We start from the raw sequence: 56,101 nt of genomic DNA, 5'->3' as shown, positions 1-56,101 counted from the left end.
AGTCGCTGGAGCCGGAGTCCGTCAGAAGGGGGCGCGCGAAGCCCATGAGCGGTGTCATGAAGCGTATGGGGATGATCTTCCGCGCGAAGGCGAACAAGGCCCTTGACCGGGCCGAGGACCCGCGCGAAACCCTCGACTACTCGTACCAGAAGCAGTTGGAGCTGCTGCAGAAGGTGCGCCGCGGCGTCGCCGACGTGGCGACCTCCCGCAAGCGCCTGGAGCTGCAGCTGAACCAGCTCCAGAGCCAGTCCTCCAAGCTGGAGGACCAGGGCCGCAAGGCGCTCGCGCTCGGCCGGGAGGACCTGGCCCGCGAGGCGCTGTCGCGCCGGGCCGCCCTGCAGCAGCAGGTGACCGACCTGGAGACCCAGCACCAGACCCTGCAGGGCGAGGAGGAGAAGCTCACCCTCGCGGCCCAGCGGCTCCAGGCCAAGGTCGACGCCTTCCGCACCAAGAAGGAGACGATCAAGGCGACGTACACGGCCGCCCAGGCGCAGACCCGGATCGGCGAGGCCTTCTCCGGCATCTCCGAGGAGATGGGCGACGTCGGGATGGCCATCCAGCGGGCCGAGGACAAGACCGCCCAGCTGCAGGCGCGGGCCGGCGCCATCGACGAGCTGCTCGCCTCCGGCGCCCTCGACGACCACTCCGGGCTCGCCAAGGACGACATCCAGAGCGAGCTGGACCGGCTGTCGGGCGGCACGGACGTGGAGCTGGAGCTGCAGCGCATGAAGGCCGAGCTGGCCGGGGGCTCCTCGTCCTCCCAGCAGGCGATCGAGGGCGGTGCGGGTCAGACTCGGTCCCAGCAGCAGCCGCAGGACACCCCGCGCTTCGACAAGCAGTAGTCGACGGCAGCAGTCGCGGGCCGCGGTCCCACGCCTAGGAGGGCGTCATGATCGTACGGATCATGGGGGAGGGACAGGTGAGGCTGGACGACGTCCACCTCGCCGAACTGGACGAGCTGGACGACGAGCTCCTCGCGGAGACGAGGTCCGGCGACGAGGAGGGCTTCCGGCGGACGCTGGGCGCGCTGCTCGACGCGGTGCGCCGCCTGGGCGCACCGCTCCCCGACGACGCGCTGGAACCGTCGGAGCTGATCCTCCCGTCCCCGGACGCCACGCTCCCGGAGGTCCGGGAGATGCTGAAGGACACGGACGGCCTGATCCCGGGCTGATCCGTTTTCCGCCCCCGCCGCCCCTTCCCTTCCCGTCCCTGGGGGCTGCGCCCCCAGACCCGCTGCGGGTCCTCGTCGCCACCGGCGCCCTGTCCGCCGTGGAGTTCGTGACCGGCGACCCCCGCGCCCCCGTCGTGATGTCCGCCGTCGTCGCCCTCTACACGGTCGCCTCCACCACCGACCGCCCCACCACCTGGCGCGTCGGCCTGCTCACCATGACCGTCCTGACCGGCGTCGCCATGCTCGCGGGCCCCCTGCCCTGGTACGCCCAGGAGAACCTCGGGATCTTCGCGTGGACGGGCATGGCCGCCGCCGCGGGCGACGCGGTCCGCAGCCGCCGCGCCTTCGTGGACGCCATAAGGGAGCGCGCCGACCGGGCCGAACGCACCCGCGAGGAGGAGGCCCGCCGCCGCGTCGCGGAGGAGCGCCTGCGCATCGCCCGCGACCTGCACGACGTCGTCGCCCACCACATCGCCCTGGTCAACGTGCAGGCCGGGGTCGCCGCCCACGTCATGGACAAGCGCCCGGACCAGGCGAAGGAGGCCCTCGCCCACGTCCGCGAGGCCAGCCGCTCCGCGCTCAACGAACTGCGCGCCACGGTCGGCCTGCTGCGCCAGTCCGGCGACCCCGAGGCGCCCACCGAACCGGCGCCCGGCCTGCACCGCCTCGAAGAGCTCGTCGGCACCTTCCGCAGCGCGGGCCTGCCCGTCGAGGTGGCCCGCACCGACCAGGGCACGACCCTCCCGGCCGCCGTCGACCTGGCCGCGTACCGCGTCATCCAGGAAGCCCTCACCAATGTGCGCAAGCACGCGGGCCAGGACGCGAAGGCCGAGGTCAGCGTCGTACGGGTGGGACCGGACGTGGAGATCACCGTCCTCGACGACGGCCCCGGCGACGACGCGGCGGCCCGGCTGGAGGAGAACGGCGGCCACGGGCTCCTCGGCATGCGCGAGCGGGTCACCGCGCTCGGCGGCACCTGCACCGCGGGACCCCGCTACGGAGGCGGCTTTCGGGTGCATGCGATCCTGCCGGTCAGCGGCCGGCCGGGAGGCACGGCCCCCGCGCCCGCGACCACCGCGGTCCCGGTGACCGCGGCGCCCGCCTCCGGGAGGCCCGCCGCCACCGCACCCGCCTCCGCCACGTCCACGCCCGCCGCACCCGCGCACAAGGCAGTCAAGGGGAACCCCGCATGACCATCCGCGTCCTGCTCGCCGACGACCAGGCACTGCTGCGCAGCGCCTTCCGTGTCCTGGTCGACTCCGAGTCCGACATGGAGGTCGTGGGGGAGGCCTCCGACGGCGCGGAGGCGGTGCGCCTGGCGCGCGAGGAACGGGCCGACGTCGTCCTGATGGACATCCGCATGCCCGGCACCGACGGCCTGGCCGCGACCCGCCTCATCAGCGCCGATCCCGGCCTCGCCCACGTCCGCGTGGTCATGCTGACGACCTTCGAGGTCGACGAGTACGTGGTCCAGTCGCTGCGGGCCGGCGCCTCCGGCTTCCTCGGCAAGGGCTCCGAGCCGGACGAACTGCTCAACGCCATCCGCGTCGCGGCCGGCGGCGACGCGCTGCTGTCGCCCGTCGCCACCAAGGGGCTGATCGCCAAGTTCCTCGCGCAGGACGACGACGACCGCGACCCCGCTCGCACCGAACGCCTGGACGCGCTCACCGTCCGCGAGCGCGAGGTCCTCGTCCAGGTCGCCGGCGGGCACTCCAACGACGAGATCGCCGAGCGCCTCGAAGTCAGCCCGCTCACCGTGAAGACGCACGTCAACCGCGCCATGGCCAAGCTGGGGGCACGCGACCGGGCCCAGCTCGTGGTGATCGCGTACGAATCCGGGCTGGTACGCCCAAGGGTGGAGTGAGCTCCACCCGTACGTACTGCGGTCGCGGTATGCGCCGCATAAGGAACGGGACCTGGGGGCGACGGGTCGCACTCCGCCGATGGCTCAGAGTGATAGGCGAATGCTCACATGAGCCCGTCGCGCCGCTCGTCACCCACACGTCACGGCCGAGCCCGGTCCCGAACCACAGAAGAGAGACCCGCCACCCATGTCCTGGCTGTCCCGTTTCAGCCTCGCCCAGCGTGCCCTGATCGGGCTGATGTCGATCATCGCGCTCGCCTTCGGGGCGATAGCGATCCCGCAACTCAAGCAGCAGTTGCTGCCCACCATCGAACTGCCCATGGTGTCGGTCCTGGCGCCGTACCAGGGCGCGTCCCCCGACGTGGTCGAGAAGCAGGTCGTCGAGCCCATCGAGGACAACCTCGAAGCGGTCGACGGGATCTCCGGCGTCACCTCCACGGCCAGTGAGGGCAACGCCCTGATCATGGCCTCCTTCGACTACGGCAACGACTCCGCGCAGATCGTGGCCGCCGTCCAGCAGGCCGTGAACCGCGCCCGCGTCCAGCTCCCGGACGACGTGGACCCGCAGGTCGTCGCCGGTTCCACCGACGACATCCCGACCGTGGTCCTCGCCGTCACCTCGGACCGGGACCAGCAGGCCCTCTCGGACCAGCTGGACCGTACCGTCGTCCCCGCGCTCAAGGGCATCGACGGCGTCGGCCAGGTCTCGGTCGACGGCGTCCAGGACCTGGAGGTCGCGGTCACGCCCGACGACGCGAAGCTGGCGAAGGCGGGACTGACCACGACCGCGCTCGGCCAGGCCCTCCAGGCGGGCGGCGCGACCGTCCCGGCCGGCTCCTTCGACGAGAACGGCAGCAACCGCACGGTCCAGGTCGGCGGCGGCTTCACCTCGCTGGAGCAGATCGAGGACCTGATGGTCCCCGGCGAGGGCGGCAAGAAGCCCGTACGCCTCGGTTCCGTCGCCACCGTCGAGGAGAAGGCCGCCAAGACGGAGTCCATCACCCGCACGGACGGCAAGCCCAGCCTGGCCGTCTCCGTCACCATGGACCACGACGGCAGCGCGGTCGCGGTCTCCGACGAGGTCCAGGACAAGCTGCCCGGCCTGCGCAAGGACCTCGGCTCCGGCGCCACCCTGACGGTCGTCAGCGACCAGGGCCCCGCCGTCTCCAAGTCCATCAGCGGTCTGACCACCGAAGGCGCGCTCGGACTGCTCTTCGCCGTCCTCGTCATCCTCGTCTTCCTGGCGTCGGTCCGCTCGACGCTGGTCACCGCGGTCTCCATCCCGATGTCGGTCGTCCTCGCGCTGATCGTGCTCTGGGCCCGCGGCGAGTCGCTCAACATCCTCACCCTCGGCGCCCTCACCATCGCCATCGGCCGGGTCGTCGACGACTCGATCGTGGTCCTGGAGAACATCAAGCGGCACCTCGGCTACGGCGAGGAGCGCCAGGAGGCGATCCTCAACGCGGTACGCGAGGTCGCGGGCGCCGTCACCGCCTCGACGCTCACCACCGTCGCCGTCTTCCTGCCCATCGGCCTGACCGGCGGCATGGTCGGCGAGCTGTTCGGCTCGTTCTCCCTGACGGTCACGGCGGCCCTGCTGGCCTCGCTGCTCGTCTCCCTGACGGTCGTACCGGTGCTCTCGTACTGGTTCCTGCGCGCCCCCAAGGACGTGCGCGGGGCCGACCAGGAGGAGGCGCGCCGCAAGGCCGAGGAGAAGGAGGCGCGCAGCCGCCTGCAGCGCTTCTACGTGCCCGTGCTGCGCTTCGCCACCCGCCGCCGCCTCACCAGCGTGGCCATCGCCGTGGTGGTGCTCCTGGCCACGTTCGGCATGGCGCCCCTGCTGAAGACGAACTTCTTCGACCAGGGCGACCAGGAGGTCATCACCGTCAAGCAGGAGCTGAAGCCCGGCACCAGCCTGGCGGAGACCGACGACCAGGCGAAGAAGGTCGAGCGGATGCTCGACGGCGTCAAGGGCGTCGAGGACTACCAGGTCACCGTCGGCTCCTCCGGCTTCATGGCCGCCTTCGGCGGGGGCACGGACACCAACCAGGCCTCGTACACCGTCAAGGTCGCGGACTCGGCCTCCTTCGACGACGTCCAGGACGGCATCGAGGAGGGGCTCGGCAAGCTCTCCGGCATCGGTACGACGACGGTCGCGGCCGGTGACGGGTTCGGCAGCCAGGACCTGAGCGTCGTGGTGAAGTCCGCCGACGCGGACGTGCTGCGCGAGGCGGCGGAGAAGGTCCGCGACGAGGTCGCGAAGCTCGACGACGTCACCGACGTCACCAGCGACCTGGCCCAGTCGGTGCCGCGGATCTCGGTCAAGGCCAACGACAAGGCCGCTGCCGCGGGCTTCAACGACGCCACGCTCGGCGCGGCCGTCGGCCAGGCGGTGCGCGGCACCACCAGCGGCAAGGCGATCCTGGACGACACCGAGCGGGACGTCGTCATCAAGTCGGCGAAGCCCGCCGAGACGCTGTCCGAGCTGAAGGCCCTGAAGCTCGGGCCGGTGGAGCTCGGCGACATCGCCACGGTGAAGCTGGTCGACGGCCCGGTGTCGATGACCCGCATCGACGGTCAGCGCGCGGCCACCATCACGGCCAAGCCGACCGGCGACAACACCGGCGCGGTCAGCACCGAGCTCACCTCGAAGCTCGACAAACTGAAGCTGCCGGCCGGCGCCACCGCCTCCATCGGCGGTGTCTCGGAGGACCAGGACGACGCGTTCGCGTCCCTGGGCCTGGCGATGCTCGCGGCGATCGCGATCGTGTTCATGCTGCTGGTGGCGACCTTCCGGTCGCTGATCCAGCCGCTGATCCTGCTCGTCTCGATCCCGTTCGCGGCGACGGGTGCGATCGGCCTGCTCGTGGTGACCGGCACCCCGCTGGGCGTGCCGTCGCTGATCGGCATGCTGATGCTCATCGGCATCGTCGTCACCAACGCGATCGTGCTGATCGATCTGATCAACCAGTACCGCGGGCAGGGCTACGGCGTCGTCGAAGCCGTGCTGGAGGGCGGCAGGCACCGGCTGCGCCCGATCCTCATGACGGCCCTGGCGACGATCTTCGCCCTGCTGCCGATGGCACTCGGCATCACCGGCGAGGGCGGCTTCATCGCCCAGCCGCTCGCGGTGGTCGTGATCGGCGGCCTGATCTCGTCGACGCTGCTGACCCTGCTGCTCGTACCGACGCTGTACGCGATGGTGGAGCTGCGCAAGGAACGCCGCGCGACGAAGAAGGCCGCCAAGCGCCAGGCTGCCGCCGAGCCGGAGCCGGCGGGCGTGTGACCGCCTGACCGCGTCGACCGCTGTGCCCCCGTACGTCGTACGGGGGCACAGTCGTGTCCGCGTTCCCCACAGCTCTCAGGAGGCGTCCCCAGGGGGCAGGGGTTCCAGCACGGGGTTGGTCAGGTGCTGGAAGATGATCGACGTGCGGAAGCCGACGATCTCGCGGCGGTCGGTGAACTGGTCCAGCAGAAATGCGTGCAGATGGTCGATGTCCTGGGCCGTGACGTGGACGAGGAAGTCGTCGCTGCCCGCCATCGTGTAGACGGAGACCACTTCCGGCAGCCGGGTCACCGACTGCTCGAAGGCGGCGACGACGTCCCGGCGCAGGGGCCTGACCTGGGTGAAGACCATCGCCTGTACGGAGCGGTTGAGCGCCCGCAGGTCGACCTCGGCCCGATACCCCCGGATGACGCCGCGGCTGCGCAGGAGCCTGGTGCGCTCCAGGCAGGTGGAGGGGGCGATGCCGAGCTTCTCGGCGAGGGCGCGGTTGGACAGGCGACCGTCCGCCTGCAGATGGCGCACGATCGCTGTATCAAGTTCGTCCATGAACGGCTCCTGGGGGCGCATGCCGAATTTCCTTCAGCCGTACGGTCTTCGGCTCGTGCATCAGTCTAATTTCGCGGGTATGAGTGAAGCATTCGCACATGAGGACGTCGTCGTCCGCCGTGGCCGCCGGTCCGGTCTGCCCCTGATCGTCGCCGTCCACTCCCGGGCGCTGGGACCGGCGGTCGGAGGCTGCAGGCTGCGCCGCTACGCCGACTGGCGCGAGGGGCTGGCCGACGCGCTGCGCCTGTCGGAGGCGATGACCTACAAGGCCGCGGTGGCCGGCCTGGACTTCGGCGGCGGCAAGAGCGTGATCGCTCTCGACCGGGACACCGAGCTCACGCCGCGGCTGCGCCGGGCCGCGCTGGAGGACCTGGGCGAGCTGATCGCCTCCTTCGAGGGCTCCTACCGCACCGGCCCCGATGTGGGCACCGGTCCCGACGACATGGTGGTGCTGCGCCACTTCTCGCCGTACGCGTACTGCGCGCCCGAGGAGCACGGGGGCACCGGCGACTCCGGCGGTCCCACCGCCGTCGGTGTCCTGGCCGCCCTGCACGCCGGTGCACGGCACGTGTTCGGCACCGCGTCCTGCGCCGGCCGCACCGTGGTGGTCAGCGGATTCGGCTCGGTCGGCGGCCGCGTCGCCGCCGCCCTCGCCGCCGAGGGGGCGCACGTGGTGGTGTCCGACGTCGACGCCTCCCGCAGGCAGGACGCGCTGGCGAAGGGATACGGATGGGCCGAGCCCGCGCAGGCCCTGTCCGCGCCCGCCGACATCCTGGTCCCCGCCGCCGTCGGCGGAGTGCTCAGCGAGGAGAGCGTCCTCACGGTGGGCGCCCGCCTGGTCGTCGGCCCGGCCAACAACCAGCTCACCGAGGAGGGCGTCGCCGACACCCTCGCCCGGCGCGGGGTCGTCTGGATCCCCGACTACGTCGCCGGTGGCGGCGGCATCGTCTACGCCCTCGGCCGGGAGTCGCAGGGTGAGGACCACGAGACGGCCCGGCGGCGGGTGGCGGGCATCGGCGACACCGTGAGCGGCATCCTCGACCTGTCCCGGTCGGCCGGGATCACGCCGCTGCGGGCGGCCCGGCGGATCGCCGAGGACAGGCTCGCCGCCGCGGCCCCGCGGACCCGGGCCGCCTGACAGCCGGGCGGGAGCGAGGGCCCGGTACCGCGGTCGCCGTCGTCACCACCGGGGCCGCGACTGTCGCCGCGGCTACCGCCGTCCCCGCCTCAGGCCTCGCGGTCGGCGACGGCGCGGGCGATTTCCACCAGCTCGGACCGGACGGCGGCGGTGGCGGCGGTGAGCGTGCCGACGTGGGCGAGCACCATGGAGCGGCCGCGCCAGGCCGGATCGGCCACCGGGAGGGCTACGACCCCGCCGGGGAGCACACCGGCGGCGAGGCTTGGGATCGTGGTGATCCCCAGCCCGGCGGCCACGAAGCCGAGCCGGGTGCTCCATTCGCCGAGTTCCGCGGTGATGCGCGGGTGCGACAGGGTGGGCCATGCGCCGAACTGCGGCTCGCCCCGCGCTCCGCGTCCGGCCACCCACTCCTCGTCGGCGAGCTCCGCGACCGGTACCCGCCTCAGGTGGGCGAGACGGTGCCGTTCGCTCATGGCGACGCACAGGGGGCCGGACGGCAGCGGCTCGGTCTCGATCCCGGTCAGGTCCCAGTCCGGCAGCCCCTCGCCCCGGGCCAGGAGGGCGAGATCCAGCCGCCCCGCGCGCAGCCGGCGGATCTGCACCGGCGTCGACGACTCCAGGAACACGACCTCGACCGAGGGGTGCCGTGCGCGGACGCGGGCGATCGTGCGCGGGACCAGATCCATGGCCGTGGTGGGATAGCCGCCGAGCGCCACCCGGCCGCCGAGCGGCTGCGCGTGGTCGGCGAGTTCGCGTGCCGCGGCGTCGAGCTGGTCGAGGACGGTGACGGCGCGGCTCGCGAGCCGCTGCGCCGCCGCGGTCGGCTCCACCCCGCGCGGACCGCGCCGGAACAACTGCGTCCCCGCGGCCGACTCCAGTGCGCCGATCTGCTTGGACAGCGCTGACTGCGTGAAGCCCAGCCGTTCGGACGCCGCGGTGAACGAACCGGTCTCCAGCACCGCGCGCAGTGCCCGCAGCAACTGGGGGTGAACGTCGAAGGCCATGCGCGCCATCATGCCAGCAAGGAATACCTGCCATGATCATCATTCGCTTGTGGCATGCGCGGGCGTCGCCGAGGGTGGAGGGCGAAAGGAGAAACACACATGAGCAAGATCTGGTTCGTCACAGGCTCCTCCAGCGGCTTCGGCCGGCTCTGGGCGCAGGCCGCGCTGGAGCGCGGTGACCGCGTCGTCGCCACCGCCCGCGACCTCTCCGCCCTCGACGACCTCGTCGGGCGCTTCCCCGACACCGTCCTGCCGCTTCAACTCGACGTCACCGACCGCGAGGGCGTCTTCGCCGCCGTCGAACGGGCCACGCGGTGGTCCGGGCGGCTCGACGTCGTCGTGAACAACGCCGGCTACGGGCACTTCGGCATGGTCGAGGAGGTGACCGAGCGCGAACTCCGTCAGCAGATGGAGACCAACTTCTTCGGCACGGTCTGGGTCACCCAGGCGGTCCTGCCCGTCCTGCGGCGTCAGGGCGGCGGCCGGCTGCTCCAGGTCACGAGCGAGGGCGGCGTGCGCTCCTATCCCGGCATCGGGGCCTACCACGCCTCGAAATGGGCGGTCGAGGGCCTGTCCGAGTCCCTGCGCCAGGAGGTCGGGCCCCTCGGTGTCCATGTGACCTGCGTCGAGCCCGGCGCCTACGCCACCGACTGGCTGGCGCGCGGATCACGCCGGAGCGCGGAACTCGCGGACTACGCCTCCGTACGGGCCGAGACCGCGCCCGAGTTCGAGATCGGTGACCCCGAGGCGACCAAGGCGGCCGTCCTCGAACTCGTGGACACCGACCGGCTGCCCGCCCGGCTCATCCTGGGCCGTGTGTTCCCCGCAGTCGAGGCGATCTACCAGGAGCGCCTGCAGACCTGGCGCGACTGGCAGCCGACGTCGCTGCGCGCCTTCGGACCGGCGGCCGACTGACACGGGCGGCCGCCGGACAAGGGTCCGTACGCGGGMGAGGGGCGTCCTTCCGGCCGGAAGGACGCCCCTCACCCGCGTATGTACGGAACCCGCGACGGAACCCGCCGCAGGTACGGAGCCGGGTTACGGCAGCGCCAGCATCCGCTCCAGCGCCAGCTTCGCGAACCGCTCCGTCTCCCGGTCCACCTCGATGCGGTTGACCAGCTTGCCCTCGGCCAGGGACTCCAGGGTCCAGACCAGGTGCGGCAGGTCGATGCGGTTCATCGTCGAGCAGAAGCAGACCGTCTTGTCGAGGAAGACGATCTCCTTGCCCTCGGGGGCGAATCGGTTCGCCAGGCGGCGGACCAGGTTCAGCTCCGTGCCGATGGCCCACTTGGAGCCCGCCGGTGCCGCCTCCAGCGCCTTGATGATGTACTCCGTGGAGCCCACGTAGTCGGCCGCGGCCACCACCTCGTGCTTGCACTCGGGGTGCACGAGGACGTTCACGCCGGGTATGCGGGCGCGCACGTCCTCGACCGACTCCAGCGAGAAGCGGCCGTGCACCGAGCAGTGCCCGCGCCACAGGATCATCTTCGCGTCCCGCAGCTGCTCGGCGGTCAGCCCGCCGTTGGGCTTGTGCGGGTTGTAGAGGACGCAGTCGTCGAGCGACATCCCCAGGTCGCGGACGGCCGTGTTCCGGCCCAGGTGCTGGTCGGGCAGGAACAGCACCTTCTCGCCCTGCTCGAACGCCCAGTTCAGCGCCCTCTCGGCGTTGGACGACGTGCAGATCGTGCCGCCGTGCCTGCCGGTGAACGCCTTGATGTCCGCGGACGAGTTCATGTACGACACGGGCACGACCTGGTCGGCCACCCCGGCCTCGGTCAGCACGTCCCAGCACTCGGCGACCTGCTCGGCGGTGGCCATGTCGGCCATCGAGCACCCGGCGGCCAGGTCCGGCAGGACCACCTTCTGGTCGTCCGAGGTGAGGATGTCCGCCGACTCGGCCATGAAGTGCACGCCGCAGAAGACGATGTACTCGGCCTCGGGGCGCGCCGCGGCGTCCTTGGCCAGCTTGAAGGAGTCACCCGTGACGTCCGCGAACTGGATGACCTCGTCGCGCTGGTAGTGGTGGCCCAGCACGAAGACCTTGTCCCCGAGCTTCTCCTTGGCCGCACGGGCGCGCTCCACCAGGTCCGGGTCGGACGGCGAGGGCAGGTCACCGGGACATTCGACGCCGCGCTCGCTCCGCGGGTCTGCCTCCCGGCCGAGAAGCAGCAGGGCGAGGGGTGTCGGCTGGACGTCGAGCACCTGGGTCTGGGCGGTGGTCACGACACGCACCCTTTCTGTTCTGCGGCTCGCTGGACCGTCCGGGTGGGGCGATCGAGCAGGACACGCCTTTTCGTCGAATTGACGCTATCTATCATAACCGCTTCACGTCACTTTGACGATGCCCATAGCGTCCATGTGACGTGAATCCCGTGAAGGGTCTCAAGGGGGGCCGGCGGGGCGTCCGCGGTGGCTTGTCCACAGGACGTTCTCCGCTTTCCGGCGGGTGTGCGAGCATGAGATGAGAAGACAAAGACTCGACGCCCGGCCCGGAATGAATCCGCGGCCCCGACGGTTGCAACCGTCGGCAAGCAGTCTCCGTACAACCCGGGAGAGAAGCAGATGTCCGTATCGGACGAGACCACCACCGTGAGCGACGGCATCCTCCTGTCGGACGCCGCCGCGGCCAAGGTCAAGGGCCTGCTGGAGCAGGAGGGCCGTGACGACCTCGCGCTGCGCGTCGCCGTCCAGCCCGGCGGCTGCTCCGGCCTGCGGTACCAGCTCTTCTTCGACGAGCGCTCCCTGGACGGCGACGTCGTCAAGGACTTCGGCGGTGTGAAGGTGGTCACCGACCGCATGAGCGCTCCGTACCTGGGCGGTGCCTCCATCGACTTCGTGGACACCATCGAGAAGCAGGGCTTCACGATCGACAACCCGAACGCGACGGGCTCCTGCGCCTGCGGCGACTCGTTCAGCTAGTCCCCGGCCGCACCACCCGGCGACGGTCGCAGAAAGGCGGCGCCCCCTCCAACGGGGCGCCGCCTTCCGCGTTCTCGTGCCGATCCGTTCCGGGGCACCGGCGTGCCGGGCCGCCGCAGGCGCGGAGTCAGCCGACCGGGTCCGGCAGGTCCTTCTCCGGCGGTACGGTCCCGCCGTCCGCGTCGACCACCTTGCGGTCCCCGAGCGGCTCGTCGAGGCCGACCTTCTCGTGGAAGGTCTTCGCGATCATGATGCAGACCTTGTCCGGCCACGGCTCGTAGGCCACCCGGACGGTCACCGCGGCGCCGGACTCGTCCGCCGAGGCCGTGTAGTCGCCGCACACGCCGCCCGTGAAGCGCACGGTCAGCTGCTTGCCGTCCACGCTGTAACCCTCCACCCGGACGTCGTCGCCCGAGGGCGCCGCGCTCTTGCCGTCGCCGGGTGCGTCCGTGCGCGGATCGGGCCGCGCGGCGGTCAGGTACCGCGGGTCGACCGCGGGATGCGTGACCGTGTAGCGGTCGCCGCCCCCCGGCGGCCGCACCTCGAAGAGCCAGGACGGCACCAGCGCCTGCCGCCCGTCCACGAACTGCGCGGCCAGCCCGAACACGGCGTCCTCGACCACGATCGGCTCGGACTTCGGCGCCGCGGTCGACGTCTCGCAGGGCGTTCCGCTCCCGTCCTGGCCCCTGAGCGGTACGGGTCCGGCGCAGCCGCCGATGCCCGCGCGCCCGTCGCCGGTACCGGACCCGCCGGTCCCGGCCCCGTTCAGCAGGCGCAGGGTCTTCTCCGCGTCGAGGACGGGGTACGTGTCACCCTTCGCCGGCGCCTTCACCTGGCCGCTGCCGCCCACCACTCGGCCGTCCGGGCCGACCTGGACGCCGGTCGTCCAGCCGTAGGTGGGCAGTCCGCCGAACTCCGGCTCCGCGTTCACCACGCGCACGCCGTCCATCAGCTGGTCGGCGTCGAGCTTCGCGTCGTCCTGGCCGACCGCCTTGAGGACCGGCGCCGCCGCCCTCTTCGCGGCCTCCGGGCTCACCGGGTCCACGGCGGCGCCCCGGGCGCTCTCGCTCCCGCCGCCCTTCCCGGCTCCGCCGTCCTTGCCGCTGCCGCCGTCCTTCCCCGTGTCGCCGGGGCTCCGGTTCGCGCACGTGGTCGTGCCCTTGCAGTCGTCGCCGCCCGGCGCGAAGCGGCTGAACGTCCAGGCGCCCGGCGCCTTCCTGTTCACCCGCAGACCGGACCCGAACCCGTCCTTGGTGGCGCCGACCTGCCACGCGTCACCCGTTGCCTTCGGGGTGCCCTCCACCCCGAGCGCCCGCGCAAGATCCGCCACCTCGGACGCGGTGACCTCGCCCTTCGTCCGGTACACGGCCGCGGAGGAGGGGCCGTCGGGCAGCTCGCCGCCGGCGCGGTAGACCGCGCCGTTCGGGTCGGGTTCGCCGGGCGCGATGCCCTCCGTGCCCCCGGTGCCGCCCGTGCCGTCCGCGCCGCCCTCCGAGTAGCCGTCGAGGGCCAGGGGCGGCGGATCCCCGTCGCGGCCCGGCGCGCCGGAACGGTCCCCGCCGCCGGAACCGCCGGACGCGGTGGCGGCGACGTACGCCCCGCCGCCCCCGACGAGGAGCACCGCGGCCGCCACCGAGGCGACGGCCGCCGGCGAACGCCGCCGGCGCGGCCGGTCCTCGTCGGCGGCCCCTGCCGCGTCGTTGTCGGATCGCTCGGTGTCCACCGCATTGCTCCTTCTGCCACGCAGTCGTCCCACGGGACCCACCTCCTGACCGGATCAGGGCACAGCGGGGTCGTATCCTGTCTCCCCTTTACGGGGGACAGCGGTGGGACGCGGCGGGGGAGCGTGCGGTTCCCTTCGCGAGGAGCGGGTTCGTACCGCGTACGCCGCCCGGGGTTCAGTCCCCGTAGTCGGACATGGCGTCCAGCAGGCGGGCGGAGGCCGGCGGAACGGTCACGCCGTGGATGAGTGCCGGGGACACCGGGCGGGCAGTGATCCGGACGGGGGCCTCCCAGTGCGGGACCATGCGCGCGCAGTCGCCCTGCAACTGCGCCAGACCGCCCTCAACTGCATCGGGGGTGCCGGGGCCGAGCGGGGCGTCGCCATGGAGCCTGAGGTTCGTCATACCGGAACCGTATGCACCGGAAGACCGTATAAAAAGCCCTACTATCGGGTAGTTCTGCCTGCTTCGCAGCCCTGGCTCGATCAGGACTCCGCCGTCGCCCAGGCACCGACCCGGTAGCGTGAACTGTCAATCCCCCTCCTCGCAGGAGTGTGTCCTAGCCGTGCGTATCGCTGTCTCGGGCTCCATCGCCACCGACCACCTCATGACCTTCCCCGGCCGCTTCGCCGACCAGCTGGTCGCGGATCAGCTGCACACGGTCTCCCTCTCCTTCCTGGTCGACAACCTGGACGTGCGCCGGGGCGGTGTCGGCGCGAACATCGCGTTCGGCATGGGCCAGCTCGGCACCTCGCCGGTCCTGGTCGGAGCCGCGGGCTCCGACTTCGACGAGTACCGCGCCTGGCTGGAGCGGCACGGCGTCGACACCGACTCCGTCCGCATCTCCGAGGTGCTGCACACCGCGCGCTTCGTCTGCACCACGGACGCCGACCACAACCAGATCGGCTCGTTCTACACCGGCGCCATGAGCGAGGCGCGCCTCATCGAGCTCAAGAACGTCGCCGACCGCGTCGGCGGCCTCGACCTCGTCCTGATCGGCGCCGACGACCCCGAGGGGATGCTGCGCCACACCGAGGAGTGCCGCAGCCGCGCGATCCCCTTCGCGGCCGACTTCTCCCAGCAGATCGCCCGCATGGACGGCGACGAGATCCGCCTGCTCCTGGACGGGGCGACGTTCCTCTTCTCGAACGAGTACGAGAAGGGGCTCATCGAGTCCAAGACCGGCTGGAGCGACGCCGAGATCCTGTCCCGGGTGGGTCACCGGGTGACCACGCTCGGGGCGCGCGGGGTGCGCATCGAGAGCGTGGGGGCCGACCCGATCGAGGTCGGTGTCCCGGAGGAGACGGCGAAGGTCGACCCGACGGGTGTCGGCGACGCCTTCCGCGCGGGGTTCCTGTCCGGGCTCGCCTGGGGCGTCTCGCACGAGCGGGCCGCGCAGGTCGGCTGCATGCTCGCGACGCTGGTCATCGAGACCAAGGGCACGCAGGAGTACCAGCTGCGGCGCTCGCACTTCCTGGACCGCTTCACGAAGGCGTACGGGCACGATGCGGCGGCGGAAGTTCAAGGGCATCTGGCTTAAGGCCGCTGCCCGGGGCCTGGCCGGCCGGGCCCCGGGTGTCGTCTGCGGGCCGGTGGGGGTCGCCCGCGCAGTTCCCCGCGCCCCTGAAAAGCGCCCCTCAGGGGCGCGGGGAACTGCGCGACCAGCCCCCACCGGCCCGCAGTCAACCCCGGCGCGCGCGGAGCGCTTACGCGCGGCGCACCACGTACGCCGTCCCGCCGGCCACCGGTTCCTCCCCCACGTACTCCTGCCCCCGCATCTCGCACCACGCCGGAATGTCCAGCCGCGCGGCCTCGTCGTCCGACAGGACGCGGACCGTGCCGCCGGGAGGCACGTCGTCGATGACCTTGGCGAGCTCGATCACCGGGATCGGGCAGCGCTTGCCGAGCGCGTCCACGACCAGCACGTCCGGGGCGGGGGAGCCCGCCCCGGCGGCCCCCGCCGGGACGCCCGCCGGAGCGCCCAGCTTCTCCCGGACCGCCGCGACCGCGCGGGGCAGGACCTCCAGGAAGCGGTCCACCTCCTCCGCGGGGGTTCCCAGCGGCAGGGACACCCGGACGTTCCCCTCGCTCAGCACCCCCATGGCCCGCAGCACATGGCTGGGCGTCAGGGTGCTGCTCGTGCAGGACGATCCGGACGACACCGAGAACCCCTCGCGGTCCAGCTCGTGCAGCAGAGTCTCCCCGTCGACATAGAGACACGAGAAGGTGAGCAGGTGGGGGAGCCGGTCCACCGGATCGCCCACCACCTCCACGTCCGGCACCAGCTCGGGCACCCGCGCGCGGACACGGTCCGTCAGCTCCCGCAGCCGTGCCGACTCGGCCGCGGCCTCGGCCCGTACCGCCCGCAGGGAGGCCGCGGCGGCGACGACGGCCGGGATGTTCTCGAAACCGGGCGAACGCCCCGACTCCCGCTCGTCCGCGGGGCCCTGCGGCGCGTACCGCACCCCCTTGCGCACCACGAGCAGCCCGACGCCCGCGGGCCCGCCCCACTTGTGGGCGCTGCCGGTCAGCAGGGACCAGCCGCCGTCGACCGGTCCCCAGGGCAGCGACTGGGCCGCGTCCACGAGCAGCGGCACGCCCGCCGCGCGGCAGGCCTCGGCGACGGCGGCCACCGGCTGCTCCGTCCCCACCTCGTGGTTGGCGGACTGCAGACAGGCGAGCGCGGTGTCCGGCCGCAGGGCGTCCGCGTACGCGTCGGGGGAGACCGCACCCGTGCGCAGAACGGGCACTTCGGACACCGTCCCGCCCGCGTCGCGGTGCGCCTGCGCCGAATGGAGCACCGAAGAGTGTTCGACCGCGGACACGACCAGGTGACGGCCGGTGCGGTGCCGTCCGGCGAGCGCGCCGGCGATCCCCGTGTGCACCGCGCGCGTACCGGACGGGGTGAATACCAGCTCGTCCGGGCGGCAGCCGACCGCCTCCGCGGCGGCCTCGCGGGCCGCGTCCAGGAGCAGCCTGGCGCGCCGCCCCTCGCGGTAGAGGCGGGCCGGGTCGGCCCAGCCCTCGTCCAGCGAGGCGTGCAGCGCCTGGCGGGCGACGGGGTGGAGGGGGGCGGAGGAGGCGGCGTCGAAGTAGGACACGTGGTAACGCTAACGCTCCCTGCGGTGGACCCCGACCCAGACCCGGACCTCGATCCCGACCCCGCCCCTGGCACCGCCCCCTCACATCACACCGGAGACCCCATGGACCAGTTCACCCTCGACGCCATCGAACGCATCACCACGGCGCCCCGCGAGACCTACGGCAGCTTCACCGTCGACCCGCTGACCCCGCTCCTCGGCGCGGAGGTCTCGGGCCTCGACCTCTCCGAGGAACTGACGCCGGTCCAGCAGAAGGAGATCCGCGCCGCCTTCCTCACCCACCACGTCCTCGTCTTCCGCGACCAGCACCTCACCCCCGACGACCACAAGCGCTTCGCCGGCCTCTTCGGCCCGCTGCACCCGGTCGCCCTGCCCGAGGAGGACTCCGACCCGTACATCCTGGAGATCAGGGCGAACAAGGACTCCCGTGCCGTCGCCGGCAACGGCTGGCACGCCGACGGGACCGCCGACGCCGAGCCCTCCCTGGGCTCGATGCTCCACATCACCGAAATCCCGGAGATCGGCAGCGGCGGCGACACCCTCTTCGCCAACATGCACCTCGCCTACGACATGCTGTCCCCGTCGATGAAGGCGTTCCTGGACGGGCTCACCGCCGTGCACGACGGCGCGCGCCCCTGGCTCGCGCAGGGCCAGCTGCCGCCGGCCGAGTACGACGTGCCGCGCACCGAGCACCCGGTCGTGGTCCGCCACCCCGACACCGGACGCAAGCTCCTGTTCGTCAACGGCCCGTACACCTCGCGGATCACGCAGCTGGCCGCCGCCGAGAGCACGGCCGTCCTGGAGATGCTGTACGACCACATCGCCCGGACGAACCTGCTGCACTGCCGGGTGCGCTGGCAGGCGAACACCCTGGTCTTCTGGGACAACCGCTGCGTCCAGCACCACGCCACCTGGGACTACTTCCCGCACGCGCGCTACGGGCAGCGCATCGCCATCGACGGCACCCGCCCCCAGGCCTGACCCGCATCCGCGCGGGCGGTCCGGCCGGAAGTGCGGTCGTGAGGACGCGTACCCCGAACGAGGAGAGTTCCCATGGCCGCCGCCCGTGGTGCACCGGACGTCGTGGTGATCGGCGCGGGCCTGGCCGGTCTGGCCTGTGCCCGTGACCTGGTGGCGGCCGGCCTCGGCGTGACGGTGCTGGAGGCGTCCGACGAGGTGGGCGGGCGCATGCGCTCGGACCGTCACGAGGGCTTCGTCGTGGACCGCGGTTTCCAGGTCTTCAACACGGCCTACCCGCAGGTCCGCCGCCGGCTGCCGCTGCGCGACCTGCGGCTGAGGCCCTTCACGCCGGGCGTCCTGGTGCACACCGGGGAGGCGCGGCTGCGCTTCGCCGACCCGACGCGCAGGCCCCGCGAGCTCCACGACCTGCGTCCAGGACGGCTCGCGGGCGTCCGTGACCTCCTCGCGCTGGGCGCGCTGTCGGGGCGGGACATGCTCGCGCCCGCGCGCCTGCTGAAGCGGGGCGAGGACCGCACCACCCGTACCGCGCTCGCGTCGGCGGGGTTCAGCGAGGAGTTCGTCGAGCGGTTCTTCCGGCCGTTCCTGTCCGGCGTCTTCCTGGAGGACGAGCTGGAGACCTCGGGGCGGGTCTTCCACCTCGTCTGGCGCACCATGCTGCGCGGCACGCTGTGCCTGCCGGGCGGCGGCATCGGCGCGGTGCCGCGCCTGCTCGCGGACGCGCTCCCCGAGGGGACCGTGCGGCTCGGCACGCCGGTCGCCCGGCTCACGGACGACGGCGTCGCACCAGAGACGGGCACCGAACTGCCGGCCCGCGCCGTGGTCGTCGCGACGGGGCCCGGTCCGGCGACCCGTCTGCTGCCGGACCTGGAAGTGCCGCCGTACCGCGTGGTGACCACCTACTACCACGTGGCCGGGCGCTCACCGCTCGCCGAACCCACCCTCCTCACCGACACCCGCAGGCGCTTCCTGAACTCCTGTGTCCTGAGCGAGGTCGTGCCCGGGTACGCGCCCGAGGGGATGTCCCTGATCGCGACCTCGGTGCTCGGCGAGGACACCGCGGGCCGCGAACGCGAGGTCCGCACGGCCCTGGCGGAGGCGTACGGCGCCGACACGGCGGGCTGGGACCTGCTGACCGTGCGCACCGTGCCCGACGCCCTGCCCGCCATGGCGCCCCCGCAGCCCCTCAGCCGTACCTCCCGGTACGCCCCCGGCCGGTACGTGTGCGGCGACCACCGGGCCACAGGGTCGGTGCAGGGTGCGCTGGCGTCGGGCGCCCGCGCGGCCCGTGAGGTCGTGCGGGACCTGGGGCGGTAGGCGGCCGCGCACGGGCGCGGCCCGGCCCTCACTCCTTCCTGTCCAGCAGTTCCCGCAGCACCGCCTCCGGGTCCCGGAGCACCGAGTCGAGCAGCGCCTTGTCGTACCCGGAGTCGCCCAGCAGGGACCGGGCGGTCGTCTCGTACTGCCGGCGCACGGGACCCAGCTCCGGGGTGCCCCGCTGCGGGTGGCCAACGGCGGCCCAGTAGTTCTCCCCGGCGCCGTACGCGGCGACCGCGGGCCCGCCCGCCCCCTGCGCGGCGAGCGCCGAGGCGAGCAGGTCCAGGCCGAGGGCTATGCCGAAGCTGTCGCCGATGAGCCGCTTGCCGTCGAGCATGGACGCCGCGTGTGCGGCCGCGTCCTCGGGACGGTCCTCGAACAGCGAGAGCAGCGCCAGCTGGTAGTCGGCGTACGACCGCGTCCACCACTCGCCGCGTTCGACGCAGTCGCGGCGCAGTTCGGTGGCCTCGCGGCGGGCCGCGTCCCGCAGCCCCTCCCCCGTGAGGGCGAAGATGCGCACCAGCCGGCACTGGACGCGGCCCGCGGAGTCGAAGGGCCTGCCGCCCACGCTCTCCAGGGCCCCGTCGACCACGAACCGCGCGGCCATCGGCCGCCCCTCCAGCAGGTGGACGAGGCCGAGCAGGTACGCGGCGAGCAGCGTGCCCTCGCTCTCCCCCTGCGCGGCGGCCTGCCGCTCGCACGCCAGGGCGAGGCGTTGCGCCGCCTCCTGCTCGCCGCACAGCACCCGGGTGAGGCCCAGGGCCCACAGCGCCCGCGTCCGCACCGCCCCCGGCTGGTCCGTCAGGGCCAGGGCCTCCTCAAGGTAGCCGGTGGCCTCGCGCAGATGACCGCAGCAGCTCCAGAAGAAGGCCAGCAGCCCGGAGAGTTCGAGTGCCTGCTGGGGCCGCGTGGCGAGGAGGTGGTCGAGCCCGGCGCACAGGTCGGCGTGCGTGGCGGACACCCAGCGGTACGCTTCCAGCTGGGCCGGTCCCAGCCAGTCCGCGTGCGCGCGCCGGGCCCTGCGCAGGAAGTACGCGGCGTGCCGCTCGGACAGCCGCCCGGTCTCGCCCAGCTCCGCGAGCCACATGCCGCCGTACTCCCGCACGGTGTCGAGCATCTGGAAGCGGCCGTCGACGCGGGAGACGACGGACTTGCGTTCCAGACCCGCGAGGGCGCGTTCGACGTCCGCGGCGGACAGCGCCCCGTCGGTGCACACGGCACGCACGGCGTCCGCGTCCACGGCGGCCCGGAAGACCGAGAAGCGGGCCCACAGCAGCCGCTCCGCCGGTTCGCACAGCTCATGGCTCCAGCCGATGGTGGTGCGCAGCGCGCGGTGCCGGAAGTTCCCGGCGACGGGGGTCTGCGCGACGAGGTCGAGGCGCAGGCGCAGGCCGTGCTCGACCTCGTGCAGTGTGCGGTGCGCCAGCTGGCCGGCCGCCAGCTCCAGCGCGAGCGGGATGCCCTCCAGCCGGCGGCACAGCCGGACGACGGTGATGAGCGCTTCGGGGTCCACCGGTCCGGTCCCCGTCGCGAGCGCGCGGCGGCAGAAGAGCTCCACGGCGTCGGTCTCCGGCGGCAGCGGGTCCACGACCACCTGGTGCTCGCCGTCCATCCCCAGCGGTTCCCGGCTGGTCACCAGCACGGTCACCCCCGGGCAGGCGGCGAGGATACGGGCGAGCAGAGCGCGGCAGGCCGCCGGGAGGTGCTCGCACGAGTCCAGCACCAGCAGGACGTCCCGGTCCGCCAGCCACCGGCACAGCGCGTCCAGGGGTTCGGCCGTCGCGTGGTCGGCGAAGTCGAGGGCGTCGGCGACCGTGGCGAGCAGGAGCCGGTCGGCCGTCAGCGGCCACAGGTCCGCCCAGGCCACGCCGCGGGTGCCGGAGCGCGCCGCCCGGTCCGCGGCGTGCAGGGCGAGCCGGCTCTTGCCCACGCCGCCCGGGCCCGTGAGGACGACCAGGCGGTGGCGGTCCAGGGCCGCGGCGACGTGCGCCAGCTCCTCGCGTCGTCCGACGAGGCCGTCGGGGATGTCGGGCAGGTTCCTCAGCACGGTGACCGTCTCTCGTCACAATCGTCCGGGCAGTACGCGGTGCGCGGGGCGCGTGGTGTCGCGGGGCGCATGGTGTGCGGTGGGCCGTTCAGCCGGCCGGGGCGCGGCCGGTCGGCGGCGGGCTCATCGCCCAGCGGACCGCCGAGGTCACGGCGGAGCCCAGCGGCCGTACGCACAGGCCGTCGACCAGCGCCGGCCGGGGCAGCCGGAGCTCCGCGGCGGCCCAGGCGGGCAGCAGGGAGACCGCGTTCGCGGCGAGCACCCCGTACGGGAGACGGGCGAGCAGCGGGACCGGCGGGTTCAGCAGCAGGAAGCGTCCGGTGTCGCGGGCCTGCGGGGTCGCCCGCAGCTCGGGGCGGTACGCGTCGAGGCGTGCGGCGAGGCCCGCCCGGTCGCGCGGCGGATCGGACACGCCGAGCGCGGTGGCGACGCGCGCCATGTCCTCGACGTAGCCGTCGCACTCGGCGGCCGTCAGCGGGCGGTGGCCGTAGCGCTGGTGGGCGCGCAGGAAGCTGTCGGTCTCGGCGGCGTGCACCCAGCCCAGCAGGTGCGGATCGCCCGCCCGGTAGGCGGCGCCCTCGGGGGTCGTTCCGGACACCCGCTCGTGGACCGCGCGCACCCGCGCGCAGGCCTGTTCGGCGCTCTCGGCGGTGCCGTACGTCGTCGTCGCCAGGAACGTGCTGGTGCGCTGGAGCCTGCCCCKCGGGTCGCCCCGGAAGCCGGAATGGGCGGCGACGGCGGCCATGGCGAGCGGATGGAGCGACTGCAGCAGCAGGGCCGACAGGCCGCCGATGAACATCGACGCGTCGCCGTGCACCCGGCGGACGGGGCGCTCGGGCCCGAACCAGCGCGGGCCCGGTGTGCCGTGGATGCGCTCGCGGTTGCGGGGGCCGTCCGGTCCTGCCACCCGGGCGAAGAGTTCGCCGCCGAGGCGTGCGCGCAGCCCGTCGACGCAGGGCGGTCCGATGAGTCTCATCGACGTCGTGTCCTCCGTTCCGGCGGGCCCCCGCCCGCGGTCTCCGGCGCCCCGCACGGGGCGGTGGCAGGCCCGCCGCCCCCGTGCGGGGCGGACGACGGGCACGCCGCACACACTGGATTCCGGGCGGGCGGGGCATTCGGACGCACCCGGAGGGAAACCGGTGGGGCGCCCGTGGAGCACGGGAGCCGGCCCGCCGGGCAGCCCCGGTAGCGCGCCCTCATGCATGTGTCACTAGCGTGCCCTCATGCGTGAGTCACTTCATGAGCCGTCGGACGGGCCGTCGCGCGAGGACGAGCCGTGGCGCGGGGACGAGCCGCTGCTCGGGTCTCCGTCCGGGAGGCCCCCGGCCGCCGCCCGGCGGGCCCGTGCGCTCGGTCTCGGCGTCGGGGACCTGCCCACCGGGCCCCACAACGCCCTGACCGACGTGCCCGGCGTCCGCGTCGGGCACACCACGCTGGTGCGCCCGCCCCGCGTGCACAGCGGTGTCACCGCGATCGTGCCGGACGGGGTGGGCCCCGGCAGTCCGCTGCCCGCCGGGGTCTTCGCGGGCAACGGCTACGGCAAGCTCCTCGGCACCACGCAGCTCGCGGAGCTCGGCGCGCTGGAGACGCCGGTGCTGCTCACCTCGACGCTGTCCGCCTTCCGGGTCGCGGACGCCCTGGTGGGCTGGGTCCTGGAGCGGCCCGAGGGCGCGGGCGTACGGAGCCTGAACCCGGTCGTCGGGGAGTGCAACGACGGGCTCCTGTCCGACATCCGCTCCCGTCCGGTGCGGGCGGAGCACGTCCGGGCCGCGCTCGACTCCGCGTGCGGCGGTCCGGTCGCCGAGGGATGTGTGGGGGCGGGGACCGGGATGACCGCGCTGGGCTTCAAGGCCGGCATCGGCACCTCGTCGCGGCGCGTGTCCCTGGCCGCGGGCCGCGAGGTGACGCTCGGGGTGCTCGTGCAGGCCAACTTCGGCGGCACGCTGCGGGTGTCGGGCCGGACCGTCACCCCCGCCGACGTCGGCGTCCAGACGCAGGACCCGCCACCGACGACGGGCGAGGCGCCGGCGGCGGACCCGGCACGGACGGGGGACGCGGTGCTGGCAGGGGACGCGGTGCCGGCGGCGGCCCCGGAGGAGGGTTCCTGCATGGTCGTGGTCGCGACCGACGCTCCGCTGGACGCCCGCCAGCTGACCCGTCTGGCCCGGCGCGCGGTCTACGGGCTGGCCAGGGCCGGCGCCGCGTACGGCCACGGCAGCGGCGACTACGGCCTCGCCTTCGGCACCCGCCCGCTGGGCGCGCCCGCCGGGCCCTCCGTGGTGGCGGACGGCCTGCTGGACCCGCTCTTCGTCGCCGTCCTGGACGCCGTCGAGGAGTCCGTCCTGAACTCCCTGCTCACCGCCACCACGACCACGGGCCCGCACGGCCACACGCGCCACCCGCTGCCCGCGGCGCCGCTCCTCGCCCTGCTGCGGGCCCGCCAGGGGCGGCCGGCTCAGGCCGGGTCGTAGGCCGCGGGCTCCCGGGGGCCCGGGTCCTGGCCGACGGCCCGCGGGTCCGTGGGACGGCCGACGTACACCGGCGCCTCCGACTGGTAGAAGAGGTCGATGTCGGCCTCCTCGCCGCCGACGATCAGCGTGTCCCACGCCCCGCTCTCCTGCAGGGTCCGCAGGGTCGACGGCGCCAGGGAGGCGAGGTGCTCGCGCAGCTCCTCGTCGGTCGGCATGCCGGGCAGACGGGGGGCGAGCCGGGAGCGGATCTCGCCCATGCGCGCGAGCAGCGCCTCCAGGTCGGGCCGGGCGTCCTCGGGCTCGGCGGTCGGCACCGGGGCGGGCGCCTCCTCCATGCTGCGGGCGATGATGTCCTTGATGGCGCGGGTGACGCCCTGTTCGTCGGTGGTGACCATGGCGTTCCAGGCGCGGCTCTTGTGCCGGTACTGCAGCATGGACATCGCGGCCTCGTGCCGGATGAAGTCGGCGTCGCGCAGCGGCTTGCCCCGCCAGGCGCGGCTGAGCGAGCGGGCCAGCGACACGGCCGAGGCGACACCGCTGTTGAGGCCGCGCCCGGGCCAGAAGTGGATGGCGTTGGCGGCGTCGCCCAGCAGGAAGCCGTACGTTCCCGGGGTCGTCGCGGTGGCCCGGCTGAGCTGCGCGGTGAACCTGGGGCGCTGCACCATGTCCAGCCGGAACGAGGTGATGGCGCTCAGGTCCTCCTCGGGCACGCCGAACAGCTTGAGGCCCTCCTGGATCCGCTTCCACAGGGCCGAGCCGCGCAGCAGGGCGGGCAGGAAGAGGGTGCCGTGGGTGGGACAGACGAACTCGTTGTCCTCGTGGCGGCTCATCACGCAGGGCCGTGCGGCGATGCACTCCTCGAAGACCTGGCGCACGGGATCGATGCCGATCACCGCCTTGGCCTCGTCGCGGGTGAGGCGCATGTTGAGGAAGCCCTCGCCGCGCAGGGAGTTGAGCAGGAACCGGTTCTGCGACACGGTCAGCAGGACGCTCATCTCGTCCGTGAGCGGCGACTTGACCCGCAGGCCGAGCACCACGTCCTGGATGTGCTCGCCGTCCAGGGAGTAGATGGAGGCGTCGGCCGCGCCGAAGCGGTCCCCGTAGTACTCGCGGGTGCGGGAGCGGCCGCCCTCGCCGATCACCAGGACGTGCTCCTGGGCGAGCCGCCCCTCGTGCTCGGGCGCGTCGAAGCGCTTCGGTACGAGCCGGATGGCGGCCTTGGTGTTGGCCAGTGCGAGCAACTGGTCCTCGACGTAGGCGATCCGGATGTTGCGGGGAGGCTTGCCGTCGACGGAGTCGGGGCCGATCGGCCACATCTCGGAGTAGTGGGCCGGGTCGGAGAACAGCGCGGCCTGCATCTCCTCGCTCAGCGCGAGGTACTGCCGGCTCTGGATGGTGACGACCTGCTGACGGCGTACGTTCCCGTGCGTCTCGTCCTTCCAGACCACCGTGGAGCCGGACCTGACCCAGCGGCCCTCGTAGACCGTGACGGCCACCCGCCCGGGCAGCGCTGCCTCCAGCATCAGGGCGAAGGCCAGACCGACCGGGCCCCCGCCCGCGACCGTGACGCGCAGGGTGCCGGGGTCCGCGGCCGGGGCGCGCGGCATGTCCAGCTGGGAGAGGTCCATGACCGTCTCCAGGGCCTCCTGCGTCTCGAACGCGAAGGTCTCGTCGCCGATGCGTATGACGTCGCCGTGCTCCAGCACGTGCCGGGTGATACGGCGGTCGTTGACGTGCGTCCCGTTCCTGCTGTTGCGGTCGTGCAGGACGAACGCCCCGTCCTCCACGACGATCTCGGCGTGCAGACGGGAGGCACTGGTGCTGACGATGATCACATCGTTGTCGCTCTTGCGTCCGAACCGTAGGGAGCCCGCGGTGCCCAGCACCACGCTCTGACCGCTGAAGGGACCCGTGCGTCCCACGATGACCGACGACACTTCAAACTCCTCGATGACATGCCCGGCACGGGGCGGTTGGGACCATCACGAACAGGGGACCCGGGCAGGACGGCGCGCGGGGTCCGCGGCCGCCGCCCGGGCCGTCATCGGCACGTCACCGTGAACGGCACCGTGTCGGAGATCGTCTGCTGCGACGACTTGATCTCCACGCCCATGGCGCTCGCCAGCGTCCCCTCCTGCGCGTACGTCGTCACGCGGATCGACTGCTGGTGGGTGCGGGGGCCGCCCTCGGAGAACGTCAGCCGCCGCCAGGTCCTGTCGACGACCGATCCCTCCGCCGAGACCCAGCGGTAGGTGAAGCTGACGGGCAGCTCGGTCACCTTGAAGGTGGCCGTGAACGCGGGGGCCCGGTCCTGCGGCGGCGGGCAGCTGCCCGCGTACGTCGTGTTGGTCCCCTCGACCGTCACCGTGACCGGGGGCTGTCCCTCGGCGTCCGAGCCGTCGCCGCCGGCGGCGGCGCCGTCCTGGGCCTGCGGGGAGCCCGTGCCGGCCGTGTTCGAGGAGGGGTCCTTGGCATCCGCCTTGCCGTCGTCCCCCTCGTTGAGCAGGGCGTAGCCCAGTCCGCCCAGCAGCAGGGCGCCCACGGTCGCCAGCGCCACGATCAGGTATCCCTTGCGGCGGTTGCGCGGCGGCGGGGTGGAGCCGGGTGCCTCCGCGGTGACCGGGGAGGTCGCCGTCGGGAGGGAGTGCGCCTGCGGAACCTGCTGGTGCGCGGGGCCCGTGGGCGGCGCGGGAGGCGCTCCGGCGCCGGTGGGGCCGGGGGACGTGCGCACCTGGACGGTGGGCGTGTCGGTGGCGCCCGGCGCCGCGGTGGCCGCCACCGTGCCGTCGGCGACCGTGAGGTCGTGGGACGCGGTGGCCGGGGAGGTCGCGTCCGGAGACGTTGCGTCCGGGGCGGCGGGCGCCGTCGCTGCGGGCCGCGCCGGTGCCGTCGGCCCGTCGACGGCGGTCACCGCGGAGGTGTCCGCCGAGGTGAGCGCGGACGTGTCCGCGGAGGTGGCGTCCGTGGCACCGGTGGCGTCCGGCGCCGGGCGTGCGTCGCCGGGCCGCTCGAAGACGGTCGCCGCGGCGGTGCCCGTCTGCGCGGTGTCGGCGGACGCGGGCCGCGGCGCGGGGTGCGCCTGCCCGGTGGGTGCGTCGGCGGCGGTCGCCACCGGCTGAGGGCCCGTCGACGTGGAGTCGGCGTCAAGCGCGGCGCCGGCGGCTATGAGCCGCAGGTCCCGTGCCGTCCGCTCGGCGGAGGCCCGCTCCGCGGGGTCCTTGCGCAGCAGTCCCTCGATGACGGGGGCCAGCGGTCCGGCGCGGTCCGCGACGGGCGGCTCGTCGTCGACGACGGCGCGCAGCGTGCCCAGGGCGCTGTCCTGCCGGAAGGGCGAACGGCCCTGGACGGCGGTGTGCAGCAGCACACCGAGCGACCACAGGTCGGTCGCGGGACCGAGGGAACGGCCCAACGCCTGTTCGGGCGCGAGGTATTCGGGGGAACCGACGACCTCGCCGGTCATGGTGAGCGCGGTGTCGCCCATCACCATGGCGATGCCGAAGTCGCTGAGGATCACCCGGTCGTCGTCGGCGAGCAGGACGTTGGCCGGTTTGACGTCCCGGTGCAGCACGTCGGCCTCGTGCGCGGCGCGCAGCGCGTTCAGTACCTCGGCGCCGATCCGCGCGGCCTCCTGGGGGCGCAACGTCCCCTGCTCCTCCAGCAGATCGGCGAGGGAGCGGCCGCGCACGAGCTCCATGACGATCCAGGGGCGGCCGCCGTCGGTGACCACGTCGTGCACGGTGATCACGTTGCGGGCGGTGATCCGGGCCGCGGCCCAGGCCTCCCGCTCCAGCCGGGTGTACATGCGCTCGATCTTCTCGGCGGCGAGCCCGGAGGGCGCGCGCACCTCCTTGATCGCGACCTCGCGGCGCAGCACCTCGTCACGGGCGCGCCACACGGTGCCCATACCGCCCTCCCCCAGAGGAGAGAGCAGTCGGTAGCGTTCGGCGACCAGCCGCTCAGGGCTCACGTCCGGGGACGCTGTGTCCTGGTGGTGCATCGGGGTGATTCTCCCTTGTCCTACGAGCATGACCATGAGCGCCCGGACGTCGCCCATGCGATCGGGGCCGCCCCGGCACGCTGGTGCTCCCGTCGCATGCAGTGGCGCCCGACAGCGGTGGGCCCACCGTGCCGGACCCCTCGTCCTCCACCGCCGAGGCGATCACCCGTCGCTATCAACTACACGTAGGGCAAGGGCCATTCGGTTGCTGAAGTCTAGCCTCGCGGTCAGCTCCTTTCGGACAGCAGCAGTCGTTTCAGGTCGGGATACGTCGGGTCGTGACAGTCAGCGTGCCCGCGTTGACAGATCCGTGAGGAAGGTGTGGCCCCGCGTGCCGACGCCCGCGCCCTCCGCGCGGAACCGGACAGAAGCGTTCCGCGCGGGGCCCCCGGCCCGAACTGCCGCCGTCCCAGGGCGTCTTCCGCTCCCCCGACCGCCGCGCGGGCCATCGGGCCCCCGCCACCGGCCTTCCGCCGCACCGGACCCTTTTGGCCCGTTCTCGCGGCGGCGGGCCCATGATTGACGGGCCGGGATCGGGGAGAGACGGAAGTCGTCGGATGCCGGATTCGAGTGCAGCGGAGGCGGCGGTGGCGGGCAAGGCGACACCTGGTACCGGAGACACGGTGGAGGGACCCGCGGCGGAGCGGGTGGAGGAACTGGAGGAACTGCAGGACGAGAACGCCCAGCTCCAGGAGGCGGTGCGCTCGCACGCCGTGGTGGACCAGGCGATCGGTGTGGTGATCGCGCTGGGGCGGTTGACGCCGGACCAGGGCTGGCGGGTCCTGCGGGAGATCTCGCAGCGGACGAACGTCAAGCTGCGGGACGTCGCCCGCCTGCTCATCGACTGGGCCCGGACCGGGCGACTGGACGACGGGATCCGTACGGAGCTGGAGCAGCAGCTCGGCCGCGTGCGGTCCGCGCGGGACCACGCATAGCACCGGCGCACGGCCCGCCGCGCGGCTGGGGGCGGCCCCGCCGCAGTACGGTCCTGGGACAGGTGGTGCGGCCGTAGTCTTGACGTGACATCGGTTCGGACTTCTCGTTCTCGTCCACCGGCTCCCCTCTGCCGTGGCCCCGGGCGGTGGGGCCGGAACAGGCGGACGCGAGCCGTCCCTGTTCGACAGGTGACCGGCATGACCTCGCTCGACGACTGTGCCCGCATGCTGCACGCGCTGCTGCGGGCCAGCCATCTGTCCGCCTTCGAGGAGCTGCCGGAACTGGTGGCACGGCACACGGAGGACGCCGGACTGCACGGGACGCGCGTCTACGTGGCCGACATCCAGGAGCTGGTACTGCGCGAGGTGACCGGCCGGGGACCGGACGCCGGCGCGGGCGGGCAGGAGATGCGGGTCGACGGGACGCTGCCGGGCCGGGTCTTCCGCAGCGCGCAGACGCACTCCGCGCCCGCCGACGGGGGCGTGCAGCACTGGCTGCCCGTCCTGGACGGCACCGAACGGCTGGGCGTCCTGCGGACCGGGACCGACGGCGAACCGGACGACGACACGCGCAACGCGATGGAGGACCTGGCCTCGCTCCTGGGCCTGCTCCTGGTCTCCAAGCGGCATCACAGCGATTCCTACGCCCGCCTCACCCGGGTGCGCCCGATGTCGGTGTCCGCGGAGATGCAGTGGACGCTGATGCCGCCGCGCACGTTCGCCAACAGCAGGGTGACCATCGCCGCGGCGATGGAGCCGGCCTACGACACGGCGGGCGACGCCTACGACTACGCCCTGGCCGGCGAGACGGCCCACCTGTCGGTCTTCGACGCCATGGGCCACGACACCTCGGCGGGGCTGACGGCCAACCTCGCCATGGCCACCTGCCGCAACGAACGGCGGCGGGGCCGGGGCCTCGAAGAGGCGCGCGACGCGATCGAGGCCACGCTGCTCGAACAGTTCTCCCGGTCCCGGTACGCGACCGCGGTACTGGCCGACCTCGACCTGGACTCGGGCCTGCTGACCTGGCTCAACTGCGGCCACCACCTCCCCGTCCTGATCCGCGGGAGGCGCTGGACCACCCATCTCGGCTGCGCGCCGACCCATCCGCTGGGCACCGACCTGGGACTGCCCGTGACCGTGTGCCGGGAACAGCTGGAGCCGGGCGACCAGTTGCTGCTGTACACCGACGGCATCGTCGAGGCGCGCGACGCCCAGGGGCACGAGTTCGGCCGCGACCGCTTCGTGGAGTTCGTCATCCGGCACCAGGCGGACGGCCTGGCCGCGCCGGAGACGCTGCGCCGGCTCGTCCGCGCGGTACTGGACCACCACGACGGCCACCTGGAGGACGACGCCACGGTACTGCTGTGCGAATGGCACGGCGGCGCCGTGACGGCCCCGCCCCTCCAGGACGAGGGCGTGTCCGGAGCGAGGTCTCCGGTACGCACCTCCTGAACCGCGCACGCCACGCGGGCACCCGCCCATGCTTCGTGTCCGCGGGGGTACTCGGACGGCCCTTCGCCGCAGGTCGCGGCGGCGGGGCGGAGCGGCTGCCCGGTTTCGAGGAAGGTCGAGGTGCGGCATGGCAGGACGACTGGTCGGTGCCGTCGAGGCGGGGTTCCGCCGTCTGGCGCGGCTGCGGCGCGCCCCGGCGCTGCATCCGACCGGGCTGACCTGCACGGCCGAACTGGAGGTCGTGGACGACGGGGGCGGCAGCTGGGGCGTCCCCTGGCTCGACACGCCCGGCCGGTACACCGCCGTGGTCCGCCTCTCCCGGGGAGCCGGTCTGCCCGCCCGGCTGCCCGACGCGCTGGGACTGGCCGTCCGCGTCGAGGACGCGGCGGCCCCGGGCCGGCCCCTGGACCTGCTGCTCACCAGCAGTGGCAGCGGCCGGACCGTCCGGCGSCTGCCKCTGCCGCGCGCCGATGTGCTGGGCGGCCCGTACTCGACCCTGCTGAAGTACCGCGTCGGCGCCCGCCACCGTCTCCTGGCCGCCTTTCCCCGGCGTGACCGGGCTCCCGTGCACGGCGACCCGGCGAGCCTGCACAGGGCCCTCGCCGACGGGAGGCTCGTGGTCGACCTGCGCGCCGGGACCGTCGGGGGCACCTGGCGGACGTTCGCGGTGCTGACGGTGGGCGCTCCCCTGCCCGTACCGCGCGAGGAGAGCGTGGACTTCGACATATACGGGAACCGCCTCCCGGAATTCGGCCCGGGCAGCGCGCTGGCGGCGGTGCGCCGCGCCGCTTACCGGGGTTCACGGGCGGGCCGCCACCGGGCCCGAAGCCGTGGCCACGACCGTGACTCCGTGTGAGTAATAGGCCATTCGCACGAACGGCACATTGGTCCCTTGGGGTCGGTTCCGCCGCACCGGCAGCTTGTCCCGCGTCAGGGGGGCATGGATCGGGCTCAACTGGTTACGCACTGCCCGACACCACGACCGGTGGGCGAGGCACCCATTGTGCTGCCCGGCTTCGACGGCCAAGTGGTGCTGCCGATTGAGGAAGCTGATGACAACAGAGACAACGCCGGTGACGCTGGTGCCGGTCGAAGGGCGGCGCAGCAAGGGCCGAATGGTCATTTCCTGGCTGACCACCACCGACCACAAGAAGATCGGCCACCTCTACCTGATCACGTCCTTCGGGTTCTTCCTGGTCGGCGGCGTGCTGGCGATGGTGATCAGGGCGGAACTGGCCCGGCCAGGCCTGCAGCTGCTGTCCACCGAGCAGTACAACCAGTCGTTCACGATGCACGGCACGATCATGCTGCTGCTGTTCGCCACCCCGACCTTCGCCGGGTTCGCCAACGCGATCATGCCGTTGCAGATCGGCGCCCCGGACGTCGCCTTCCCGCGGCTGAACATGCTGTCGTACTGGTTCTTCCTCTTCGGCGGCCTGATCGTCCTGTCCAGCTTCCTCACCCCCCAGGGCGCCGCCGACTTCGGCTGGACCGCCTACGCCCCGCTCAGCGGCGGCGAGCGCACCCCCTACGTGGGCGGTGACCTGTGGATCATGGGGCTGGCGCTGGCCGGTTTCGGCACGATCTTCGGCGCGGTCAACTTCATCACCACGATCATCTGCATGCGCGCGCCCGGCATGACCATGTTCCGCATGCCGATCTTCGTGTGGAACGTGCTGCTCACCTCGGTCCTGGTGCTGCTCGCCTTCCCCGTGCTGGCCGCCGCGCTCTTCGCCCTGGAGGCGGACCGCAAGTTCGGCGCGCACATCTTCGACCCGTCGAACGGCGGGCCGCTCCTGTGGCAGCACCTCTTCTGGTTCTTCGGGCACCCCGAGGTCTACATCCTCGCGCTGCCGTTCTTCGGTGTGATCACCGAGATCCTCCCGGTGTTCTCCCGCAAACCGATCTTCGGCTACATGGGACTGGTCGGCGCCACCATCGCCATCACCGGCCTGTCCGTGACGGTCTGGGCGCACCACATGTTCGCCACCGGAGCCGTGCTGCTGCCGTTCTTCGCCTTCATGAGCTATCTGATCGCCGTACCGACGGGCGTGAAGTTCTTCAACTGGATCGGCACCATGTGGAAGGGGTCGATCACCTTCGAGCCGCCGATGCTGTGGGCGGTGGGCTTCCTCGTGACCTTCCTGTTCGGCGGTCTGACGGGGGTTCTCCTCGCGTCACCGCCGCTGGACTTCCACGTCCACGACACCTATTTCGTCGTCGCCCACTTCCACTACGTCCTCTTCGGCACGATCGTGTTCGCCATGTTCGGCGGGTTCAGCTTCTGGTGGCCGAAGATGACCGGCACGATGCTCGACTCGCGCCTGGAGAAGATCCACTTCTGGACCCTCTTCGTCGGCTTCCACACCACCTTCCTCATCCAGCACTGGCTGGGCGCCGAGGGCATGCCGCGCCGGTACGCCGACTACCTGGCCGCCGACGGCTTCACCGCGCTGAACACCGTGTCGTCGATCGGCGCCTTCCTCCTCGGCCTCTCCACGCTCCCCTTCCTCTACAACGTGTGGAAGACGGCCAAGTACGGCAAGAAGATCGAGGTCGACGACCCGTGGGGCTACGGCCGTTCGCTGGAGTGGGCCACGTCCTGCCCGCCGCCGCGCCACAACTTCGTGACCCTGCCGAAGATCCGCTCCGAGTCCCCGGCCTTCGACCTGCACCACCCGGAGCAGGCGATGCTCGACCAGCGGGAGCACACCGGGAAGCGCGACGTCGTGGACGCCGCCGGTCACGAGAGCGACCGGACGTAGCCACCGGCGGTACGCACCGCCGCACGACCGCGCCGCCGGCCGGGACGGATCTCCGTCCCGGCCGGCGGCGTACGGGCTACCGCCCGTAGGCGTCCTCACGCGGCAGGGGGCCCACGCCGGCGCGGCGGCCGGGCCGCAGGGCGGCATGGCGCTGTCCCGGGCCGGGGCCGCCGCGGGCCGCCAGGGCGTCGGCGACGATCCCGGTGGCGAAGGCGTACACGGCCTTGTGCAGGACGTCCACGACCAGTTCCCTGCGGGGCCAGGTGGAGGGCGGGGCGCCCACCCCGGTCGCGTTCTCCAGGATCTGGTCGTTGGTCAGGCGCACGGCGGCGAACTGGGCGGACGCGAGCGGTCCGCGCAGCCCGCTCTGCGCCATGACGGAGCGCAGTACGCCGAGGAGGGCGGCCTGGCCATGGTGCATGGCCCAGTTCACCGGCAGCGGCTGCCGGGTACCGGGACGTTCGGGGAGCCCGGTGAGCCGCTGCAGCACCCGGGCGGGCACATGGGAGTCCGGCCGTCCGGTGACGGCCTGCTCGATCTTCTCGCCGAGGGTCATGACGATCCCTCCGGCCGCTCCGGCGACCAGTCCCTGCCACAGTGCTCGCTTCATCATGCCGCCGCGGGTACCCCCTCCCGCCGTCCTCACCTGGTGGTCCTGTCCACCAGCGCCGACCACGTCAGCTGCAGTGCGTCGGCCCCGGTCAGCGCGGTGAGCGCGCCCATGGCGGTGCGCGTGGCGCGGGGCCAGAGCAGCTGGCCGGCGGTCAGGGTCGAGACCATCCAGACGCCCGTGCAGAACGGGCAGGTCATCAGCTCCCCCACGGTGTCCCTGCCGCCCCCGGTCCGCGCCTCCTCGTGCAGTTCGGCCGGGCCCTGCGGGCCGACGTACCGCGTGAAGGGGGCGCGCAGGGGGCTGGTGACCGCGGCCTTGCTCAGCAGCCGGCTGAGCCGGAAGGCGGACACCGCGGTCAGCGCCAGGTCCGCGGGCGCCGGGCGCTCGGGCAGGCGGCGCCCGCTGAGCCGTACCGCCGTCGCCCAGGCGGCCGTGTAGGCGCCGAAGCCGGCCATGGCCGTCAGATATCCCCCGAGGGGCCGCTCGTGCCCCGCCGAATACGCCTGCTTCGTGCCCCGGAGGAAGCCGTGCAGACGTCCCGCGAGGCCGCTCTCAGCTGCTGTGCCCATGGGTGGTACCCGCTCCCGTCCCGCTGCTGGTGCTCATGGTCGGCCGGGTCCCCACCAGCTCGTACGGCAAACGACGCGCGGGCCGTGATCGCGGCGCGGCGGCCGGACGGCGCGGATCGCAGGGGGCACATACGGCCCGCGTCCATTCGCCCGCTCCCGCGAGGGACTGTTCTCCCCGTCAAGGGGGACTGCGTACTCACCATCGACTGCCCGGAGGCAACGGATGACCTTCAACCCCCTGGAGCAACGCGGCATCCCGCTGGACCGCCAGCTCAGGAACTGGCGTGAACTGGATGTCGCTCCCATCGACCCCGACCACTGCGACCCGTACACCCGCTGCCGCATCATCACGATGAACGGCATCGAGGTCGAGGCGATCATGTTCAGCCACATGCTGGCGCGCAACACGGTCGACCCCGAGGTCAAGCGGCAGCTGGCCCGTACGCGCTACATCGAGGCGCAGCAGCAGAAAGTGGTGAACTGGCTGCTGCCGGGGGTGTCGTCCGTGCTGGAGACGACGATCGCCTACGAGCAGGTGGCCGTGGACCTCACCGCCTGGGTCGCCCGCATGGAGCCGGACCCGTACCTCAAGCAGGCGTACCAGTTCGGCGTCCTGGAGGACTTCGACCACCTGTACCGGTACGCGAACCTGTACGAGATGATCGAGCACCGCAAGGCGGAGTCGGTCGTCGACGGGCTCACCGAGGTCATGCCGGGCCGCCCGACGAAGTTCCACCACCGCAATCCGGTGGACAACGTCCGCGACCCGTACGACAAGACCCGGACGGACCCGCTGTCCAAGCTGCACGCGCTGACGATCATGTCGACGGAGCAGCAGACCATGAACTTCTACATGAACACCGGCCCCACCTACATGGAGCCGATCGCCCGCCAGCTCTACCAGGAGATCGGGCTCATCGAGGAGGAACACGTCACCCACTACGAGTCCCTGGTGGACCCGGGCGAGACGTGGTGGGAGCAGCTCGTCAACCACGAGTACAACGAGTGCTACCTCTACCACTCCTTCATGGAGCAGGAGAGCGACCCCCGGATCAAGGCGATCTGGGAGCTGCACCTGAACATGGAGCTGGAGCACCTGCACATCGCCTGCGACCTGATGCGCAAGCACGACGGACGCGACCCGGAGTCGGTCCTGGCGCCGGCGCTGCCCAACGTCCTGACCTTCGAACCGAACAAGGCCTACCTGCGGGAACTGCTCGACACGCAGATCGATCTGACGACGCTCGGCGCCGGGTACGTGCGGGATGCGCACGAGCGGTTCGAGAAGATGCAGGAGGGCATCCACGGCGGCGAGGCGGCGCCCAGCGAGCGGGTGATGACGCAGCACGACGAGATGTTCGGGCGCGAGTACCGCATCGAGACCGAGGGCGAGCACCCCGACCCCGCCCTGCGCGGCAAGTGAGGAGGCCGGTCATGACCGAGCTGCAGACCCCGCAGGCCGGCGACGACGCCGCTCCGGACACCGACGTGGTGGCCCTGCTCATGCGCCAGCACGGTGACATCCGCAACCTCTTCGACGAGGTGGAGGCCGCCGAGGGTGACGCCCGGCAGGAGGCCTTCCGCCGCCTGGTACGGCTCCTCGCCGTCCACGAGACGGCGGAGGAGGAGGTGGTGCACCCGTTCGTGCGCCGGAACGTCACCGGCGGGGAGCAGGTCGTGGACGACCGTCTCGCCGAGGAGCGGTCGGCGAAGGAGACGCTGAGCGCCCTGGACGACATGGACACGAACGACCCGAAGTTCATGGCGCACCTGCTGGCGCTGCGCGCCGACGTCCAGGAGCACGCCCGGGCGGAGGAGCGCTACGAGTTCACCCACCTGAGGCGCAGCGCCGACGCCGCGGGGCTCGCCTTGCTGGCCAAGGGCGTCAAGGCCGCCGAGGCCATGGCGCCCACCCGGCCGCACCCCGGCGTGGAGTCCGCGGCGGCGAACATGGCGCTCGGACCGGTCGCGGCCCTGATGGACCGCACCCGCGACGCGGTGCGCAGGGCCACCGGCCGCGACTGAGCACGTCCGCCCGCATCCGTCGGCGTCCGGTGCCCGGGAAGGGGCGCGGGCGCCGACAGGTGCGTCCGGACGGCGGAGGAGAGACATGACAGGAGGAGGCACGTCCATGGAAAGGGCACGTTCATGAGGTCGTCGGACAGGGCGGTGGTCACGCCGCCCGCTCCCCGCGAACCCCGCAGGTCGATGGCCGCGTGCGCGGTGATCGGGGTCGCCGTGATGGCCGCGGTCGATGTGATCGTCTTCCACCAGATCCTGCACTGGCACCACTTCTACGACCGCTCGACCACCGGCGCGGGCCTGCTCTCGGACGGGCTGCTGCACACCGCCGAGCTGCTGATGCTCGTCGCCGGCTTCTTCCTGTACGCCGATCTGCGCCGCCGTGGCACCCTGTCGCCCCCGCACGCCCGGGCGGGTCTCTTCCTGGGCCTGGGGGCCTTCCAGCTGTTCGACGGGATCGTGGACCACAAGCTGCTGCGCCTGCACCAGGTCCGCTACGGCGTGGACGTCACCCCCTACGACTGGGCGTGGAACGTCGCGGCCCTGCTCCTGCTGCTGATCGGAGTGGTCCTGGCGGTCCGCGCGGCCCGTGGCACCGCTGCCGGCCCGGCGGCATGACGCCCGCGCACATCCACCCCGGCGGCGTCCCGGACCCCTCCCCGGCCGCATGGTGGATCGCCGCGGCGGCGCTGTCGGCCACCGTCCCCTACCTGCTGGCCGCCGGGCGGCTGCGGCGCCGCGGGGACGCCTGGCCCCGGTGGCGGGACGGGACGTTCACGGCCGGCGCGGCCGCGGTGGCCTGGGCCGCCGTGGGCAGGCTGCCGGGAGAGCCGTTCACCGCGCACATGCTCCAGCACCTCGCCGTCGGCATGGTGGCCCCGCTGCTCCTCGTCCTGGCCCGCCCGCTCACCCTCACCCTGCGGGCCCTGCGACCGGGCACCGCGCGCCGGGGCCTGCTGGTCCTCGCGCACTCCCGTCCGGCCGGCCTGCTGCTCCGCCCGCCGGTCGCGGCCCTGGTCGACGCGGGCGGCATGTGGCTGCTCTACCGCACCGGGCTCTTCGCGTCCGCGCAACGGCAACCCGTGGTGCACGCCCTGGTGCACGCGCACCTGCTGGCGGCCGGGCTGCTGTTCACCTTCGCCGTGTGCCAGCTGGACCCCGTACGCCGGCGGTGGGGCCTGGGCGTACGGGGTGCGGTCCTGCTGGCGGTCGGCGCCGCGCACGGCGTACTGGCCAGGACCCTGTACGCGGTCCCCCCGCCCGGTACCGCGTTCGCCGCGGCCGATCTGCGGGCGGGGGCCCAGTGGATGTACTACGGCGGCGACCTGGTGGAGGTGGCCCTGGCCGTGGTCCTGGGGGCCGGCTGGTACGCCGCACGCGGACGTGCCCGCCCCCGCCGCATCGCGGCAGGGGCGGGCACGCTGTGTCCGGCGGGAGTGCGGRCCGGGAGTCCCGGACCGCACGGGGTCACCTGTCGACGGCGGTGCGGGAACGGGTGAGGAGCGCGCCCAGGGCGATCATGCCGATGCCCAGGAAGAAGTGCAGCCAGTCGTCGGCCGTGTTCAGCGGCACGAAGTTGGCTCCGCTGTGGTGGCCGACGAACAGGCCGTACAGCCACAGCACCAGATAGACGGCACCGCCCGCGAGGAGGTACGTACGGGCCCCGGAGGCGGTCCGGGCCAGCGCGATGCCCGCCACGCCGAAGGCCAGGTGTACGAGGTTGTGCAGGACGGATATCTGGAAGATCCCGAGCAGTTCGGCGCCCGATTCGTGCGAGGCGAACTTCATCGTGTCGTAGTCGGTGGTGATCCCCGGGATGAATCCCAGGATGCCCACCAGCAGGAAGACCGCTCCCACCGCCAGTGCCGCCTTCTGGACTGGGGTACGCGTGGTGTTCGCGTTGCGCGTGTGTGTGGTCATCGCCGCTCGGCCCTTCGTCGGGGGCGCAGGAGTGAGCGCCCGTGCGCCGCGAGTACCCATGCCCCTTCCGGCAATCCTGTCGGCGCGAAGAACCTCGTACGGCATGTCACGGGGCGGGTCACGCGAGGGGCGCGCGGGGCCGCGTTTCCCGTTCGGGGTCGACGGGCACTCGGCGCGCATGACCGACAGCACGCGCCCTCCGATCGTCGACAGTTCCGCCGCCCTCCTCGCCAAGGGGTACACCTGGCTGCCCGACCGGTGGCGCCGTACCGACGCTCCGGTGGTGCGCGCCCGGCTGATGGGGCGGCAGGCCGTGGCCCTGCGGGGCCCGGACGCCGTGCGGTTCTTCTACGACGAACGGCACGTGGAGCGCCGGTCCGCCCTGCCGGAGCCGGTGCTGAGCACCCTGTTCGGCCACGGGGCCGTGCACACACTGGACGGGCACGCCCACCGCGTGCGCAAGGAGATGTTCCTGTCCCTGCTCACCGGACCGCAGGCCGTGGCCTCCCTGGTGGAGTGCGTCACCGCCGCGTGGGATGAGGCCGTGGCCTCCTGGCCGGGCCGGCCGTCGGTCGTCCTCTTCGACGAGGCGAGCCGGATCCTGACCCGCGGCGTCTGCCGGTGGGCGGGCGTCCCCCTCCTCGACGCCGACGAGGTCGCCCGGGACCTGGTCGCCATGGTGGACGGATTCGCCACGGCCGGGCCGCGCCACTGGCGCGCCCGCCGCGCGCGGAACCGCTGCGAGGCGTGGCTGGGTCACCTCGTCGAGGACGTCCGGGCGGGGATCGCCACCGCGCCGGCCGGCTCGGCGCTGGACGCGGTCGTGCGGCACCGGGACGCGGACGGCGAGTTCCTCGATCCGCGTACGGCCGCCGTCGAGCTCCTCAACGTCATCCGCCCGACCGTCGCGGTGTGCTGGTTCGTCACGTACGCGGGCCACGCCCTGCACCACCGGCCGGAGGTGCGGGAACGCCTGCGCGAGGGCGACCCCGCCCACGCCGTCGCGTTCGCCCACGAGCTGCGGCGCTTCTACCCGTTCGCCCCCTTCCTCGGCGGACTCGCCGTCACCGACCTGCGCTGGCGGGGCGAACTGATCCCGGCCGGAACCCTGGTCCTGCTCGACCTGTTTGGGCAGAACCACGACCCCGCGCTCTGGGACGAGCCGTACACCTTCGATCCCCGCCGCTTCGTCGACCGGCCGCCGCCGCGCGACGAACTGATCCCGCAGGGCGGCGGCGATCCGGCGGCCGGCCACCGCTGCCCCGGCGAGGACGTCACGGTCGCGCTCCTGTGGGCCCTCGGCCCACGGCTGGCGCGCCTGGAGTACGACGTGCCGGACCAGGACCTGCGGATCCCGCTGAACCGGATGCCGGCCCGGGTGCGCAGCGGCTTCGTCCTGGGGAAGGTCCGCGTACCGGTGGCGGAACGCGGACTCCAGACGGTCTCGTCCTGAGCGTGTGCGCCGCTCCCCCCGGGGCGCTCCCCCCGGGGGCGCTCCTCCCGTGGTCACGCCCCCGGTCACGCCGTCCCCGTCACGGCGGGGACGGCGTTGTCGTTCATCCGAACGGCTGGTTTCGCCGCGGACTGGCAGTCGCAAACGTCAACTCCCTAAGATGTAGTCCTTGTTAAGCCTGCAGTTGGCGCCGTTCGAGCTGGGGGAACCATGAACACCGACAGGCCACTGTCCAAGAACATCGACGCCACCGTGCCGACAGCAGCGCGCATGTACGACCACTACCTGGGCGGCAAGGACAACTACGCGGCGGACCGCGCGGCCTGCGAGGAGCTCGACAAGGTCGTCCCGAGCACCCGCCGGCTGGCGCTCAACAACCGCAGCTTCCTGCGGCGGGTCGTCAGGACGCTGGCGACGGAGTACGGGATCCGGCAGTTCCTGGACCACGGGTCCGGTCTCCCCACGCAGAACAACGTGCACCAGGTCGCCCAGGCCATCAACCCCGACAGCCGGGTGATCTACGCCGACAACGACCCGATGGTCCTCGTGCACGGCCGGGCCCTGCTGGACCAGAACGACCGCACCGCGGTCATCCACGCGGACCTGCGGAGCACCGAGGAGATATTCACCCATCCCGACACCCAGCGGCTGATCGACTTCTCCGAGCCGGTCGCCGTGCTGTTCAACTCGGTCTTCCACTGCATCCCCGACAGCGAGACCGACGGACCGCAGGCCGTCGTCCGGCGCGTGGCCGAACGGCTCGCGCCCGGCAGCTTCATGGTGATCTGCCAGCTGGTCAGCGAGGACGCCGAGGTCCGTGAGTTCGTCACGAACTTCATGGACCAGGCGACGCAGGGCCACTGGGGACGCGTACGGCAGGAGAAGGACGTCGCCGCGCTGTTCGACGGCATGGAGATCATCGAGCCGGGGCTGGTGGAGGTCTCCACCTGGCGGCCCGACAACGAGGTGCAGACGCGGCAGCTCACGCAGGAGTGGATCGAGTTCGGCGGCCTGGGCCGCCTCCCCTAGGGACCGGTTCCCGACCGGTTCCCGGGTTCCCGGAGGACGAGCGGCGCTACCCGGCCGGGTAGCGCTGCTCCATCGTGCTGTGCAGCAGGTCCAGGGTCTGGCGCGGCTCAAGGGCTTCGTCGGCCAGCCGGTCGAGCGTGAGCCGGTACTCCTCGGTCTCGTCGCGGTCCTCGAGGAAGTGGGCGCTTCTGATGTGTTCGAGGTAGACGACGTCGGGCAGGTCGAGGCCGCCGAACCGCAGGTAGGTGATAGGGATGGCGGGCGCCGACGCGTTCGTCACGTCGAGGGGCACGACCTGCAGGACCACGTTGGGGCGCTGCGCCCTGTCGATCAGGTGGGCGAGCTGCTCGCGCATGGCGGCCTTGCTGCCCAGCACGCGCAGCAGGACGGACTCGTCGACGATCGCCCACAGCTGCGGCGCGTCCGCCCGGTCCAGCAACTGGGCGCGCCTCATACGCAGTTCGACGCGGCGGTGCACCTCGGCGGCCGGTGCGTTCGGCAGGCCCCGCTCCACCACGGCGCGGGTGTAGGCGGCCGTCTGCAGCAGGCCGGGGACGTACTGGATCTCGAAGGTCCGGATGGCGGCGGCCGCTTCCTGCAGGCCCACCAGGCGCTCGAACCACTCGGGCATGAGCCGCTTGTCGTAACGCTGCCACCAGCCCGGTTCGTTGGCGCGGTGCAGCAGCTTGAGCAGCACCGAGCCCTCGTAGGGATCGGTGCCGTACAGCTGGAGCAGGGCGCGTACGTCGGTCTCGCTCGGGGGCCTGCGCCCCTTGCCGGACTCGATGCGCGAGAGCTTGGCGCCGCTGAACCCCAGCGAGCGCGCGGCCTGGTCCTGCGCGAGGCCGGCGTCCTCGCGGAATCCCGCGAGCTGGACGCCGACCAGCATCTTCAGCAGAGTCGGCGCCGGCTCGGGACGGTCGAGATAGGATTCGAGCCGTGCGACGCGGGGCGACTCGGCGACCATCTTCGACTCCCCCGCGGTGCGGCACAAGGACGCAAACAGTATCGCATTGGACGACGCGATCCCGCATCCCCGTTGTGTTACCGGGGAGTTGGACCCGGCGTCCGCGGCTGCCGCGTCCCCGGCCCGCGCGCCCGGACCACGCGCCTCACAGCAGGTGGTCGAACTCCCCGTCCTTGGCGCCCGCCAGGAACGCCGCGAGCTCCGCGGACGTGTAGACGAGGGCGGGCCCCTCGGGGTAGCGGGAGTTGCGCACGGCTATGCCCCCGTCGATCCGGGCGACCTCCACACAGTTCCCCTCGGCGGTGCTGTGCCGGCTCTTGGTCCAGCTGACGTCCAGCGAACTCGCCTGAATCCCGTTCTCCACCTGCGGCACTGAAGTCTCCTTGCTGTTCCCGTACATGTCACCCGTCGGACCCGGGTGCTCTGGGTGCGCGGTGGCGGTGTCTCGGCCACCCCGTCCTCTTCGGCCAAACTTCACGCAATTTCCCGTGCAATTGCATGAGTCCGGTCTCAGTGTGGATAATAACTGCAGCGCCGACAACCCCAGCCAGGGCATCGCGTCCTGACGTCACATCAGGGAGACGACGTGTTGTCACCTGCGCGTTCAGAGCTTCGATCACCGCGGACGACTGCGTCGCGGACGGGCGGCCGGGACGGATCCACCGGCTCACCGTCGTACGCGTTCCCCGCGCTCCCTGTGCTCCACCGGACCGCCGCACCGCACACCGGACCCGCGCACGAGGACGGGGGCGGGGGCGGACCGGGCCCGTAGGAGAGGGGACGACCGCCCGGGCGACCGGGGCGGCCCGCTCCCCCATCCATCCGACCTGCCGGAAAGGCCTCACATCATGCACAGCGTTCCGCCGGACCAGTCGAGGACCGGGCAGTGGGGGCCTTCGCAGGCCCGGACGACGGTGCCGGCGAGCACGCCGCTCACCGGCATGGGCCGTGTCCCCTGGAGCCGGCTGCGGGACTCCACGGGTTCCGCGACCGCCATTCCCCTGCTCCTGTCCAGTGTGGCCTGGGGTGACGCGGGGACGGCGGCGGCCGCGCTCAAGGACCTGCGGGAGCGCATCTGCCAGTACGGCTTCGTCGTGGAGCAGGCGACCGCCGCCACGGTCCCCTTCCTCTGGGAGCTCGCGCAGGCGCCGCAGGTGACCTGCCGGCCGCAGATCCTGCTGCTGCTGAAGAACATCGCCGACGCCCGGCAGTGGGAGAGCATCGCGGGCGCCTATCCGAAGCTGCTCAACCACCGGGAGAACCCGGCCGCGTGGGAGCGCGCGGCCCGGGACGCGGTCCACTCCCATCAGGAAGCGCTCGACGTGCTGATGTCGGAGGACGACACCGAGATCACGCACGCCACGACGGAACTCGCGCGCACGCTCGGCAGACAGCCCTGCTGAACCGGCCCGGACGCACCCGGGCCGGCCGCCGCTCCTCTCAGGCGTGCCTGCGGGCCGCCTCGCGCCGCTGCCGTTTGCCCAGCGGGGCCTGCGAGAGGTCCTCCGCGGTGGACCTGAGGTTCCGGTAGCCGTATCCGCGTTCGGTCAGCCAGAGCCTCGCCGCCTCCTCGGCGCGCCCGGTCGCCTCCAGGATGTCCTCCTCCTCTTCGCCCGTTTCCACGAAGCGGAAGGTGAAGGCGGACCGTGCGGCGATGTCGTAACTGAGGTGCCCCTCGGGCGTGAAGGCCGCACGCAGCACGTCGTGCGCGGGGGCGTCGGCGAGCAGCGCGGCCCGCTGGTCGTCGTCGAGCCCGTGGAAGACGCCGCGAACGGTGATGCGGAAGGTACGAGTGCTCATCGGGCGACCTTAACCAGGCGGCCGCGCGCCGTTCCACGCGTTTTCGGGCCCGGCCGCGACACCCGTACGGGAGCCGGCGTGTTCCCGGGCCACCGCGGCGAAGGCGGCGACGAGCGCGCGAGCCGCTGCGGCCGACGCGGGCTCGGCGGCCAGGGCGCGCTCCCGCAGCCCGGCCAGGTCGAGGCCCTCGCCGGCGAGGGCGGCCTCGTCCCAGCGGAGCAGCCGGTCGGCGTCCGCCTCGGGGTGGAACTGGACGCCCCAGGCGCACCGGCCCAGCCGGAACGCCTGGACGGGACACGCCTCGTTCGCGGCCAGGTGGACGGCGCCGGGCGGCAGTCGGGTGATCTGGTCCCGGTGGTTCTGGATGACGGGGAAGCGGCGGGGCAGCCACCGGAACAGGGGATCGGTGGCTGCCTCGGCCCGCAGCGCGACCGTGCAGCTGCCGCGCTCGGGTTCGCCGTGGGCGCCCCGGACCGTCCCGCCCGCCGCCAGGGCGAGCACCTGGGCACCCAGGCAGATGCCCAGCAGCGGTACGCCGTCCGCCACCGCCCGCCGGGCGAGAGCCCGTTGGGCCGGCAGCCAGGGGGCGCGGGCGTCGTCGTCCGGCAGGAACCCGCCGCCGAGCAGGAGGACCGCCGCCCATCCGTCGGGGCGGTCGGGCGCCCGGGCCCCGTCGACCTCGACCAGCGTGATCCCCTCGTCGGCGAACCAGGACGGCAGTCTGCCGGCCCCGCTGCGCGCCGCGTTGCGCACCGCGAGGACGCGCACCTCCGTACCGGACGCCATGGGCGCACCTCTCTTTCAGGCCTCCATCATGACGCCTCCACGGCCTTCTTGATCCGCTGCCCGAAGGCGGGGGCGTCCTTGCGCGCCGCGCCGCCCGCCAGGGGCAGCAGCAGTTTGCCGAGGCCGTGGCCCTCCAGCCGGTTGTGGATGCGGACGCGGGTTCCGCCGCCCGGGGCCGGTTCGAGGTCGTACCCGCCCTCGGCCGCGGTGACCAGGTTCCGGGAGCGCTCGGCCCAGCGGATCCGGCTGGGGGTGACGAGTTCGGTGATCTCGAACTCCCGCCGCGTCGTCATGCCCGCGTCCTTGACGGTGCTGCGGAAGACCGTGCCGACGGCCGTCGGTCCCTGCGGCTCCTTGTCGATGCGCTGCACCCGCGGACTGAACTTCGGGTCGTTCGTGCCGTCCGCGAGGAAGGCGAAGACCTCGTCGATCGGGCGGTCGATGTCGACCGTGGCCTCGAACTGGGTACCCATGGGCTCTCCCGGGATGTCGGTGGCCGGTGGCGGAGGATTCGGCACTGCGGACACATGGTGCCGGGCCCGGCACCGCGGGGACAACGGGCATGTCCTCGCCATCTCGTCCGGCCGATCCCCTGGACAGGCGCCGTACGCCGTGCTGTGATGCCGCAAGCCGCCTTTCCAACGTTGTACAGCTTCTGTTCCGCCGCCTCTGTTCCGCCGCGCCACGGCCGACGTCGGATCCTCTTACGGCAGTCGCCGGTGGCCACTTCCTCCCCCACGACAGGAAGCAGTGACATGCCGATCGACAGACGCAATCTGCTGCGCACCAGCGGTCTCGTGCTGGCCGCGGGTGCCGGTACCTCCCTGGTCGACGCAGGACCGGCCGCCGCCGCGCCGCGGGCCGCCGCCCTCCAGGTGACCGACGACGCCTTCCGCCGGCTGAGGCCGGGCAGCATCGTCCCGCGCGGCTGGCTGGCCGGTCAGCTGCGGCTGCAGCTGGACGGGCTGTGCGGCCGCCTCACCGAGAAGTCCCACTTCCTGGACTTCGCCACCAGCGGATGGGTCCGTCCGGAGAACAACGCCTGGGAGGAACTGCCGTACTGGCTGCGCGGTTACGTGCCGCTGGCCGTCGCCACCCGCGACGCCGGCGCACTGGACCGGGCGCGGCGCTGGATCGACGCGGTCCTCGCCACCCAGCAGGACGACGGCTTCTTCGGACCGCGCGCCCTGCGCACCGCGCTCAACGGCGGCCCGGACTTCTGGCCCTTCCTCCCGCTCCTGCAGGCGCTGCGCAGCTTCGAGGAGTTCACCGGCGACACACGGGTCGTGCCCTTCCTCACCCGCTTCCTGCGCTACATGAACACCCAGGGCAAGGGCGCCTTCGACACCAGCTGGGTGTCGCAGCGGTGGGGCGACTGCATGGACGTGGCCCTGTGGCTGTACCGGCGCTCGCCGGAGCCCTTCCTCCTCGAACTGGTCGACAAGATGCACGCCTGGGGAGCCGACTGGACCGGCGCGCTGCCGAACCGGCACAACGTCAACATCGCGCAGGGCTTCCGCGAGCCGGCCCAGTACGCCCAGCGCTCCGGCTCGGCGGAGCACACCCGCGCCAGCTACCGCACGTACACCGAACTCCTGGACCGGCACGGCCAGTTCGCCGGGGGCGGCTTCGCGGGCGACGAGAACATCCGGCCCGGTTTCGACGACCCGCGGCAGGGGTTCGAGACCTGCGGCATCGTCGAGTTCATGGCCAGCCACGAGCTGCTCACCCGGATCACCGGGGACCCGCTGTGGGCCGACCGGTGCGAGGAGCTGGCCTTCAACCTGCTGCCGGCCTCCCTCGACCCCGAGGGCCGGGCCGTGCACTACGTGACCAGCGCCAACAGCGTGGACCTGGACAACTCCCGCAAGACACAGGGACAGTTCCAGAACGGCTTCGCCATGCAGTCCTTCCAGCCCGGCATCGACCAGTACCGCTGCTGCCCGCACAACTACGGCATGGGATGGCCCTACTTCGCCGAGGAACTGTGGCTCGGCACACCGGACGGCGGGCTCGCCGCGGCGATGTACGCGGCCTGCCGGGTCACCACCGAGGTGGCCGGGGGCACGACGGTCACCGTCACCGAGGACACCGACTACCCGTTCGGCGAGACGGTCGAACTCACCGTCTCCACACCGCGCGCCGTCCGCTTCCCGTTGCTGCTGCGGATACCCGGCTGGTGCGCGGCGCCCCGGCTCCAGGTCAACGGGAAGAGCGTGGCCGCGCAGGCCGGACCGGCTTTCGTCCGCGTGGAACGGGTGTGGGCCGACGGCGACCGCGTGTCGCTGCGCCTGCCCCAGCGCACGGCCGTCCGCACCTGGTCCGGGAACAGGAACTCGGTCGAGGTCAGTCACGGCCCGCTGAGCTACGCGCTGCGCATCGGCGAGCGGTACGTCCGCTACGCCGGTGACGCGGTCTTCCCCGAGTACGAGGTGCACGCCACGAGCGCCTGGAACTACGGGCTCGTGCCCGGCGGGGCCCTGGAGGTGCACCGGACCGCGGGGCCGGTCGCCGCCAACCCGTTCACTCATACGGGGACGCCGGTCTCGATCACGGCGGAGGCGCGGCGCCTGCCGGAGTGGATCGCCGACGACGAGCACGTCGTCGCGCCGCTGCAGCAGAGCCCGGCCCGGTCCACGGGTGCGGTGGAGCGGGTCACCCTCGTCCCCATGGGCGCGGCGCGGCTGCGCATCGCCTCGTTCCCGACGGCCTCCCCCGACGGCACGCCCTGGGAGCCCGAGCCGCCGTACCGGCGGATCCGCAACAAGCACAGCGGCAAGGTGCTCGCCGTGGACGGCATGTCGACGGACAACAGCGCCCATGTCGTGCAGTTCGACGACTCGGGCACGGGGGACCACGCCTGGCAGGTGCTGGACCGGGGCGAGGGGTGGTCCCTGATCCGCAACGGCCACAGCGGGAAGGTCCTGGGGGTCGACGGGATGTCCACCCAGAACAGCGCGCACGTGGTCCAGTTCGAGGACAACGGCACCGACGACCACCTGTGGCAGTTCGTGGACCGGGGGGACGGCTGGTTCCTGATCCGCAACAGGCACAGCGGGAAGGTCCTGGGCGTGGACGGCATGTCCACCCAGAACAGCGCCCATGTCGTGCAGTTCGAGGACAACGGCACCGACGACCACCTGTGGCGGTTCCGCTGAGCCGACGCGGCGTCCTCACACCGGGCGAACGAAGTCATCACCGTTTCTGCGAAAATACTTTCGGATGCGCAGGATCAACTGCCGAAATCTCAGCCGCACTTGGCGTTACTTGGCTGAAAATGCACCCTGCGCGTCCGAGGTGTCGAACGCCCGAACACAGGCGAGGACGGCAAAGCACATGAAAGCGCCGACCCCTCCGTGCCGTGATTCCGTCGGCTTCAACTCAGTTCATCTACCACACACCGACGACGTGGAAGTCATTTCCCGACGAAGTGAAGTCGGTCGGGGGATGTGCCCTTCGGTGGGACCCGTGTGCCTGGTGCGGTGACTAGCATGAGCGGCGTGCTTGATCGGGAAGACGGTCTTCCGCCTTCCAGGTTCTCGGCGATGTTTCAGTCGTGGACGTACCCCTGCTCACACGGACCGAGGGACCGCGGAATGTCAGTGCCTGCTCGCCCCCGCCAGCGCCGATCCGCGCGGAAGACGGGTTCCTCCCCGGTCGTGTTCCCCGCCCTCCTGGTCGTCACGGCCGCGGGGGCCGGAGCGGCCGTCGGTCTCGCCCCCGAAGGAGCCCGCCCGTGGGTGGCGGGCACCGCGGTCGCCGCCTGGCTCTGCGTCGCGGCCGTCGTCGGCTACACCTCCGCCCGGCTGCGCCGGATCGAGCGCCAGGCCCGGTCGGCCGGCGGCGAGCTGGAGATGACCAAGAGCAACTGGGCCCAGCACGGCGCCGAGACGGACCAGCTGGTCAACGTGACCCTGCCGTCGATAGCCAAGCAGCTCAACAAGGGCGCCGAGGCCGAGCAGGTGCTCGCCGGGCTGCCGACCCCCTCCGACCCGTACCTGCGCCGGATGCTGCACGTCTTCACCACCGAGGTCGCCGCGGCGGTGCGGCGGACCGCCGACGCGCAGGCCGACCTCGACCTGATGCGGCGCGAGGTGGACCGGGGCACGGCGGAACTGCGGCGCCTGACCGACGACACCCTGCCGGCCGCGGTGGCCCTGCTCCGCGAGGGCAGCTCCGCCGACACGGTCCTCGCCAAGCTCGACTGGCCGACCGTGCCGCTGCTGCGCGCCCCCGCTGAATCGTTCGTCCGTGAACTCGCCTACGCCGAGCGCCGTTCCGCGGCCGCCCAGGCCGCCTCCGCGAAGGCGCTCAGCCGGGTCCAGGCCAAGACGGTCAGCATGCTCGCCGACCTCCGCGACATGCAGGACCGGCACTCCGGCGAGATCTTCGGCGATCTGCTGCGCCTGGACCACAGCACCTCCCAGCTGGGCCTCATGACCGACCGGCTCGCCCTGCTGATGGGCGGCCGCTCCAGCCGCGTCTGGAACAAGCCGATCGTCATGGAGAGCATCCTGCGCGGCTCCGTCGGCCGGATCGCCGCCTACCGGCGCGTACGGCTGCACAACTCCAGCAAGGCCTCCATCGCGGGCTTCGCGGCCGAGGGCGTCATGCACCTGCTGGCCGAGCTCATGGACAACGCGGCCAACTTCTCGCCGCCGATCGACGAGGTCCACGTCTACGTGGAGGAGCGCAGCGCCGGGCTCGTCGTCACCATCGAGGACAGCGGCCTGAAGATGTCCGACGCGTCCATGCGCCGGGCGGAGGAGGCCGTGTCGGGCAGGCTCACCGACCTCGCCTCGCTGCAGGGCACCCGGCTCGGGCTGAGCGTGGTGGGGCGGCTCGCCGCCAAGCACGGCATCAGCGTCAACTACCGTCCCTCCTCGCGCGGCGGCACCGGCGTCGTCGTCCTGCTGCCCCCGCAGGTCGTGGCGCAGCAGCGCGAGCCGATCGCCGCCGAGCGGCCGCAGCGCGCCGCGCAGGTACCGGCGGCAGCGCCGGCCCCCGCGGTCGAGGAGGCGCTCCCGGTACGGCCCGAGGCGGTCGAGCCCCCGCAGGAGGCGCCCGTCGCGGACGTCCCCCGCAGGCGCGGTCCGGCCACCCCGGGCGGACTGCCGGTCCGTGCCCCCGGCCGCACCATGGCCGAGGCCGAGCAGGGACGCGCCGACCGGAAGGCCTCAGAGCCGCCCCGTACGCCGCCCGCCGACGGAGCCGGTCCGGCCCGCGACGCCGGAAGCCGMTTCGGCGCCTTCCACCGGGGCCGCCAGGCCGGCGGGACCCCCGGCCCCGCCGCTCCCGACGACGGTCCCGGACACGGGACCGGGTCCGGGGCGGGCCACTAGGAACCGGCCCTCCGCACAGCTCAGGGCGCCACGCGCCCACCCCCGCACTGTTTCGCCGCACCCCGTTGGATTGGAGGAACGGGCCGGGTGACCGCCGACCGGTCGTGACCCGTCCCGCCCGTCATGGAGACCACTGACAACAGCCTCACCTGGCTCTTGATGAACCTCTTGGAGCGCACGCCGGGCACCCGCCACGCACTCGTCCTGTCACGGGACGGGCTGAAGCTGTGCTGGACGGAGCACCTGACGCTCGACCAGGCCGACCAGCTGGCGGCGATCTGCTCGGGCATCCAGGCCCTCGCGCAGGGCGCGTCCGTGGAGTTCGGCGACGGAACCGGCGGCGTCCGGCACTCCATGACCGAGTTCCACGGCGGCCTCCTGTTCATCGTGGAGGCCGGTCAGGGCGCGCACCTCGCGGTCGTCGCCGAAGAGGCCGCCGACCCGGGGGTCGTCGGTCACCAGATGACCGAGCTGGTGGAGCAGATCGGTGAGCACCTGCGGGCCGAGCCCCGCACGCCCGCGGCCAGGGGTGCCTCGGCGTGAGCCGCAAACCCGTGGACATCGGCGATCCCGACCGGCTCTACACGGTCACGGGTGGACGCAGCGAGGCCGACGACGCGTTCGACCTGGTGACGCTGATCGTCAGTGAGTGCGAGCCCAGCGCGGGGATGCAGTCCGAGCACACCCGGATCCTGGAGATGTGCCGGCACCCCACGGCGCTGGTGGAGATCTCGGCCGAGCTCAAGCTGCCCATCACCGTCGTACGGATCCTCCTCGGCGACCTCCATGCCATGGGCAAGGTGAGCGCCCGTCACCCCCGCGCGGCCGAGTCCGTCGCGTCCCTCCCCGAAACCGCCCTGCTCCAGGAGGTCCTCCATGGGCTCCGCAACCTCTGAGCTGCCCGCCCAGCGCACCCCGCTGGCCGACGCCGCCGAGACCGGCCTGAAAATAGTCGTCGTGGGCGGCTTCGGCGTCGGCAAGACCACCCTGGTCCGCTCGGTCAGCGAGATCCGGCCGCTCAACACCGAAGAGGTGATGACGCAGGCCGGGCAGGGCGTCGACGAGACGGCGGGGGTCGAGCGGAAGACCACGACGACCGTCGCGTTCGACTTCGGGCGCATCAGCCTCAACCAGCGGATGGTGCTCTACCTGTTCGGCGCACCGGGCCAGGAGCGCTTCTGGTTCCTGTGGGACCGGCTGTTCTCCGGGACCCTGGGCGCGATCGTCCTCGTCGACACCCGTCGCATGGAGGACTCCTGGTACGCGATCGACCGGCTCGAACACCACAAGACGCCGTTCGTGGTGGCGGTCAACCGCTTCGACGACGACGAACGCCCGTACTCGCTCGACGAGATACGACAGGCACTCGCCCTCGGTGAGCACGTGCCCATGGTCGACTGCGACGCCCGGGTGCGGTCCTCGGGCAAAGAGGTCCTGATCACGCTCGTGGACCACCTCTACGCAATGGCACTGGCCCAGGAGGGGACATCGTGAGCGAGTCCACCGGCTCCCCGTCCGCGAGCACCCCGCCACCGGGCTGCCCCGCGCACGCCTCCGCCGTACAGCTGGGCGGACTTGAGTACCAGCAGACGCCGTCGCAGCTGTACCGCACCCTGCGCCGGGAGCACGGGGCGGTGGCCCCGGTCCTGCTCGACGGCGACATCCCCGCCTGGCTCGTCCTCGGCTACCCCGAGGTCAGCTACGTGACCAGCCACGACGAGCTGTTCGCGCGGGACTCCCGGCGCTGGAACCAGTGGCCGAACATCCCCGAGGACTGGCCGCTGCTGCCCTTCGTCGGCTACCAGCCGTCCGTGCTGTTCACCGAGGGCGCGGAGCACCAGCGCCGGGCCGGCGTCATCACGCAGGCGCTGGAGGGGGTCGACCAGTTCGAGCTGGCCCGTGAGTGCCAGTCGATCGCCGATCAGCTGATCGACTCGTTCGCCGGCAGCGGCCAGACCGAGCTGATGAGCTCGTACGCGCACGCGCTGCCGGCCCGTTCGGTGCTGTGGATGTGCGGGATGCCGCAGGGCAGCGCCGACACCGAGCAGCTCGTCGACGACCTGCGGATCTCGCTCGACGCCGGTGAGGGCGACGACCCGGTGGCGGCGTACATGCGCGTCGGGGAGCGCATCATGCAGCTGGTGAAGGAGAAGCGGGACCGTCCCGGGCCCGACGTCACCTCCCGGATGTTGCAGGACCCGGCGGGGCTCAGCGACGAGGAGATCGTGCAGGACCTGATCTCCGTCATCGCGGCGGCCCAGCAGCCGACCGCCAACTGGATCTGCAACACGCTGCGGCTGCTGCTGACCGACGAGCGCTTCGCAGTCAACGTCTCCGGCGGCCGGGTCAGCGTCGGCGACGCGCTCAACGAGGTGCTGTGGCTGGACACGCCGACGCAGAATTTCATCGGCCGCTGGGCCGTGCGCGACACCCAGCTCGGCGGACGGCTCATCCGCGAGGGCGACTGCCTCGTCCTCGGTCTCGCGGCGGCCAACACCGACCCGCAGATCTGGCCCGAGTCGCACGTCGGCGCCGAGAACTCCGCGCACCTGTCGTTCAGCAACGGCGAGCACCGCTGCCCGTATCCGGCTCCGCTGCTCGCCGACGTGATGGCGCGCACGGCGGTGGAGACGCTCATGGAGCGGCTGCCCGACCTGGTGCTGGGTGTCGAGCCGGACGAACTGACCTGGCGTCCGTCCATCTGGATGCGCGGACTCGCGTCCCTGCCGGTGCAGTTCACCCCGGCGGTGCACTGAGGCACCGCCGACGGGTGCGTCCCAGGGGGTTGCCGGCGGMGCCGGCGACCCCCTTCCCACGTCCCGCGCTCAGCCGGCGGCCGGGGTGAAGCGCACCGGCAGCGACTGCGGGCCGCGGGTGAACACGCCCTGTTCGACGGGGTCGAAGCCGTCGGCCAGACGCAGGTCGGGCATGGCGTCGAGCAGCTGGTTCAGCCCGATCTCGACCTCCGCCTTGGCGAGCAGCGCGCCGACGCAGAAGTGCCGCCCCAGTGCGAAGGCCAGGTGGTCGGCGGCGGCCGAGAACGCGGACGTCGTGCTGAGGTCGGTCCGGAATATGTCGAAGCGGTCGGGGTCGGCGTAGCGGCGCTCGTCCCGGTTGGCGGCCCCGATGAGGCACGTCACGGTGGCGCCCTTCGGGATGGTGCCGCCGGAGACCTCGACGTCGACGGCCGACTGCCGCATGATCATGTGGACCGGCGGGGMGAAGCGCAGCGTCTCGGCGAAGGCCGCGGCGATCAGTCCGCGGTCCTCGCGGACGGCGGCCAGCTGCTCGGGGTGCAGGAGCAGGTTGGCGAGGATGCTGGCGATCGCCTTGTCCGTGGTCTCCCCGCCCGCGGCGAGCAGCAGGCTGCAGAACGCCTTGATGTCCTCGTCGCTCATCCGGACGCCGTCGACCTCGGCGGCGCAGAGCGTGGACAGCAGGTCGTCGCCCAGGTGGTCGCGCCGGTCGCGGATGATCGGGATCATGTACTCGGCGAACTCGACGCGGGTGCGCTCGCCCGCGGCGGTCACCTCGGGGTCGCCGGAGAGGTTGCCCAGGAAGGCGATGACGGCCGTGTACCAGCCGTGGAAGCGGGCGTGGTCGGCCTTGTCCAGGCCCAGCATGTCCGCGATGACGTTGACCGGGAACCGGGTGGCGTAGTCGCTGACGATGTCGGCGGAGCCGGTGTGCCGGAAGGCGTCGATGAGCGCGCGGGAGTTGCGCTCGATGACCGGCAGGAACTTCTCCTGCAGGTCGCTGCCGCGGAAGGCGGGGGCGACGAGGGCGCGGCGCACCGCGTGCTCCCGGCCGCTGAGCTGGAGGATCGTCTTGCCGTGGACCGGCTCCAGCTGCCAGTCGTAGTTGTCGGTCGTGAACTCCGACTTCTTGTCCTTGAAGACGCGTTCGACGTCGTCGTAGCGGGAGATGATGTAGCTCTGGGTCGCCTCGTGCCAGATCAGGGGGTTTTTCTCTCGCATCGCCGCGTATGCGGGGTAGGGATCCGCGGCGAATTCGGGCGAGAGGATGTCGGGCACCTGCTGGGCAGTGGACACGGAACTCCTCTTGATAGACGCGTGCCGTCGAGGAACAGGTTAATGATCTTCTGATGGCTCAAACAGTCCAGTCCTGGCCGAAGTTGAACACCTGACCACCGTGTGACGAGCCTGCCTCCCGATCCCGCGATCCGCTACGGGCAGCCCGGAAATCCGATGCTTTTCGGCCGTTCTGCCGGAATCCGGCGTCTCTTTCGCCGCCAGGGCGACGGCGGCCCGTCCCGGATCGCGCCACGGCCGCCCGGGCCGGCGGACAGTTCCGGCCATGACGCACACGACACGTGTCAGGGCTGGCGCCGCTCACCCCGCGTCCGAGCGGGTGACGGCCGGCGGGCGGGGGCCGACACGATAGGTCCCCGGCGTCTGTCCCATCGTGCGGCTGAAGGTGTCGATGAAGGCACTGGTCGTGGCCCAGCCGCAGCGCCGCCCCGCCTCGCTGACGTTCGCCCCTTCCGCCAGCAGCAGCATGGCGTGGAAGACCCGGACATGGGTGCGCCACTGCGGGTAGGTCATGCCGAACTCGGCCCTGAACAGACGGGTCAGGGTGCGCTCGCTGACGCCGATGCGCCGGACCAGCCAGGCCGCGCTGCGGGGCTGTCGCAGGTCCTCGGTCACCAGTGCACAGGCCTGCCGCACCAAGGGGTCGGTGGCCGTGGGCAGCATCAGCGGCGCGGCGAGCGCGCGGCGCAGCCGGTCCCGCAGGACGGCACGCAGACGACGTGCCTCCGGTTCGGGCAGGGACGGTTCGCTGCACGCGATGATCAGCTCCCGCACCAGGGCGTCCACGGCCATGACGACCGGCGTCCGGGACCTGAGCGGGGCGTCGTGGACGGCGAACCCGAGAGTGTGCACCGAGCTGTGTCCGTGCACCCGGTGCTCGTGCCAGGTGCCCGCCGGAATCCACATGGCGCGGGCGCTGGACGCCACCCAGGACGCCTCGCCCGTCTGCACCGCCAGCACACCGGCGCTGACATAGAGGAGCTGGTGGTAGGCGTGCCGGTGGCGGCCGATGACCTCACCGGCGAGATGGGCGTGGCTGCTGTCCCTGGGCCGTGCGGCCTCGTCCTGCGCCCGGTCGTCCTGCGCCCGCTCGTCCTCCGGCAGGTCGTCCGCCACCTGGCCGGCCTCCGCCCGGCCGTTCCGCGCCTGGTCGTTCCGCGCCTGGCTGTTCTGCGACATACGACGGCAGAATAACGGAAGCGGCACACCCGGCGGTCCTGCCAGCGTGAGGGCCATGTCCACGACGCCGCACACCCCGAGACCGTCCGACCGCCCGTCCGCCTCCCCTCCCCCGCCGGAGCCCGGGACGGCCTCCGGCCTGCGCGGCATCGCACTCGACACCCGCCCCCTGGCCCACCCCGTCTTCCGGCGCCTGCTGATCGGGCAGGGCGCGGCGTACGTGGGCACCATGGTCACGGCGGTCACCATCCCGGTGCAGGMGTACGCGCTGTCGCACTCGTCCCTGGCGGTCGGGCTGACGGGCCTGGCCGGGCTCGTACCGCTCGTGGTCCTCGGTCTGTACGGAGGGGCCGTCGCCGACCGGTGCGACCGCCGCGTGCTGTACCTGGCGTCGGCGTGCGTCACCTGGGCGACCACGCTGGCACTGCTGTTCCAGGCGGTCGCCGACCTGCGCTCGGTCCCGCTCGTCCTGGCCCTGGTGGCGGTCCAGGCCGGTGCGTTCGCCATGTCGTCCGCCGCCCGCGGGGCGATCGTCCCCCGCGTCGTCCCCACCCACCTGGTGCCCGCCGCGAACACGCTGTACTTCACCGCGAGCAACGTCGGACAGGTCGCCGGTCCCCTCGTGGCGGGCGCCCTGATCGCCCTGCCGAACGGCTACTGCTGGGCCTACGGCGCGGACGCCCTGCTCTTCTCCCTCCTGCTGTACTCGGCCTTCCGCCTGCCGCCGATCCGGCCGGCCGGCACGGTGGCCCGGGCCGGCGGGCTGCGCCCGGTCCTGGACGGGCTGCGCTTCATCGCGCGGGCTCCCGTGCTCTGGATGTCCTTCGCGGTCGACATCGCGGCGATGGCCCTGGCCCTGCCCACCGCACTGTTCCCGGAGGCCGCGCAGGTGCGCTTCGGCGGCGGAACGGGCCTGTTGTACTCGTCCGTCGCCATCGGCTCCGTCGCCGCGGGACTGTTCAGCGGATGGATCGGCCGCGTACGCCGCCAGGGCCGGGCGCTGGCCCTGGCGGTCGTCGCGTGGGCGGCGGCCGTCGCGCTCGCGGGCACCGTCCACGGTCTCCCGGCCGCCGCGCTGCTGCTGGCCGCGGCCGGTGCCGCGGACCTGGTCAGCGCGGTCTACCGCGAGACCATCCTGCAGACCTACGCGCCCGACGCCCTGCGCGGCCGTCTGCAGGGCGTCTTCACCGTCGTCGTCGCGGGCGGCCCGCGCCTCGGCGATCTGCGCGCCGGGTCGATGGCCTCCGCGACCGGTCTCGGCCTCGCCTGGACCGGCAGTGCGCTCCTGTGCGTCGCCGTCGTGCTCGCGGGGTCGCTGCTGGTCCGGCCGTTCTGGTGCTACGCCGTCACCCCGGCGCCCGGCGCCGGCGGACCCCGGCAGCCCTAGGGCGTTCGCGTCACCGGTCGCCTCACCGGTGCGGCCGACGACTGTTCAAGGGGCGATGGGGGAAAGTCTTCTACCCAACTGCCTTCCGGGACCGTCCTGTTGCTCCGTTCACGTGTCGCGGTTCACCGATCCCCCCATCCGTTCCCGGACCCCGCCGTCGAAGGAGCACACGATGCAGGAACGGCCCGAAGACGACCCGGCCGGGCGTGAGCCGCAGCCCGGACCGCAGGCCACTGTCCCACCCGGTTCCACGGCACCGCCGGTGCC

At 72.6% G+C, this 56,101-nt stretch carries 49 protein-coding genes and 1 pseudogene; 30 read left to right on the top strand and 20 right to left on the bottom strand.

Annotation, left to right across the window (positions count from 1 at the left end; genetic code table 11):
- Positions 1-44: 44 nt before the first annotated feature.
- The 5 genes and pseudogenes from FGF04_RS23670 to FGF04_RS23650 all read left to right on the top strand — a co-directional run bounded on the left by FGF04_RS23670 (position 45) and on the right by FGF04_RS23650 (position 6,321).
- Positions 45-842 carry a PspA/IM30 family protein gene (locus FGF04_RS23670; protein ID WP_149513288.1) on the top strand — a complete coding sequence of 266 codons (798 nt, stop codon included), beginning with the start codon at positions 45-47 and terminating at the stop codon, positions 840-842.
- A 47-nt stretch (positions 843-889) separates the two neighbouring features.
- On the top strand, positions 890-1,171 hold the full coding sequence (pspAA, locus tag FGF04_RS23665; RefSeq protein WP_149513806.1) for a PspA-associated protein PspAA: 282 nt from the start codon (positions 890-892) through the stop codon (positions 1,169-1,171).
- Positions 1,171-2,364 (top strand): annotated as a pseudogene (locus FGF04_RS23660) (sensor histidine kinase); the annotation flags it as partial. The gene pspAA and the pseudogene FGF04_RS23660, both read left to right, overlap by 1 nt.
- Positions 2,361-3,035, top strand: coding sequence for a response regulator transcription factor (locus FGF04_RS23655; protein ID WP_149513287.1), 675 nt, complete (start codon positions 2,361-2,363; stop codon positions 3,033-3,035). The pseudogene FGF04_RS23660 and the gene FGF04_RS23655, both read left to right, overlap by 4 nt.
- A 187-nt stretch (positions 3,036-3,222) precedes the next feature.
- Positions 3,223-6,321: an efflux RND transporter permease subunit gene (locus tag FGF04_RS23650; protein WP_149513286.1), complete on the top strand. Its 3,099-nt coding sequence runs from the start codon at positions 3,223-3,225 to the stop codon at positions 6,319-6,321.
- Positions 6,322-6,396: 75 nt separating this feature from the next.
- Here FGF04_RS23650 and FGF04_RS23645 read toward each other — a convergent pair whose 3' ends face one another.
- Positions 6,397-6,867 (bottom strand): Lrp/AsnC family transcriptional regulator, encoded by a 471-nt coding sequence (locus FGF04_RS23645; protein ID WP_149513285.1) that lies wholly within the window; start codon positions 6,865-6,867, stop codon positions 6,397-6,399.
- Between the two features lie 79 nt (positions 6,868-6,946).
- On the opposite strand from FGF04_RS23645, the gene FGF04_RS23640 reads away from it, so the two are divergent.
- The gene (locus FGF04_RS23640) at positions 6,947-8,005 is read left to right on the top strand and encodes a Glu/Leu/Phe/Val dehydrogenase dimerization domain-containing protein (RefSeq protein ID WP_149513284.1); all 1,059 of its coding nucleotides are present in this window, start codon (positions 6,947-6,949) and stop codon (positions 8,003-8,005) included.
- Positions 8,006-8,094: 89 nt separating this feature from the next.
- Here FGF04_RS23640 and FGF04_RS23635 read toward each other — a convergent pair whose 3' ends face one another.
- The gene (locus tag FGF04_RS23635; protein WP_188114195.1) at positions 8,095-9,009 is read right to left on the bottom strand and encodes a LysR family transcriptional regulator; all 915 of its coding nucleotides are present in this window, start codon (positions 9,007-9,009) and stop codon (positions 8,095-8,097) included.
- A 99-nt stretch (positions 9,010-9,108) separates the two neighbouring features.
- Here FGF04_RS23635 and FGF04_RS23630 point away from each other — a divergent pair, with 99 nt between their 5' ends.
- Positions 9,109-9,924, top strand: coding sequence for an SDR family NAD(P)-dependent oxidoreductase (locus tag FGF04_RS23630; RefSeq protein ID WP_149513282.1), 816 nt, complete (start codon positions 9,109-9,111; stop codon positions 9,922-9,924).
- 123 nt (positions 9,925-10,047) lie between these two features.
- Here FGF04_RS23630 and nadA read toward each other — a convergent pair whose 3' ends face one another.
- Entirely contained in the window at positions 10,048-11,232 is a 1,185-nt protein-coding gene (gene nadA, locus FGF04_RS23625; RefSeq protein WP_149513281.1) for a quinolinate synthase NadA, read from the bottom strand.
- 339 nt (positions 11,233-11,571) lie between these two features.
- Here nadA and FGF04_RS23615 point away from each other — a divergent pair, with 339 nt between their 5' ends.
- Entirely contained in the window at positions 11,572-11,928 is a 357-nt protein-coding gene (locus tag FGF04_RS23615) for a HesB/IscA family protein (protein ID WP_107018256.1), read from the top strand.
- 127 nt (positions 11,929-12,055) lie between these two features.
- Here FGF04_RS23615 and FGF04_RS23610 read toward each other — a convergent pair whose 3' ends face one another.
- Both FGF04_RS23610 and FGF04_RS23605 read right to left on the bottom strand, forming a co-directional pair.
- Positions 12,056-13,651 (bottom strand): hypothetical protein, encoded by a 1,596-nt coding sequence (locus FGF04_RS23610; RefSeq protein WP_149513279.1) that lies wholly within the window; start codon positions 13,649-13,651, stop codon positions 12,056-12,058.
- A gap of 175 nt (positions 13,652-13,826) precedes the next feature.
- The gene (locus tag FGF04_RS23605) at positions 13,827-14,054 is read right to left on the bottom strand and encodes a hypothetical protein (RefSeq protein ID WP_149513278.1); all 228 of its coding nucleotides are present in this window, start codon (positions 14,052-14,054) and stop codon (positions 13,827-13,829) included.
- Between the two features lie 160 nt (positions 14,055-14,214).
- On the opposite strand from FGF04_RS23605, the gene FGF04_RS23600 reads away from it, so the two are divergent.
- Entirely contained in the window at positions 14,215-15,189 is a 975-nt protein-coding gene (locus tag FGF04_RS23600; RefSeq protein WP_149513277.1) for a carbohydrate kinase family protein, read from the top strand.
- Between the two features lie 166 nt (positions 15,190-15,355).
- Here the strand turns inward: FGF04_RS23600 and FGF04_RS23595 are convergent, their stop codons facing one another.
- On the bottom strand, positions 15,356-16,750 hold the full coding sequence (locus FGF04_RS23595) for a cysteine desulfurase/sulfurtransferase TusA family protein (RefSeq protein ID WP_149513276.1): 1,395 nt from the start codon (positions 16,748-16,750) through the stop codon (positions 15,356-15,358).
- A 102-nt stretch (positions 16,751-16,852) separates the two neighbouring features.
- Between FGF04_RS23595 and FGF04_RS23590 the strand changes: the two genes are divergently transcribed.
- Positions 16,853-17,731 carry a TauD/TfdA dioxygenase family protein gene (locus FGF04_RS23590; RefSeq protein ID WP_149513275.1) on the top strand — a complete coding sequence of 293 codons (879 nt, stop codon included), beginning with the start codon at positions 16,853-16,855 and terminating at the stop codon, positions 17,729-17,731.
- A gap of 72 nt (positions 17,732-17,803) precedes the next feature.
- Positions 17,804-19,045 carry an NAD(P)/FAD-dependent oxidoreductase gene (locus FGF04_RS23585; protein WP_149513274.1) on the top strand — a complete coding sequence of 414 codons (1,242 nt, stop codon included), beginning with the start codon at positions 17,804-17,806 and terminating at the stop codon, positions 19,043-19,045.
- Positions 19,046-19,073: 28 nt separating this feature from the next.
- Here the strand turns inward: FGF04_RS23585 and FGF04_RS23580 are convergent, their stop codons facing one another.
- On the bottom strand, positions 19,074-21,092 hold the full coding sequence (locus FGF04_RS23580) for an ATP-binding protein (RefSeq protein WP_235882455.1): 2,019 nt from the start codon (positions 21,090-21,092) through the stop codon (positions 19,074-19,076).
- 88 nt (positions 21,093-21,180) lie between these two features.
- The gene (locus tag FGF04_RS23575) at positions 21,181-22,068 is read right to left on the bottom strand and encodes an oxygenase MpaB family protein (RefSeq protein ID WP_149513273.1); all 888 of its coding nucleotides are present in this window, start codon (positions 22,066-22,068) and stop codon (positions 21,181-21,183) included.
- Between the two features lie 247 nt (positions 22,069-22,315).
- On the opposite strand from FGF04_RS23575, the gene FGF04_RS23570 reads away from it, so the two are divergent.
- Positions 22,316-23,563, top strand: a complete 1,248-nt coding sequence (locus tag FGF04_RS23570) for a P1 family peptidase (RefSeq protein WP_149513272.1) — start codon at positions 22,316-22,318, stop codon at positions 23,561-23,563.
- Here FGF04_RS23570 and FGF04_RS23565 read toward each other — a convergent pair.
- A complete protein-coding gene (locus FGF04_RS23565) occupies positions 23,548-25,500 on the bottom strand; it encodes an FHA domain-containing protein (RefSeq protein ID WP_149513271.1) in 1,953 nt (650 codons plus the stop codon). The two genes, FGF04_RS23570 and FGF04_RS23565, sit on opposite strands and share 16 nt — an antisense overlap.
- A gap of 104 nt (positions 25,501-25,604) precedes the next feature.
- Positions 25,605-27,560, bottom strand: a complete 1,956-nt coding sequence (locus FGF04_RS23560; protein WP_149513270.1) for a serine/threonine-protein kinase — start codon at positions 27,558-27,560, stop codon at positions 25,605-25,607.
- 557 nt (positions 27,561-28,117) lie between these two features.
- Here FGF04_RS23560 and FGF04_RS23555 point away from each other — a divergent pair.
- The 4 genes from FGF04_RS23555 (at position 28,118) to ctaD (ending at position 32,715) form a co-directional block, all read left to right on the top strand.
- Positions 28,118-28,495 (top strand): ANTAR domain-containing protein, encoded by a 378-nt coding sequence (locus FGF04_RS23555; RefSeq protein WP_149513269.1) that lies wholly within the window; start codon positions 28,118-28,120, stop codon positions 28,493-28,495.
- Between the two features lie 198 nt (positions 28,496-28,693).
- Complete coding sequence (locus FGF04_RS23550) at positions 28,694-29,950, top strand: PP2C family protein-serine/threonine phosphatase (RefSeq protein ID WP_235882454.1); 1,257 nt, start codon at positions 28,694-28,696, stop codon at positions 29,948-29,950.
- Between the two features lie 127 nt (positions 29,951-30,077).
- Positions 30,078-30,806 carry a phosphodiesterase gene (locus FGF04_RS23545; protein ID WP_149513268.1) on the top strand — a complete coding sequence of 243 codons (729 nt, stop codon included), beginning with the start codon at positions 30,078-30,080 and terminating at the stop codon, positions 30,804-30,806.
- A gap of 196 nt (positions 30,807-31,002) precedes the next feature.
- Positions 31,003-32,715 (top strand): aa3-type cytochrome oxidase subunit I, encoded by a 1,713-nt coding sequence (gene ctaD, locus FGF04_RS23540; RefSeq protein ID WP_188114194.1) that lies wholly within the window; start codon positions 31,003-31,005, stop codon positions 32,713-32,715.
- A gap of 76 nt (positions 32,716-32,791) precedes the next feature.
- Here the strand turns inward: ctaD and FGF04_RS23535 are convergent, their stop codons facing one another.
- Complete coding sequence (locus tag FGF04_RS23535) at positions 32,792-33,328, bottom strand: hypothetical protein (RefSeq protein WP_149513267.1); 537 nt, start codon at positions 33,326-33,328, stop codon at positions 32,792-32,794.
- Between the two features lie 29 nt (positions 33,329-33,357).
- On the bottom strand, positions 33,358-33,897 hold the full coding sequence (locus tag FGF04_RS23530; RefSeq protein WP_149513266.1) for a DUF1360 domain-containing protein: 540 nt from the start codon (positions 33,895-33,897) through the stop codon (positions 33,358-33,360).
- A gap of 223 nt (positions 33,898-34,120) precedes the next feature.
- Between FGF04_RS23530 and FGF04_RS23525 the strand changes: the two genes are divergently transcribed.
- From FGF04_RS23525 to FGF04_RS23510, 4 genes are all read left to right on the top strand, one after another.
- Complete coding sequence (locus tag FGF04_RS23525; RefSeq protein WP_149513265.1) at positions 34,121-35,320, top strand: hypothetical protein; 1,200 nt, start codon at positions 34,121-34,123, stop codon at positions 35,318-35,320.
- 11 nt (positions 35,321-35,331) lie between these two features.
- Complete coding sequence (locus FGF04_RS23520) at positions 35,332-35,922, top strand: hemerythrin domain-containing protein (RefSeq protein ID WP_149513264.1); 591 nt, start codon at positions 35,332-35,334, stop codon at positions 35,920-35,922.
- Between the two features lie 123 nt (positions 35,923-36,045).
- Complete coding sequence (locus FGF04_RS23515) at positions 36,046-36,537, top strand: DUF2243 domain-containing protein (RefSeq protein ID WP_235882453.1); 492 nt, start codon at positions 36,046-36,048, stop codon at positions 36,535-36,537.
- Positions 36,534-37,418 carry a cytochrome c oxidase assembly protein gene (locus tag FGF04_RS23510; RefSeq protein WP_149513263.1) on the top strand — a complete coding sequence of 295 codons (885 nt, stop codon included), beginning with the start codon at positions 36,534-36,536 and terminating at the stop codon, positions 37,416-37,418. Before FGF04_RS23515 ends, FGF04_RS23510 begins: the two co-directional genes overlap by 4 nt.
- Here FGF04_RS23510 and FGF04_RS23505 read toward each other — a convergent pair.
- Positions 37,387-37,839, bottom strand: a complete 453-nt coding sequence (locus tag FGF04_RS23505; protein WP_149513262.1) for a DUF4383 domain-containing protein — start codon at positions 37,837-37,839, stop codon at positions 37,387-37,389. The two genes, FGF04_RS23510 and FGF04_RS23505, sit on opposite strands and share 32 nt — an antisense overlap.
- Before the next feature lie 178 nt (positions 37,840-38,017).
- On the opposite strand from FGF04_RS23505, the gene FGF04_RS23500 reads away from it, so the two are divergent.
- Both FGF04_RS23500 and FGF04_RS23495 read left to right on the top strand, forming a co-directional pair.
- Positions 38,018-39,292 carry a cytochrome P450 gene (locus FGF04_RS23500; RefSeq protein ID WP_188114193.1) on the top strand — a complete coding sequence of 425 codons (1,275 nt, stop codon included), beginning with the start codon at positions 38,018-38,020 and terminating at the stop codon, positions 39,290-39,292.
- 210 nt (positions 39,293-39,502) lie between these two features.
- The gene (locus FGF04_RS23495) at positions 39,503-40,321 is read left to right on the top strand and encodes an SAM-dependent methyltransferase (protein ID WP_149513261.1); all 819 of its coding nucleotides are present in this window, start codon (positions 39,503-39,505) and stop codon (positions 40,319-40,321) included.
- A 46-nt stretch (positions 40,322-40,367) separates the two neighbouring features.
- Here the strand turns inward: FGF04_RS23495 and FGF04_RS23490 are convergent, their stop codons facing one another.
- Both FGF04_RS23490 and FGF04_RS23485 read right to left on the bottom strand, forming a co-directional pair.
- On the bottom strand, positions 40,368-41,288 hold the full coding sequence (locus FGF04_RS23490) for a helix-turn-helix domain-containing protein (protein ID WP_149513260.1): 921 nt from the start codon (positions 41,286-41,288) through the stop codon (positions 40,368-40,370).
- Between the two features lie 145 nt (positions 41,289-41,433).
- Positions 41,434-41,661 carry a DUF397 domain-containing protein gene (locus FGF04_RS23485; RefSeq protein ID WP_149513259.1) on the bottom strand — a complete coding sequence of 76 codons (228 nt, stop codon included), beginning with the start codon at positions 41,659-41,661 and terminating at the stop codon, positions 41,434-41,436.
- 475 nt (positions 41,662-42,136) lie between these two features.
- Between FGF04_RS23485 and FGF04_RS23480 the strand changes: the two genes are divergently transcribed.
- Positions 42,137-42,691 carry a hypothetical protein gene (locus tag FGF04_RS23480; RefSeq protein ID WP_235882452.1) on the top strand — a complete coding sequence of 185 codons (555 nt, stop codon included), beginning with the start codon at positions 42,137-42,139 and terminating at the stop codon, positions 42,689-42,691.
- A 37-nt stretch (positions 42,692-42,728) separates the two neighbouring features.
- Here the strand turns inward: FGF04_RS23480 and FGF04_RS23475 are convergent, their stop codons facing one another.
- The 3 genes from FGF04_RS23475 to FGF04_RS23465 are packed head-to-tail and all read right to left on the bottom strand — an operon-like array spanning position 42,729 to position 44,347.
- On the bottom strand, positions 42,729-43,088 hold the full coding sequence (locus FGF04_RS23475; RefSeq protein WP_149513258.1) for a DUF6204 family protein: 360 nt from the start codon (positions 43,086-43,088) through the stop codon (positions 42,729-42,731).
- A 9-nt stretch (positions 43,089-43,097) separates the two neighbouring features.
- On the bottom strand, positions 43,098-43,874 hold the full coding sequence (locus FGF04_RS23470) for a type 1 glutamine amidotransferase (protein ID WP_149513257.1): 777 nt from the start codon (positions 43,872-43,874) through the stop codon (positions 43,098-43,100).
- A 26-nt stretch (positions 43,875-43,900) separates the two neighbouring features.
- Positions 43,901-44,347, bottom strand: a complete 447-nt coding sequence (locus tag FGF04_RS23465) for an SRPBCC family protein (RefSeq protein ID WP_149513256.1) — start codon at positions 44,345-44,347, stop codon at positions 43,901-43,903.
- A 282-nt stretch (positions 44,348-44,629) separates the two neighbouring features.
- Between FGF04_RS23465 and FGF04_RS23460 the strand changes: the two genes are divergently transcribed.
- From FGF04_RS23460 to FGF04_RS23435, 6 genes are all read left to right on the top strand, one after another.
- Positions 44,630-47,032, top strand: a complete 2,403-nt coding sequence (locus tag FGF04_RS23460; protein WP_149513255.1) for an RICIN domain-containing protein — start codon at positions 44,630-44,632, stop codon at positions 47,030-47,032.
- A 438-nt stretch (positions 47,033-47,470) separates the two neighbouring features.
- Complete coding sequence (locus FGF04_RS23455) at positions 47,471-49,216, top strand: sensor histidine kinase (RefSeq protein WP_149513254.1); 1,746 nt, start codon at positions 47,471-47,473, stop codon at positions 49,214-49,216.
- Positions 49,217-49,339: 123 nt separating this feature from the next.
- Positions 49,340-49,759 carry a roadblock/LC7 domain-containing protein gene (locus FGF04_RS23450; protein WP_149513253.1) on the top strand — a complete coding sequence of 140 codons (420 nt, stop codon included), beginning with the start codon at positions 49,340-49,342 and terminating at the stop codon, positions 49,757-49,759.
- Positions 49,756-50,112, top strand: coding sequence for a DUF742 domain-containing protein (locus FGF04_RS23445; RefSeq protein ID WP_188114192.1), 357 nt, complete (start codon positions 49,756-49,758; stop codon positions 50,110-50,112). Before FGF04_RS23450 ends, FGF04_RS23445 begins: the two co-directional genes overlap by 4 nt.
- Positions 50,093-50,710, top strand: a complete 618-nt coding sequence (locus FGF04_RS23440; RefSeq protein WP_149513252.1) for a GTP-binding protein — start codon at positions 50,093-50,095, stop codon at positions 50,708-50,710. Before FGF04_RS23445 ends, FGF04_RS23440 begins: the two co-directional genes overlap by 20 nt.
- Entirely contained in the window at positions 50,707-51,972 is a 1,266-nt protein-coding gene (locus FGF04_RS23435) for a cytochrome P450 (RefSeq protein WP_149513251.1), read from the top strand. Before FGF04_RS23440 ends, FGF04_RS23435 begins: the two co-directional genes overlap by 4 nt.
- Before the next feature lie 69 nt (positions 51,973-52,041).
- Here FGF04_RS23435 and FGF04_RS23430 read toward each other — a convergent pair whose 3' ends face one another.
- Complete coding sequence (locus tag FGF04_RS23430) at positions 52,042-53,268, bottom strand: cytochrome P450 (RefSeq protein WP_149513250.1); 1,227 nt, start codon at positions 53,266-53,268, stop codon at positions 52,042-52,044.
- A 300-nt stretch (positions 53,269-53,568) separates the two neighbouring features.
- On the bottom strand, positions 53,569-54,447 hold the full coding sequence (locus tag FGF04_RS23425; RefSeq protein ID WP_235882450.1) for an AraC family transcriptional regulator: 879 nt from the start codon (positions 54,445-54,447) through the stop codon (positions 53,569-53,571).
- Positions 54,448-54,502: 55 nt separating this feature from the next.
- Here FGF04_RS23425 and FGF04_RS23420 point away from each other — a divergent pair, with 55 nt between their 5' ends.
- Positions 54,503-55,834, top strand: a complete 1,332-nt coding sequence (locus FGF04_RS23420; protein WP_149513249.1) for an MFS transporter — start codon at positions 54,503-54,505, stop codon at positions 55,832-55,834.
- The last annotated feature ends 267 nt before the right edge of the window (positions 55,835-56,101 follow it).

This window comes from Streptomyces apricus, assembly GCF_008369065.1.
GTDB lineage: Bacteria > Actinomycetota > Actinomycetes > Streptomycetales > Streptomycetaceae > Streptomyces > Streptomyces apricus.
The sequence above is the reverse complement of the archived record's forward strand: the minus strand, read 5'-3'. Positions and strand labels throughout refer to the sequence as shown.

Excerpts from the sequence above, each read along its gene's own strand:
- FGF04_RS23465 (WP_149513256.1), bottom strand. The coding sequence starts at position 44,347 with ATGGGTACCCAGTTCGAGGCCACGGTCGACATCGACCGCCCGATCGAC.
- FGF04_RS23570 (WP_149513272.1), top strand. The coding sequence starts at position 22,316 with ATGCGTGAGTCACTTCATGAGCCGTCGGACGGGCCGTCGCGCGAGGAC.
- FGF04_RS23590 (WP_149513275.1), top strand. The coding sequence starts at position 16,853 with ATGGACCAGTTCACCCTCGACGCCATCGAACGCATCACCACGGCGCCC.
- FGF04_RS23505 (WP_149513262.1), bottom strand. The coding sequence starts at position 37,839 with ATGACCACACACACGCGCAACGCGAACACCACGCGTACCCCAGTCCAG.
- FGF04_RS23515 (WP_235882453.1), top strand. The coding sequence starts at position 36,046 with ATGAGGTCGTCGGACAGGGCGGTGGTCACGCCGCCCGCTCCCCGCGAA.
- FGF04_RS23630 (WP_149513282.1), top strand. The coding sequence starts at position 9,109 with ATGAGCAAGATCTGGTTCGTCACAGGCTCCTCCAGCGGCTTCGGCCGG.
- FGF04_RS23490 (WP_149513260.1), bottom strand. The coding sequence starts at position 41,288 with ATGGTCGCCGAGTCGCCCCGCGTCGCACGGCTCGAATCCTATCTCGAC.
- FGF04_RS23635 (WP_188114195.1), bottom strand. The coding sequence starts at position 9,009 with ATGGCCTTCGACGTTCACCCCCAGTTGCTGCGGGCACTGCGCGCGGTG.
- FGF04_RS23655 (WP_149513287.1), top strand. The coding sequence starts at position 2,361 with ATGACCATCCGCGTCCTGCTCGCCGACGACCAGGCACTGCTGCGCAGC.
- FGF04_RS23525 (WP_149513265.1), top strand. The coding sequence starts at position 34,121 with ATGACCTTCAACCCCCTGGAGCAACGCGGCATCCCGCTGGACCGCCAG.
- FGF04_RS23450 (WP_149513253.1), top strand. The coding sequence starts at position 49,340 with ATGGAGACCACTGACAACAGCCTCACCTGGCTCTTGATGAACCTCTTG.
- ctaD (WP_188114194.1), top strand. The coding sequence starts at position 31,003 with ATGACAACAGAGACAACGCCGGTGACGCTGGTGCCGGTCGAAGGGCGG.
- FGF04_RS23480 (WP_235882452.1), top strand. The coding sequence starts at position 42,137 with ATGCACAGCGTTCCGCCGGACCAGTCGAGGACCGGGCAGTGGGGGCCT.
- FGF04_RS23475 (WP_149513258.1), bottom strand. The coding sequence starts at position 43,088 with ATGAGCACTCGTACCTTCCGCATCACCGTTCGCGGCGTCTTCCACGGG.
- FGF04_RS23650 (WP_149513286.1), top strand. The coding sequence starts at position 3,223 with ATGTCCTGGCTGTCCCGTTTCAGCCTCGCCCAGCGTGCCCTGATCGGG.
- FGF04_RS23535 (WP_149513267.1), bottom strand. The coding sequence starts at position 33,328 with ATGATGAAGCGAGCACTGTGGCAGGGACTGGTCGCCGGAGCGGCCGGA.
- FGF04_RS23530 (WP_149513266.1), bottom strand. The coding sequence starts at position 33,897 with ATGGGCACAGCAGCTGAGAGCGGCCTCGCGGGACGTCTGCACGGCTTC.
- FGF04_RS23495 (WP_149513261.1), top strand. The coding sequence starts at position 39,503 with ATGAACACCGACAGGCCACTGTCCAAGAACATCGACGCCACCGTGCCG.
- FGF04_RS23585 (WP_149513274.1), top strand. The coding sequence starts at position 17,804 with ATGGCCGCCGCCCGTGGTGCACCGGACGTCGTGGTGATCGGCGCGGGC.
- FGF04_RS23670 (WP_149513288.1), top strand. The coding sequence starts at position 45 with ATGAGCGGTGTCATGAAGCGTATGGGGATGATCTTCCGCGCGAAGGCG.
- FGF04_RS23550 (WP_235882454.1), top strand. The coding sequence starts at position 28,694 with ATGACCTCGCTCGACGACTGTGCCCGCATGCTGCACGCGCTGCTGCGG.
- FGF04_RS23425 (WP_235882450.1), bottom strand. The coding sequence starts at position 54,447 with ATGTCGCAGAACAGCCAGGCGCGGAACGACCAGGCGCGGAACGGCCGG.
- FGF04_RS23470 (WP_149513257.1), bottom strand. The coding sequence starts at position 43,874 with ATGGCGTCCGGTACGGAGGTGCGCGTCCTCGCGGTGCGCAACGCGGCG.
- FGF04_RS23645 (WP_149513285.1), bottom strand. The coding sequence starts at position 6,867 with ATGGACGAACTTGATACAGCGATCGTGCGCCATCTGCAGGCGGACGGT.
- FGF04_RS23440 (WP_149513252.1), top strand. The coding sequence starts at position 50,093 with ATGGGCTCCGCAACCTCTGAGCTGCCCGCCCAGCGCACCCCGCTGGCC.
- FGF04_RS23460 (WP_149513255.1), top strand. The coding sequence starts at position 44,630 with ATGCCGATCGACAGACGCAATCTGCTGCGCACCAGCGGTCTCGTGCTG.
- FGF04_RS23605 (WP_149513278.1), bottom strand. The coding sequence starts at position 14,054 with ATGACGAACCTCAGGCTCCATGGCGACGCCCCGCTCGGCCCCGGCACC.
- FGF04_RS23640 (WP_149513284.1), top strand. The coding sequence starts at position 6,947 with ATGAGTGAAGCATTCGCACATGAGGACGTCGTCGTCCGCCGTGGCCGC.
- pspAA (WP_149513806.1), top strand. The coding sequence starts at position 890 with ATGATCGTACGGATCATGGGGGAGGGACAGGTGAGGCTGGACGACGTC.
- FGF04_RS23520 (WP_149513264.1), top strand. The coding sequence starts at position 35,332 with ATGACCGAGCTGCAGACCCCGCAGGCCGGCGACGACGCCGCTCCGGAC.
- FGF04_RS23555 (WP_149513269.1), top strand. The coding sequence starts at position 28,118 with ATGCCGGATTCGAGTGCAGCGGAGGCGGCGGTGGCGGGCAAGGCGACA.
- FGF04_RS23500 (WP_188114193.1), top strand. The coding sequence starts at position 38,018 with ATGACCGACAGCACGCGCCCTCCGATCGTCGACAGTTCCGCCGCCCTC.
- FGF04_RS23560 (WP_149513270.1), bottom strand. The coding sequence starts at position 27,560 with ATGCACCACCAGGACACAGCGTCCCCGGACGTGAGCCCTGAGCGGCTG.
- FGF04_RS23615 (WP_107018256.1), top strand. The coding sequence starts at position 11,572 with ATGTCCGTATCGGACGAGACCACCACCGTGAGCGACGGCATCCTCCTG.